Source organism: Micromonospora sp. NPDC048898 (genome assembly GCF_043198035.1).
In the GTDB taxonomy this organism is placed as follows: Bacteria; Actinomycetota; Actinomycetes; order Mycobacteriales; family Micromonosporaceae; genus Micromonospora.
Genome location: NZ_JBICUF010000011.1, coordinates 170801 through 228471 on the forward strand (window position 1 = coordinate 170801; position 57671 = coordinate 228471).

Consider the following 57671-nt stretch of genomic DNA (forward strand, 5'->3'; position numbering starts at 1 on the left):
ACACCTGCCCGGGGTCGGTCGACCGGGTCAGCGTCGCGGTGCGGATGCTGACCGACCTGAACCCCGCGTACCGGGCCATGGCCACCGGTCCCGACGGACAACGCGCGGTGTATGGGTCGGGCGATGACTCTCACGACTGGGCCCTCGTGGGCGGCGCTCCGACGCTGGCCAGCGGCACCAGCCTCGGCCGGAGCGCCGCCGTGCAGATCGCCGCCGTCGTCGGCGGGTTCCTGCTCGTCGCGATCGGTGCGTTGCTGGTGGCGCGACGGCTGCGGCGACGGGGGGTCGTGGCATGACCGCGACCACGGTGCTCTCCGCGTCGCTCTCGGATCGGTTGCAGGACCTCATCCACTCACCGGGCGTGCCGCCGCTGGCGTTCGTGCTCGCGTTCGCCGCCGGGGCGGGCCATGCCGTGGCCCCGGGGCACGGCAAGAGCTTGGCCGCCGCCTACCTCGCCGGCTCGCGGGGCCGGATCCGCGACGCCGCCTGGCTGGGCGGTTCGGTGGCCGTCATGCACACGCTCTCCGTGCTGGTGATCGGCGTGGCGTGGACGTTCCTGTCCCTGTCCGAGGTGATTCGGATGCAGGAGCTCACGAGTTGGCTGCAACTCGGCGCGGGTCTGATAGTCCTGGCCACCGGTCTGTGGATGGTGCGCCGGCATCTGCACGCCGCCGGTCACAGCCACAGCCATGAGCACGGTCATGGCCACGGGCACAGTCATGATCATGAGCACGGCAAGCGTCCCGGCCTGCTCCTGCTGGGCATTTCCGGTGGGCTGACCCCGTCCCCCGGCCGCGTTCCTCGTACTGGCGACCGGGCTCTTCCTCGGTCGCGCCGGCTTCGCCCTGCTGCTGGTGTTGACGTTCGGCCTCGGCATGGCCGTCGTGCTTTTCGGCGTCGGGGTCCTGGCGGTCGCCGGTAGCTCGCTGGTCACCCGGGGCGCGCAGTCGCGTGCCGTTCTCGGACTGGCCACCCGGGTGGCGCCGGTCCTCGCCGCTACCGGCATCACGCTCTTTGGCGCCGGACTCGTCACGGTCGCCGCGGTCCACCTCGTCACCCTCGCCTAAAGCGGCGGCGGGCGGATCAGCCGGCGGGTGGTCAGCGGCGGCAAGGCCGCTGCTGACCACCCCACAGTCAGGCGCCGTAGCGCAGGTAGATCGTGTCGCCGACGGTCACGGTCGTGCCGCGCGCCGCGGTGACCGGGGTGCCGCCGTCGCGGGCGACCTTCCAGGTCGAGGAGCCGCTGTTGGCCAGGCCGTTGATCGAGGTGACGGTGCCGGTGCCGCTGGTGGGGTTCAGTGCGGTGACGCAGCCACTCGGAACGGCCGCGCCGACGGCGGCGTCCAACACGGCGCCGAGGGTGGTGGTGGCGGCGGTCGGCGTCAGCGTCACCGCGCACGGCTTGATGCTGCCGCTGCCGTTGTCGACGATCACGGCGAGTCGGGTGGCGGCGCCCGTGGTGAATCCGCTCGCCGCGACCCAGGTGGGCGCGCCGGAGGTGACCGGGGTCGGGGGAGCGGCGGTGTAGCCGGCGCCGGCGAGCGCGCGTACCGCGTCGATGGAGGCGTACGCCGACGGGGTGGTGTTTGTGGGCAGGTACTTGAACCCGCCGCCGCTCAGCTGCTGCGCGCGCAGGAAGTCGATCGGGGTCTTGCCGGCGGTGGTGGTGAAGTCGGTGCCCTGGCTCGGGATGCCGCAGGCGTTCAGGCCGGAGACCGCCCAGGCGTTGGAGTCGGTGTTGACGCCGAACATCGAGCTGAACGCGCCGGATGCGTTGACCAGCTTGCTCTTGAGGAAGTTCTTCGCCTGAACGACGTCGGTGTCGGTGTTCGGGACCCCGGCGGCGCAGAGCGCGGCCATGGCCGCGCCGGTCATGTCGATGTCGCTGGCGGCGGCGAGTTGGGTGGGGTTGCCCTCGGCCTGGGTGAAGGTCCAGCCGCCGTCGTTGTGCTGGTTGTTGCGGATCCGGGTGATCGACAGGTTGAGCAGGGCCTGCGGTACGCGGGCGGCGCCGGACTGGGTCTTCGCACCGGCCAGGGCGAGAGTGCCAAAGACGGTGCCGTTGAAGTTGGCCGGCGGGCCGTAGTAACCGGCCGAGCCGGTCTGCCAGTAGGCGATGGTGTCGGCGATCAGGTTACGGGTGGAGGAGACCCGGGCGGGGTCGATGCCGGCGGCGTAGGCGTTCAGCACCCCACGCTCGTAGTCGGTGACCACCGGCGTGCTGCTCGGCCAGGACGCGGCCGAGAGCTGGTCGCGGTAGACGACGCGGGCGTTCTTGGTCGTGTCGCCAGAGGGGTAGACGTCCACCGCCGCGACGCCGGCGGGTGCGAACGCGCTGAACGCCCACTCGTTCGACAGCCCGCCGCTGGCGTAGCTGCCGTCGGCGGCCTGCAGTGTGCGCAGGTAGGCGACACCGTTGGTCTTGGCGGTGGCGATCTGCGCCGCGGTCGAGGTCGCGGCGGCGGGCGCTGCACCGGTCGCGACAGCGACGACGGTGGCGATCAGCGCGGCGGCGGGAGCTATCGCGATTCGTCTCCGGCGACTGCCGGAGGAGAGGCGTGAGGACATCGGGTCTCCTTGGGGGTACGGGGCACGACTGCCTCGACCCGGAGCCCGGGAGGGGCCGGCGGGAACGGGGCGGGCCGGCCGCAGGACGCGTGGGACGGATACCGCAGGTGCTGCGTCACCACGTGGGTAGTCGGGCTCGGGACGGCAGACCGTCCTCACCGTTGCGCGTCAGCCCCGGATTCCCACCGGGTTCCCCCACGCGATGACGCGGTCACCGTATGGGAGGAAGCCCCTACCGCGCGCTGTTAGGTACATGACACGGTCTTGCGTTGACGAGGTGGTCGCGGTTGTGGTCCGATGGCCGCGATCCAGCAGTCAGGGGAAGCCGGTCAAAGTCCGGCGCTGGCCCGCAGCCGTAGGTCCCATTCTCGGGACGAGTCGGATTACCTGGCTGGATAGAGCACCGCAGCGCCGTCGAGGTACACGGCGCGGAGCCAGATTTCCGGGACTTGTCCTCGGGGTCCGCGCCCGCGCCTGCGCCGCTAGCCCCCGAGAGAGTCGCCATGTCCCCACTGGTCAGTCAAACGTCGCGCGTTCCTGCGGCATGGTTGGCGGCCGTCGCCGCAGCGGTGCTCGGCGCGGTGGCGCTGGTGGTGCCGACCCGCGCCGCGCTCGCCGATCCGCTGGAGTCCTGCACCCCGACCCAGGGCGCGATCGTCGCCGTCGACTTCGCCGCCTGGGGCGGACCGGTGTTGCGTGGCTGCGACGCCACCCCGACCACCGGCCTGGACCTGCTGCACGAGGCGGGCTTCACCACCACCGGCACCGCCCACGACGGCCCCGGGTTCATCTGCCGGATCGGATCACCCGCCTTCGCGTCCGGTGCCGAACACCCGACGCCGGCCGACGAGGCGTGCCAGTTGACGCCACCGGCGTCGGCCTACTGGTCCTACTGGATCGCCCCGGCCGGGCAGGACCACTGGACCTACAGTCCACTCGGCGCGATGTCGCAGCGGCCGGGCCCGGGTGAGGTCGAGGCGTGGGTCTTCGGCGGCACCGACATCGGCGGCACCACCGGGGCACCGAGCTTCACCCCCGAGTCAGTGCGCGCGAGCGGCCCGACTCCGACCGCCACCCCGACTCCGACGGCGACCCCGACCCCGACCTCGACGCCCGTGCCGGCGCGACCGACGGAAGCGCAGGTCAAGGCGGTGGCGAGTTACCTGGTGGGGCAGCTCACCGACGGCGACCACGTCGACAACGGTTTCGTCGACTACTACCGGACCATCGCCGTCGCCACCGCCCTGGCCGGCACCGGTGGGCAGGACCAGACGCTCACCAAGATCGTCGACTATCTGCGGGCGCACGTCGATGCCGTGATCTTCCCGAACGGTGGCACCGCCCCACCCCGCATCGCCAACGTCGCCAGCCTCGCGCTCCTGCTGACCAGCACCAGCGGCGATCCGCGCGCGTTCGGCGACCGGGACCTGATCGCCACGCTCACCGACCGGGTCTGCACCGCGACCGACGCCGACGCCGGCTGCGCCGCCGCCGGTGACTTCGCCGGATCGAGCGATCCGCTGACCCACGCGACGGCCCTGCTCGCGCTCAAGCGCGCCGGCGTCACCCCGCCGGCCTCCACCGTCACCCGCCTGACCGAGCAGCAGTGCACGATCGGAGCCTTCGCCGGTGTCTGGCGCAGCCCCACCGAAGCCTGCGACCCCGACCTCGCAGCCACCACCCTCGCCGTCCTGGCGCTGCACACGCTCGGCGCGCACGACGCGGCGCTCAGTTCGGCCAAGGCGTTCCTGGCCACGGCGCAGGAGCCCGACGGCGGTTACCAGCCGTACACCGGGGCGGGGCTGACCGACACCTACTCGACCGGGCACGCCGCGCAGGCCCTCGCCGTGCTGGGCGACGCCGACCGGGCGGCGGCAGCCACCGGCCTGCTGGTCAGCCGGATCGTCGCCGATGGTGGGCTCAGCCCCGACCCGAGCAACCCGGACGCGGACCTGGCCGCCACCGCCGCCGCGGCGCTCGCGCTGGCCGGCAAGAACCTCGCCACCCTCGGCAACAACCCGCCGCCGACCGGGCCGCGACCCGATCTGGTCAAGGGAGTGTCCTACCTCGTCTCGCCGACCAATCTGATCGACGGCAGGTACTACGAGTCGTTCCCCGGCTTCCCCGACTTCGGGCTGAGCATCGACGGCGCCTACGCCCTGGCCGCCACCGGCGGCAACGACGCCAAGCTGCGGGCGATCGTGGAGTTCCTGCGCGGCGGCGGCGCGGTCGGCGACAACGGCTTCACCGTCGACATGTGGCTGGGTGTCGGCACCGACTACGCCGTCGGCGGCGCGATCGGCAAGATGGCCCTACTGGCCCAGGTCACCGGCTATGACCCCCGCTCCTTCGGTGGACACGATCTGATCGCCGCCCTGAGCGACGTGACCTGCACCAAGACCGACGCGCTCACCGGCTGCGCCGGGGCCGGCAACTACCGGTACGCCACCTCGGTGTTCGGGCAGTCGCTCGGCATCATCGCGCAGCACCGCGCCGGCCAGGGCGAGGCCGCCACCAAGCCGGTCGAGTTCCTCAAGGGACTGCAACGCGCCGACGGGTCGTTCCCCAGCCTCATCCCGGCGGCGGATGCCGACAGGGACGTCGACAGCACGGCGATGGCCGCGATGACCCTCGCCCTGGTGACCGACGACCCGTCGGCGGCCGGCGCGGTCGACAAGGCGCTGGCCTGGATCGCCTCGACCCAGAAGGGGCACGGCGGGTTCCCGGGCGCGGCCGGTGACTCCACCAACTCCACAGCGCTCGCGATCCAGGGCCTCACCCTGCGCGGCACCACCTACGCGGGTCAGATCAACAAGGCCCTGGCCTTCCTCGCCAGTCAGCAGAACGACGACGGCGGTTTCAGCGTCGCCGCCGACGGGCAGGCCGGCTCCGACGTGCGCGCCTCCACCCAGGTCGTGGGCGGTGCCACCGGCATCTCGTTCGCCACGCTGACCCGCGACGTGCACGGGCTGCCGGGCACGGATCCGACCCCGACCCAGACCCCCGCCCCGTCCGCGACGCCGTCCTCGTCAGCGAGCCCGTCGGCGTCCCCGTCGACCAGCCTGGTCCCGTCGTCGCCGGCCGCCGGAGGACAGCCGTCGGGCCACCTGCCCCGCACCGGCGCGTCCATCCTGACCATCGCCCTCCTGGCGCTCGTGCTCGTCGTCGCCGGCATCCTGCTGCGGATCTCCGCACGACGGCGCACGGTGACCGGCGACGGCGGTGTCTCGTGAGGGCCCGCAGGTGGCTGCGGTCGGCCGCGGCCCTGTCGATCGTCGCCATGGTGGCGGGGACACCCGCGACCGCGGTGGCCGCGCCGCTGCCGATCGGGCAGTGCACCACGTCGACCGGGGTGATCCTCGCCGTCGACTTCAGCAAGTGGGGCGGGCCGCTCCTGCGCTCCTGCGGCACCACCCCGACCACCGGTTACCAACTGCTCAACCAGGGTGGTTGGCGCACCACCGGAACACAGCACGACGGGCCCGCGTTCATCTGCCGGATCGGCTACGCCGGCCACCAGGGCGGCACCCAATATCCCACCCCCGCCGACGAGAGGTGCGCTCTCACCCCACCAGCCAGCGCGTACTGGTCGTACTGGCACGCCGACCCGGGGCAGAACACCTGGGTCTACAGCCAACTCGGCGCGATGAGCTACAAACCCAAGCCCGGCAGCGTCGACCTGTGGATCTTCGGAGCGACCGACATCGGCGGCACCCAGGGCCGGCCCACCTTCAGCCCGGACAGCGTCCGAGCCCGCAACAACACGCCGATCGGCGCCCCCACCACCACGCCACCCCCGGCCGCGCCACCCACGGCCCCACCCGGTGGCGGCAACCCGCCCGGCGCCGGCAACCCGCCGGCACCGGGTGCCCCCGGAGCCGGCAATTCCCCACCCGGCCTCCCCGCGACGGGAGCGCCGACGTCGTTCCCGGTGGGCGGTACGCCGACGCCGCTGGCCAGCCCGACGCCTTCAGCAGTGGGAGTGCCGTCCGGGCCGTCGAGCGCGACCCCCGACGGACCCCGGATCCTGGACGCGGCGCCCACCGCGACGGCTGCCCGTCAGGACACCGGCTCGGCGTTGCCGGCGCTGATCACCGTCGGCCTGCTCGCCGTCCTCGCCCTGGTCGGCGGTGTCGTCGGCTGGCGGCGACGCCGCACCTGACCCGATGCCCCCGATCCGCACCGGCTTCCCGCACCGCCTCGCGGTCGCCCGGCTGCCTCGCCCCCTGCACCCGGTGGCCTGGTGGCTGTGGGCGCTCGCCCTCGCGACCGCCGCGAGCCGCACCAGCAACCCATTGCTGCTGCTGCTCATCTTCGCGGTGCTCGGCTTCGTCGTCACCGTCCGCCGCACCGACGCACCCTGGGCGCGGGCGTTCCGCTACTACCTCTACCTGGCCCTGATCATCATCGCGATCCGGGTGGTGTTCCGGACGGTCTTCGCCTCCGGAATGACCCCCGAGGACCACATCCTGTTCCGGCTCCCGCACCTGCCCACCCCCGACTGGTACGCGGGAATCCAGATCGGCGGCCCGGTCTCCCTGGAGGCGACCCTGTCCGCGGCTGTCGATGGGCTCCGCTTGGCCTGTCTGCTGTGCTGCATCGGCGCCGCCAACAGTTTGGCCAACCCCAAACGCGCGCTGCGGGTCCTTCCCGGTGCGCTCTACGAGTTGGGTGTCGCCGTCACCGTCTCGCTGAGCGTCGCACCGCAACTGGTGGAGAGCGTGCAACGCGTCGCCCGAGCCCGCCGTCTCCGCGCCGGACGGACCAAGGGTTTCGGCGCGCTGCGGGCCATCATGATGCCGGTCCTGCACGACGCCCTGGACCGGTCGCTGCGGCTGGCAGCCGCCATGGACGCGCGCGGCTACGGCCGCGTCGGCACCGCCACACCCGCCTCGCGACGGCTCACCGGAGTCCTCATGCTCACCGGCATGGCGGGCCTGTGCGTCGGCGCGTACGGACTGCTCGACCCAGGGGTTCCCCGCCCAGTCGGGCTCGGCGGTCTCGGCGGCGGCGTGCTGCTCTGCGTGGCCGGGCTCGCCCTTGGCGGGCGTCGCGTCTCCCGCAGCCAGTACCGGCCCGACCCGTGGCAGTGGCCGGAGTGGACGGTCGCTGGCTGCGGCGTCGTCACTGCTGTCGTGCTCAGTGCCGGCACCGGCTACGACCCCGCCGCGGTCAACCCGAGCCTCTATCCGCTGCACTGGCCCAGCCTGCCCGCCCTACCGGCCGCCGCGATCCTCGTCGCCGCCCTCGCCGCGATCGCCGCACCGACACCCCCGCGCCCCCACCGCCCGGAGCCCGAACCTGTGCGACGCCGCGCCGCCGACACCGCAGGAGCACCGTCATGATCCGCTTCGAGCGCGTCAGTATCACCTACGACGGGGCGTCCCGCCCCACACTGCGCGACGTCGACCTCGACATCGACGAGGGGGAGCTGTGCCTGGTCGTCGGGCACACCGGCGCGGGAAAGTCGACACTGCTCGGCGCGATCAACGGCCTCGTACCGCACTTCACCGGCGGCACCCTGCAGGGCAGCGTCCGCGTCGCCGGCCGGGACACCGCACATCACCCGCCGCGCGAGTTCGCCGATCTGGTCGGCGTGGTCGGGCAGGACCCGGTGGCCGGGTTCGTCACCGACACCGTCGAGGAGGAACTGGCGTACGGGATGGAGCAGCTCGCCCTCGACCCGGCCGTCATGCGGACCCGGGTGGAGGAGACCCTCGACTTGCTCGGCCTGGCCGACCTGCGCCACCGAGGCCTGCACGAACTCTCCGGCGGCCAGCAGCAACGCGTCGCGATCGGCGCGGCGCTCACCGCCCACCCACGGGTACTGATCCTCGACGAACCGACGTCCGCGCTCGACCCGACCGGCGCGGACGACGTCCTCGCCACCATCACCCGACTGGTCCACGACCTCGGCGTCACCGTCGTGCTGGCCGAGCACCGCCTGGAGCGCGTCCTGCCGTACGCCGACCGGCTCATCCACGTCACCCGCGACGGCACCGTCCGCCACGGCGACCCGGCCACCCTCATCGCCGGCACCACCGTCGCGCCACCCGTGGTCGCACTCGGACGCCTGGCCGGCTGGTCACCGCTACCCCTGTCCGTGCGCGACGCCCGCCGGCACGCGGCCGCCCTACGCGACCGGTTACCCCCGACACCGCCGCGACCACACCGACACTCCCACGCCGACGCCCGCAACGCCCTGACCGCGGCCGGCGTGATCGTCCGCCACGGACCGGTCGTCGCCGTCCGCGGCGTCGACCTGACACTGGTCCGCGGTGAGATCACCGCGCTCATGGGCCGCAACGGATCCGGCAAGTCATCGCTGCTCTGGGCCCTGCAAGGCTCGGGCCGCCGAGATGGCGGCAGCATCGCCGTCCCTGATCCGTCACACGGCACCCTCGATCCGGGACAGGTCAGTGCCAGCCAAGCCCGCCGACTCGTCGGCCTCGTCCCCCAGACCGCCACCGACCTGCTCTACCTCGACACCGTCGACGCCGAACTCGACCAGGCCGACCGCGACGGCGCCGAACCGGGCACCGCCCGGCGTCTCCTCGACGCCATCGCCGCCGGCATCGACGGCGACAATCACCCCCGGGACCTGTCCGCCGGGCAGCAACTCGCCCTGGTCCTCGCCATCCAACTCGCCGTCACCCCCGGCGTGCTACTCCTCGACGAACCCACCCGTGGCCTGGACTACCAGGCGAAAGCTGCGCTGACCCGTACCCTCGACGACCTCGCCGCACAGGGCCGCGCCGTCGTCGTGGCCACCCACGACGTCGAGTTCGCCACCACCACCGCCGACCGGGTCGTGGTCATGGCCGACGGCGAGATCATCGCCGACGGCCCCGTCCCGACCGTGCTCACCGCGTCGCCCACGTTCGCCCCGCAGGTCGCGAAGATCCTCGCGCCGCTGCCCTACCTGACGGTCGGGCAGGTCGCCGCCGCCCTCGACGATCCGGCGGTGCCCGCATGACGACACCGAACGTCGCGGTCCGCGTGCCTCTGCGCGCCGTGCTCGCGATCACCATGGCGTCGTTCCTGGGCTTCGTCGCGTTCCTCTGGCCGTTCGTCGTCGCGCCGGGCACCTTCGGCTCCACCCAGACCCCACCGCTGATGTTCGGCGTGCTGCTGCTCCTCGTCCTCGCCGTCATCTTCGCCGAGATCGCCGACGGCAGGATCGACGCCAAGGCGCTCGCCATGCTGGGCGTGCTGTCCGCGATCAACGCGGCCCTGCGGCCACTCGGCGCCGGCACGGCGGGCATCGAGACGGTCTTCTTCATCCTCGTGCTCGCCGGCCGGGTCTTCGGGCCCGGCTTCGGCTTCGCGCTCGGCTGCACCTCGCTGTTCGCCTCCGCCCTGCTCACCGGGGGAGTGGGGCCGTGGATGCCGTACCAGATGTTCGGTTGTGCCTGGGTCGGCATGTTCGCCGGCCTGCTACCCCGGGTACGGGGACGGGCCGAGATCGTCCTGCTCGCCGCCTACGCCGCCGTCAGCGGATACTTCTTCGGCTTCATGCTCAACCTGTCCTTCTGGCCGTTCTCGCTCGACCCGACCAGCTCAATCGCCTACCAGCCCGGTCTGCCCATGCTGGAACAACTCCACCGGTACCTGACCTTCTTCAGCGTCACCTCGCTGGGCTGGGACACCGGACGGGCAGTCACCACGGCCGTCCTCGTCACCCTCGCCGGACCAGCCGTGCTGGGTGCGTTTCGCCGTGCAGCCCGCCGGGCGCACTTCCAAGCGGCCCCGAAGTTCACGAGCGCCGTCACTGACGTGGACGCCAACGCAACGACGAATCGACATGCGTAAGGCAGCCAATTTCGCCCTCCAGGGGACCAGTTGAGGCTTCGGGCACCGCTCGCAATCATGGTCGCCGTGTGCTGCCCAGTCGCTCTGTGTTTGTCGTTGCCTTCCGCTATGGTCACGCGCGTTCTGACGCACCTTTGGTGGTTTAGAAATGGGACATGTGTAGCACGCGGCTGCCCCTAGAGGGTCGTGGGAGCTAGCCGTTCGATTGGAACAATGAATCATCAGGTTTTCGAAATGTCGGCTAGTCGACCCTCGGTCGCTGCAGCACGCCTTTGGTCGGCGCTTCACGGTAGAGTGCGCAGCCACTCAGGGACGAGCGTTGACTTGGAGTAGCTGTGGCAAAACAGACTGTTAGCGAGGCTCGCCTGTTCGATGACAACCCCGCCGACGAAGATCTTCTCGGTTTTGATGCCATCGCCGACGTCGTCGCGCGCATTGTGGGCTCGGGAGGTCTAGACCCGGTCACTGTCGGAATTCACAGCGCCTGGGGTGGTGGTAAGTCGACAGCGCTTAACCTCATCGCGAAGGATCTTTCTGCGCTCGGGCACGTTCTCGTGGTTCGAATCGATCCATGGGAGTTCGAGAACGCCGAGGACATGCGTGGCACTCTGATCGCCCAGGTCCTCGACACGTTGCAGAGTCAGCTGCCAGTAGAAGAGACAGCCAAGTCAAAGATTGTCCTGGAGAAGCTGAACGAGCTACGCAAGCGGATCGCGTGGGGGCGCGTGGCAAAGGTTCTGATCACCAGCGCGGTCACCATGTCGCCCGGGATTACTGACCTCGTTGATGCCTTGACGCCGGAAGCGAGGACTGGCGAAGCCGATCAGGTCCAACAGGGCATGGCGGGATTCCGGGAGCAGTTCCAAGCCCTCATGGATTCGATGGATGGTCTGGCGAGGGTCGTCGTGCTAGTGGATGACCTGGACCGCTGCCTGCCGCCGACGATCATGGCGACGCTGGAGTCGATCAAGCTCTTCCTGTCAGTCAAGAAGATGGCGTTTGTGATCGCCGCAGACCAGAACTTGATCCGGGATGCGGTCGACGTCGAGCTGAGCGGAGCCGCTCGTGGGGGCTTCGCGAAGGTCTACACGGAGAAGATCGTGCAACTCCCGGTCACGCTGCCCATGCTGTCGATCGAGCAGGCTGAAGCCTATATCGCGTTGCTGCTGTGCAACTCGGGTTCCGCGACCGGCGGCCGGTACAAAGAGATCGTCGCCCTCTCCCGCAAGCGGCGGGTGGAGGGTAAGGCACCCTATGTACTTCCAGGCCAATCGGACAGCGAACCCACCGTGGCGACGCTGACGCTTGCAGCGAGCATCGCGCGTGGCCTTGCAGCGGACATATGGCGCAGTCCTCGATCGATCAAACGGTTCCTGAACGCGCTGGCGGTGCGTGAGCACTTGGCGTCCCTCGCCGGCGCGGAACTGCCACTTGAGCTGCTGACGAAGCTGTATTTGCTGGAGCTACGCCACGATGAAGCGTTTCAGGCGCTGGCGAAGCAGACAAAAAGCGAGCGGCAGGGGTTCATCGACGCATGGGAAGACTGGGCACAAAAGATTGATGGTGCTAAGGCCCCCGAAGGCGTCAAATCCGACACGAGAGAGTGGGCCGCTCATCCTCCGTCGCTGAAAGACGACGCCGACGCCATTGACCGCTATCTGAGCGTCGCAGCGACGCTGAATAGCGACGTGCGCTTCGGCGGGGCGATCAGCGCTGAGCAGCTCGAACTGATTGAACTGCTCGCGCACCCCTCCGACGCAACCCGCAACGCTGCCGTTACGCAAGTGGTGGCACTACCCGACGACGATCAGGACATCGTGGTTCAAGGCCTTTGCGATCAACTTGCCCGCACCAACGAGCCGGAACCGCTCATCAAGGCCCTTCAGCAAATTTCCGATCAGGTACCGCGGTTGGTGGAGCCCGTGACCACCGCCCTAACCGCACCTGCTGTTCTCCATACGATGCAGGTGCACCACGTCGCGTACCTGGCTGGCCTTCCGGCTGTCATCCATGCCCTTGTCGGAATGACAGGCGGCGATGAAAATGTCGTGCGCGCCGCACTTGAAGCGTTGGAAGAAAACAGCTGACCATGGGCACGTCAGGCGCCTACGGCGGCAGCGGCTCCAACTCATGGGATGCGGTGCACGATTCCTACTCGGACATGTCCACACCATCGTCGCCACCGCCGACGTCACCACAGGTCGAAAAGTTCGTCAACTCGTTGCTCAAGGCTCTCGCTACCGGGTCGTCGCAGGGTTCGCCCGGTTCGGTTGGGTCCCTCTTACCGTCCCGGCCCAGTTCTACGGGATCTGGGTCGTCCAGCTCCAGCACCGGTGCTGGCGGCGGCGGTCGTAACCTCGGCAGGCAAGTCGGGCGCGGGGCCACGGCTATCGCCGGTGCGCAAGCCCTGCGGAGCGGTGATGCGGCGACACTTCGCGAAATCGGTCTTGATCTCAATCATCTACGCTCACTACAGGGCACCCGAGCACAGTGCGCCTACATCGCTGACACGATCCTGGGAGCCCCCAGCCATCCCGATGAAGTGGCGCTCAAGGCGGCCACCATACGGACGATGGCAGAGCTGATGAAGTCCAAGGAGGAGGTCGATCTCGATGGTCGAGTCGAGATGTTCATTGAGAATCTCGCCTACGAGCAGGTGCTGGTGGAGTTGACGTCGCAGCGGCGGGAGAACATCACCACGCCGCAACGAGCTCAGCAAATCGAAGAACGCGCCAAAAAATATTTGCATTCAGTCATATCCGCCCGCGGCATCGTGCCGAAGGCCAAGAGAACCGTCCAGAGCCTAGTCGACTTCGCCTCCGGGCTCGCCGCCAAGGCATTCCGGGTCTTGGGGATGAAGGGTGGCGCATGAGGACTATCGAGCTGATACCCGAGGGCACCAAGCCAAAGATCAATTCACCGACGGTAATTGAATGGCCGCACGTCGCTGGCACCAGTCCGACGATGGAGGCCGCCGTCGGGTGGGACTTGGCCGAACTCGGTGACACCGATGACGTTACCCGCGACCTGCTACGTGTCGTCACTGCGGCATACCTGGCAGACCGCACAACCCGCAGGTCGAACCTACTGCTACGTCGCGAACTCGCCATAGCGGTCCACGTCGAAGACCCGGACGCGTGGACGCAGCCAGCGCTGGACCTAGCGGTGGACCTACTCCACTGGCTTACCGGAGATACCTGGCACCTGCAGGTGTTGCCGGCTCAAGCACCCGCCCGTCGCCTGCCCCAGACACTCCCGCCTGCCGATATTGTCAACCTCCTGTCGGGCGGCCTGGACTCCCTTTGCGGTGCGCTGCTGCAAATCAGAGAGCCACAGACCGCGCTGTACCTCGGCCACCGCGACACCTCCAACGCCGTACGCCACGCCCAACACCGAGTTGAACAGGCACTGCACCAACGGCGTACCGGCACCGAATACCTGCGACTAGCGCTCCGGCCGACCACCGCCATCAAGGAACCCACACCTCGCACGCGCTCCCTACTCTTCATGGCACTGGGCGTCGCTGTCGCCACAGGCCGACATGCGCACCGCGTCGTCATGCCTGAAAACGGCTTTACCAGCATCAACCCCCCACTCGAACCATCGCGCGGGGGCCCGCTCACCACCCGCTCCACCCACCCGTGGACCTTCCATCAGCTCGGCAACCTGCTCACCGAACTGCGCCTCACCGACATCCAGGTGACAAATCCCTATGCGGACATAACCAAAGGGCAACTGGTCGCAACCGCGCTTCGTCCGCGCAACGACGAGGACGCCGCGCTCGCCGCTGCAACGCTGTCCTGTGCGAAGCCCAACGCCGGACGACTCAAAGGCGGAAACGCGAACCTCAACTGCGGCCTGTGCATCGCTTGCCTCGTGCGTCGTGCCGCATTCATCGGGGGCCGACGACGCGATCAGACGGTCTACCTTATGGACGTCCTACCGCCGACCTCGCGCACAAAGTTCATCCGCTACCGTCGTCACGACATCGCCGCGTGGCAGTACACAAGCGCAGCCGGCTTCGACGAATACCGCGTCCTCGCCTCCGGCATGTGGCCGCCAGGCACCAACTTCGACCTAGTCATGGACATCTGTAACCGTGGACTCAAGGAGCTTCGACGTGTCCCAAGCCCTCAACCCACCCCGGCTTGACTGTCACGCCCACATCGCTCCGGACGTCACTCACGCGCAGATCACAGCCCTCGGCGGCGCCTTCATCTTCGCCATGACCCGCAGCCCCGCCGAGGCCCGAGCCGCAGCCCGACGCGACGACGACACCATCATCTGGGGATACGGCGCCCACCCCGGCATCAAATCCTCCCTGCAAGCAATCACCGCTGAAGATATCCATGCCGCGACGGAACAACACGTACTCATCGGCGAGGTCGGACTGGACACGGCGACCGCCCTTGCGCCGCAACAGACGGCCCTCGCCAAGATCCTTGAGGGCTGCCACCAGCAGCCCGTGCTCATCTCGCTGCACAGCACTGGCCGGACCGCCGAGCTTGTCCTCGCCCTCGAACGACAGCCACATCCCGGCGCAATCCTTCACTGGTTCAACGGCACCGCCAATGAGATCAAACGAGCATCCGCGATTGGCTGCTACTTCTCCGTCAACGGCGCGATGACCGATGAACGCCTCAACCTCATACCGCCGGACCGAATCCTACCCGAAACAGACTTTCCAAGTAGCCGCAGATCCACCAAGGCGAAACTCCCAGGCGACACCGCATTCCTTGAATCGCGTCTCGCGGCACTACTTGGCACCTCTACGGCTGATATCAGTTCGCTTTGGTATCGGAACCTAGCCAAACTTGCACAACGGTCACGGACGCAGCAGCGTCTACCGCTCGCATTGCAGCAAACACTAGTAGCTACATCGTAAAGAACTGTTGCAAGAACCCTCGGTCGTCTGTTGTCGGCAACCCGCCTACATCTCTCGTGCTGGCCTGTCGAAGTCATCAGAAAGGCTGCGGGTGATTGAGCTAAACCTGCTGCTTGTACACTTACGCAAGGTTATTGCGGGCAGTCTTGAGCCAGCCCTGGCCGTACCCTAACCTATGAGCATGTGCACCCAATCTGGTGCACGTCTGCGACGAAGCGGTGTTCACGTCTCGGACACATCATTTCCCCACGAAGCGTGATTTCTCTTCGCGTTTCGAGCGATCCCCGTCCCGTTGGGCGGGGATTTTTGCTGTGCGGGTCAGGACGCTCGTCGGGGCGGTGAGCGGGAAGACCGCCGTGTCAGTTTCGATGGTCCAAGCGTCGTGGTCACACACGATGATCATGTTGTTGAGCCGCAGGTAGCCCGCGACGCTGTCTGGATCCTGGTCGCGCATCGCCGGGTGGTGCCGACGCAGGCAGCTGTCGTGTCGAATCCTGTCCAGAAGATGGTCCTCTCGGACGTAGAGGGTCTTCTGTCGTCTCGATGAGGTGGGTCGGGTGCTGGTGTTGCCGTGTCGACATCGGTAGCCGGCACGTTCGTGGACCCAGTGGGAGTCCATGATTCGGCCGCACACGCCGCAGCAAATCACTCCGGCCAACAAATAGCAGCGGGGGATGCCGTCGGCTGGGGTCGGTGCGCTGTGGATTGCCTGGACGGCGACGAAGTGTTCTTCGCTGACCAGCGGAGTATGTGCGATCTCGCGGGAGATGACCCAGTCAGTGGAGGCGCTCCACCGTTGGATCTCATGGTGTCTGGTGATGGTGCCGTCCGGTTCGATGTCGTCGTGGTCGGTGCGTTGACGGTTCCAGACCTGCCGCCCGGTGTAACGGGGGTTGGCCAGGATCGCCGCGACAGTGGTCAGCATCCACTGGCGGCCGCTGCGGTGGGGGTTACGCGCTGGGTCGGCGCCGGACGGGCAAAGGACGCCGTTGTCGTTGAGGGCGCGAGCGATGCTGGCCACGCTCCGGCCGGCAAGCCGCTGCTCGAAGATCCACCGTACGTGGGGTGCGGTGGCAGGGTCGGGCTCCAAGCGGTGCAGGCGCCGTCCCCAGGCGGCGTGGGCGCGGTTCGGATGAGGGCCGGCGTCGGCGAGCCGGTAGCCGTAGGGTGGCCGGCCGCCAAGGTGTCGGCCCTGCAACTCTGCCTGAGCGCGCATGGCCGCAGTGGTGCGATGCCGGGCCCGGGACACCTCCCGCTGGGAGTGCACACCCAGCAGGTCCAGCAACGCCAGCTGTCGGGGGTTGTCGAAGTCCACCGGCCCATAGGTTTCCGGCAGCCACAACTGCACGCCATGCCTGAGCAAGGTGGGAGTCAACTGTTCAAGCTGCTGGCCGTGGAAGGCGCGCTCGTACTCCCCGACGACGACCGCGTCGAACCCGCGTGTCGAATCAGTCATGGCGTCGAGCAGCCGTGACGCCTGCGGCCGGTCCGGCCAGGGCACGCGGCGGGAGACGCCCTCGTCGAAAAACTCCACCACGATCCGGCCATGACCCGCGACCAGGTCGCCGGCGTGGTCGCGTTGCCACCGGCACGACGAGGCCCGATCCTGGAAGTCGACGGTGGACATCCGTCCGTAGAACGCGAAGCGCAGTCCATCCGCAGCCGAGACGAACCGTTGTGGCCGTAGCTTCCGCTGCCCGGCGGCCCACGACGAAAGGGTGTCCCGTTCTGCGGCTGCCGTCACCCTCGTCGCCATAGGACCTCCACGATCGGCGTATGTACCCCCGCCATGGTTCCCACGCCCAGAGTAGGAGGTGCGGCTGATTCACGCAGCTGTGTCACCCTTTCGAGTGGTATCGACGGCAACTGGCCGGCCGGCTAATGGACAGCGACCGAGACAGAGTCTGACTGCGAGCCCGGCTGCTCATTGTTTGCGTGTGTCGGAGCGGTGCCGGCGGGCTGGTCGCCACCGTCTACGACAACCATTCGTCCGGTCCTCGGGGCGGCTGGTCCTCGACGCCGCGACTGGCGACGCAGTGGTGATCGGCCTGGTAGACTTGGGAGATCGTTTCCGTTTCGTGGCTAACGCCATCGAGGTGATCCCACCGGACGAGCCCTTGCGTAGCCGGTAGCCCGGGCGGTTTGGCGTCCCCACCCGTCGCTGGGTTATCGGCAGAGTACTAGCTGACCACACCACGCGGGCTTACCCGGCAGTAGGGCGGGGGCGCTTGTCGATCATCGCGCTGGCCCCGGTCGGCCTCGTCCTCGCGGATCCAGTTCCGCAACGCCTCATGATGCACCCCCAAGCTGGCCAGCTGACGGCTCACCGGCTTCGGATCCGACTTCCGATACAGACGCACCGCACGTTCACGCAGCTCATCGAATACTTCTTCGGTGCTGCCACGGATGACTCCCTTCAGCCGCACCAGAGCATGATCGAAAGCCTCCGAACTGCCGGGGGAACCTCACACCCGTTTGAGTAGTTGTGCGTACGGCTGTGGTGAGGTAGTCGGTGCGGCGAGCCGTACATGCTGTGGCTGGCCGCGTTCTAGGTTGTCTGCGGCTGGTTCGGGCTCGTCCATCCGTCTCTGGCCTGGCACAGAGTCGGATGGCGAACGACAGCCTCTCCGGGCGGATTCGCTCGGGCCGTGATGTCGAACGCTATTAATCCCTTCTCAACGATCGTCGGGCGGGAAATGCTGGGGTACGTTCGCGCGTGCGGAGCGGCTATGGTGTAGGCCGTTCACTACGCGAGGTGTTCAATGAGTTACACATGGCCGTATCGATGAGCCGGACCGCGGACAGACCTCCGTCTCTGCCGCCATCGCCGTCACGAATCGTCGCCATCGTGATCGTCGGCTTGCATGCGTGATCACTACAAGCCGCTGCTGGGTGAGGTCTCGGGCCGGACGCCGATCTCCTTGGCCGGCGTACCTTCGGGCTTGGAAGCGGTGACGGTTCCCGTGCGTCGCGACGGCGAGTACCGGGTGCCGAAGGACCGGCGGGGCCGCACGAAGGTGTCCAGGGTGGATCTTGTCGCCGCCGATCGAGTTGCTCTGTTCGAGCCGCCGGCAGGTCTGTCGCAGGCGGATCTGGTCTGGACGCTCTCCGCGGGCCGGCGCATGTGGTCGTCGGTGTCCAACCGCTTCGGTGCCAGGGCGCTCGAGGTCGCTGTCGAGCTCGTCAGAGCAGGCGGCGTGGTGCTGCGTTGCGATGTAGACCGTAACCGTCTGGCTCTGGGTTCTCCGCAGAGTTGGTCGCTGTCGGGTGCGTGGGCGCAGCAGGCAGCTGACGAGCTAGCCGAGCTTCGGCCGCGGCGCGACCCAGATGAGGTGCGCCGAGAGTTGCTTGAGCTTCTCGACGGCCTGACGTCGCCGGTGCCGCTGGCCGTGGAACGAGAGCTTCTGGCGGGTGTGGCGCCGGGATCTGCGCTGGCCGTGCCTGCGGCAACCGGGACGACGGCACGGAGCTGGGCCACATACGAGGCAGCGCTGCGAGCCGCCGGTAAGTGGGCGCGCATGGATCGGATCCCGGGCGCCGCCGAGCTCGCCGGCTTGGCATGGGGCGATACCCACATCGCGTGGTCCGCCGCCCGGTCCATCGTGTTCAGTCAGCTTGTCGGACAGGAGTTCTCGCTGGCGGTCAAGAAGTCCGACATCACCATCCGAGTGCGAGGCCCGCTGATGTGGCATCAGGGCACTGCGATCGCAGACGCCGGCCGGAGCCGGCCGTGGGTGGGGCTGCCGTCGGAAGGTGTGCGGCTGGTTGGGGAGATTGATTTCCGGGCGTCCGGGATCCTGCTGATCGAGAATGCTGAGACCTTTCAAGAGGTTTGTGAGAACGAGGAGATTACAGCGTCCTGGTTATGCGTGTGGGGTCAGGGCAAGGCCGTGGTCAACACCGTCAGTCTGATCGCGGCTCTTCCGCCGGTGCGGGTGGCCGCGTGGATGGACCTGGACGCGGCAGGACTGGAGATCTTCCTGATGCTCGGTGACCGCCTCAGCAGGACAGTCACGCCGATCGGCATGGATCTGGACCTACTGCGGTCGGGCCCTGCGCGTAAGAGACCGACGGTCGAGGAGACTCGAAAGGCTGAAGAGGAGGACCGGAGCCTGGCGGCCCGTTTGAAAGATCGTCTTCCTGCTCCGCTACGCGACGTGGCGGCGTACATCGAGGCGACCGGGAAATCAGTCGAGCAGCAAACTCTGCACGATCGCGTTCTTCCGTCACTCGCCGGCCGGCTGGCAGCGGTGCGGTAGCGGACGTGGACGAATCCGCAGAGCCCGCGCTCTTTTCGATGGCCCAGCCAGGCGTGATGTCCGATCGCAGGCAGGTCAGCGACGCCAAGCTGCTGGCTAACATCCGTTCCTTCATCGCGCCGATCGCCCGTGACGTGTCCGCAGTCACCGACGACCCGCGGGTAGTGCAGATCGCTCGCGACCTGTCGGAGGTCTTCGCCGACCACGCCGGACTGACGGGTATGACCAAGGCAGAGGTCGAGGCGGTGATGGTCCGTCGCGGACACATCGACCGCGCATTGTTCGATTCCCGTTTCGACCTTTTCGTCCGAATGGGTCTGATAAGGCCGTATCTGGAGAAGAAGAATCAGTCGCGATACGTGCTGGATCCCTCAGGCCTGGCCGGGCTGCTCGTTTTTGAACGCCTTGGCACGCGCGGCGGCATCGAGGAAATGCTGTTGCTGCTCGACCGCACACGGTGGCTGATCGAAACCGGCGAAGCTAATCGAGCCACAATTATCAGGCACCTGCGGCGATGCCGGCAACTGTTGAACGTCTATGCCGCGAACCTGTCAAGGCTCGTCGAGACGGCGTCCATCGGCGAGCTGATCGACGAGCACGCCAACCATGATCCAAGCCGCGTCGAACGCGACGTCCACGTCCTGAACAACCTAGTGACCCAACGGTTCAGCGGCGATTTCGAACTCGGCGAACTAGCATTCCAGCTGGTGAAAGCCGAACTCGGCTACCGCCAGCAGGTACTTGGCGCGGTCGACCGCGTCCTCGAGCAGGGCGGCGCGTCGCTGGACTTTAGCGTTCTCACACCGGAGCAATATCTCTCTGCGGCCATCAACGCCTCCAGCGAAGAGCTCGCGGCGGTCGCGGCGCACGTGGTGGTCGATCCGCCGACCGTGTGGCTGGATCCTGGCAGCATTGTCGATGCGCTCGACGAATTGCGACCCGGCAGGCAGGCACCGGCCCGGCCACCAGGACCGAGCTCGAGCGGCGACACCGACCCGATCGCAACGCTGCTGGAGCAGCACGAACGCGCTGCCCGCCATCGCCGGCTCGTCCTCGAATCCCATCTTGATGGCGGCGATTCGGTGGATATGACCGCATTGTTGCGGGAGCTGGGATGGCCCGCCGCCGCTGTGGAGCTGATGGAGTTGCTGACAGCCTCCGTTGACCCGGCGCAACCGTTCGCGTTGACGCTAGGACGCGAGGTTCTCGTGGACCCGGACGCGCCGGTGACCTACCTGCATCCCGTGATCCTGTCCCGATCTCCCGCCGGTCAGGACGGCCGACCGTGAGCGGGACGATCGAGGACCCCGCAGTGCTGCTTGCCGCGGTCCGCGCGACCGGTGGCCTCGCTTCGCAGCGAGCGGATCCGCGGACCGTCGACGCGGCCCGACGAGCCGCTGATGAAGCCGGACGCGCCCTGCTGACCTACCGGGCCGATGACACCGGTGGGCGCGGGCTGGTTTTGGGCTGGCTCTCGCAGTACACGCCGGCACCGGAAGACAGCCTGGCCTACCCGGTCCGACGCCTTTCACCGGTGGCTGTCCTGACCTGGGCGAGCTGCCTGGGCCTGGCATGGCCCGACCGGGCGGCGCCGCCCTATCCCGGCGAGCCTTTTACCAGGTCGAGCCTGCTCGAGGTCACCGGAGATCTGGGCCTGTCGACGATGTGGGTCAAGAGCGCCTTGTATCGTGTGCTGATCCCGGCCCGGCTGGTCGAGGGCCGCCCCACGGTGCTTCATCTGGGGCCGGCGACCGCGGCCTTGCCGGAGCCATTCGTCGAGGCGATGCGACGTTTCCACGACCGGCTGCCCCGCCTGGACCCGCGCCGAATCTCCGATCCCGACCTCGACATCGACGAGGCGGACCTGGACGGGCTCGGCAACGACGACGGCGGTGACGACGTCAGCGACCTCGACGACCAGACATTCGACGACGACACCTTCCCGCCGCTGCCGGGCGACGATGTGGCGGATGACCTATGACATCGCCGGGTCTGTCCAGCACCGATCAGATCGCCGTCCGTGAGGCGATCGGCGCACTGGAGATCGTCGACGGAGCCATCGGCCCGGGAGTCTTCTCCGCACTAGATGACCCCGCGCTCCGCAAATCGGTCAGCACCGTCTTGCGGCAATCCGGACGAACGCTGATCAAGGCCGGTGACGGCTGGACGACCGGATACTGCGACGACATCGCCGACACACTCGCCGAACAGGAAATCGGCGTGCTCGCATCTGCGGACCGGGCCGTTCTCGTGCTTGTCCTGCTGCGTTCGGTGGCGATCCCCCGTGCTCGCGGCAAGACGGCCGGCACGACATGGGACAACAGCGACGGCGTTCGCGGGACCTCGATCGACGAATTGAAGCAGAACCGGGACATCTCCCGGGCTCAGATCGAGGAATCCATACGCCGGCTGCACGCCGCCGGCCTGATCGGCCGGCGCCGCGGGCTGCTCTACCCCGGCCCCGCGCTGCTGCGCCTCACCCCGCAGCGCGCCGCCCAGCTGTGGCAAAACCTGCTGCTCGTGGCAGCGCCCGACAGTATCTATGCGCGGGCACTGCGTGCCCGCAGGGCCGCGCCGCCCACGCCGGGCAACCTGGAGGAGACCGCGTGACGACACTGTTCGATCAGCCTCACACCGATGAGACGCTCGGAGTCATCGGTGAACGGCAGCTCGTCGTCGTGCAGACCTTCTATATCGCCCGCCTCACCAGCCACCCCGTTGCCATCACCCCGTCATCGTTCGTCGCCGTCACCGGCCGCGGGCCCCGCGACTCCAACGAATCCGGCAAAACCAGTTTCAACGCCGCCGTGTCGCTACTGCTCGGGGACCCCGAATGGCGCGTATCCGGAGGCGGTGTCTCCTCCGTGGCCCAATTGCTGTTCGAGCCCGACACCGCCGGCGTCGCCGCCCACCGCTACCCGGCAGCCGACACCGGATTCATCATCGGTGTCTTCGCCGACCCCGACGACCCGGCCTCCAGCGCCCACACCGTCTGGATGAAACTGTCGTCGACACCGAAATACGTGCAGGTCCGCCATAGCGCCGGCGTGCACCTCGTGGATGCCGGCACCGACGTCGAAAGACACCGCATCGCCCCGGCGGTCTGGAAATCTATACCCGCAGCCGATCTGGGTGCCCAAACATATGTCAGCACCCTCTACGGCCACAGCCCTCGATGCCTTGCCTACGTCGCGTCCCGCGGAAAACAACGCAGCGGGCCGTCTTTGCTGAAAATGGACACCGGCGCGTTCAGCCCCGAAGAGATCGGCGCCGCACTGGTGCGGCTCACCGGTCGCGGCGAGGCTCTCGAATTCGAGCAGGACCAGCGACGCAAGCTGGCGAAGCAGATCGAAGACTTTCAGCAGACCGTAGCCGAGCACGAACAAAAATGGGCCGCCGAAGAGAGAACCGCCGACGGGGTCCGCATCCGGCGCAGCATCCGCACCAAACTCGACGACGGCGAAAGACTGTGGCGTCAGCACCTGGCACGCGGACTATTCGACGCCCTCGGCCGGCGTCAAGTACTACAGGAACAAGCCCGGCACAACACAGCCGAAATCAAGCGTCACGCAAAGGCACTGCGTGAGCGGCAAGCAGAGGAGAAGGCGCTCGCCGACGACACGTCGATGCACACCAAGGCGCGAGACGCCCAGGCGGCATTCAAGACGGCCGACAGCGCTCTGACCGAGGCGAACCGCGCGGAAACCACCATCCTCAACACCATCAACACACTGCGCGAACAGATGGCGGCACTCGAACGAGACGGAGCCCGAACCTCACGCCTGGACGTCGACACCGCACAGCGCCGGCTGGGCGAGCGCACACGAGAACGCATCGCGCGTGCAGTGGATCTCGAGACTAAGACGCAGCTCGTCGACGCCCTCAAACTCGAGATCGAGCAGGCAGAACTTGGCCGCAGCGGCGACGCTGGCCGCAGCATCGCCATCCTCGCCGAACTCGACCCACCCATCCAGGCCGTCGGACTGCTAGACACGACCGAGATCTCTGAAGGCTACCGCGACGTCTGGGAAGCCCGCCTGCACCCGTGGCGGGCCGCCGTCTGCGTCGACCAGCCCTACCGAGACGGCGCACTCGCCGCCTTGTCTGGGCACGCAGGTGCCATACTCGTCTGCGGCACGCCTATCTGCGAGCTTCCTGACGGCATCGTCTCAGCGCCACCCAGCGCCCACCGTTTCATGGTAGAGCTGGCCGCACACCTGCATCCGGTCCCAACCGATGACGTCCGCGCGGTCGAGGACGTCGTTTCCGGGGCGACCGTGGTCGGCGGGTTCGACGACCCGATCGCCGGCCGAATCCAGCTGATCACCGCGCTACAGGCCCGGCTCGCGCGCACCGAGCACGCACGCGCTGACGCCGAGACCGCCGACGGCCTGGCAGAAAAGATGCAAACCCAGGCGGCCGAGGATCTCACTGCCGCACAGGCCGCAATCAAATACCAGCAATGTGTAGAGAAGATCGGCACCTACGAAACCCAGGAACTACCGCAAGCCCGCGAGCTAATAGACCGACTCACCGAGACACGCGGCGAGGCCTTCGAGGAACTCGCTCAAGCCAAAGCCGAAGTGCAGGGAATCGAAGCCGCCCGCTCCGAAGCCCGCACCAAGCGCCAACAAGCCGAAAAGGAACTGATCGCCGCGAAAAAGGACGACACGGCAACCCGTCAGGCCCTCGATGCCACCGACGTCGGCTACTGGCTGTCCGCGATTCCCGGAGGTCAAGCCGACGCCCGCCTCATCCTCAACTGGGCCGATCAGCCGATCGACCACGACATCGCTCGCGGCGTCACCCGGCCCGCTGACCCTCGCGATTCCACCCAGCCTGTCGTCACGCGGCCCAGCGATAACCTGGCCGTGCGAGCCAACAATGAAATCAACAGCGTGCTCGACATGCTGGGAGTCCTACGCGACTCCGGCGAAGGAGCCCCCACCGACGGCATCGCCGAAGCCGTCCGCCATCGCGAATCGCTCGACGAAACAGGCCACCGCCCCACATCTGTCGACCAAGCCGGCTTCGTACGGCTTGCCACAGCACTCGACAACTGGCTCAATCAACACGCCGAACGTGATCAGCTCTTAGAGGACCAAATCGCCACCGCCCGACGAGAACGCGCCCAGGAAAGAGCCTACATCGAGTCGAAGCTCACCGCCTTTGAGGCAAGCGTCAGCAACGTCCAAGACAGCCTTGAACAGCGTATCGAGGAAAACGTTGTCGCCATTAGCAACGCCCTCGACCGCCTCAACCGGTCCGCCGACGGATACGGGGCCACCCTGCATTGCGAGGTCTTCCGGCCGACAGGACCCGAAGAAGTCTGGACCTGGAAGGTGACACCTGCCTGGAGGCGGTCACCAGGCGGGCGCATGCTTGCCTACGACAGCGCGACCAACACCGCCCAGGAGAAACTCTTTAGCATCCACCTCGTGCTCGCCGCGTTACTTGCCAGCCCGAACCCGAAAGGCCGGGTCCTGATCCTTGACGAACTCGGCGACTCCCTGGGCGATGAGCATCGCAGAGACGTCCTCTCTGCAGTCGCGAACGTCGCCCGTGAACACGGCATCACCGTGCTCGGCACCTGCCAAGACGCAGTCATGCCGGACGCTGCCACCTACTGCGGGGAAATCCTCTACTTCAGCTATCCATCCAAAGCCGACGCCCTTAACCTACCCACCCGCATGTTCGGCTTCGACACCAACAGCGCAAGGGTCGAGTTGTCGGCTGATCATCTCATCGCTGGCCGAACCCCGCACTGACGTCCTCGAAGTAGAGATAGTCACGTCCATGCTCCGACCCAGGTTTGATGGGATTTTATCTATTCCTTTCCGTGACTGAGAAACGGTCGCGACGACCGTCGGATGGCGAGCCATGACCTCGTCGACAAAGAACACCGACATCACCGGGAGCGTCCCCGCGAGCCGGCAGACGCTGATCCTGTCGGCTGGCCGCGATCGGCTGCGCCGCGCGCGCGATGCCCGAGAGCACCCGCCGGGCCTACAGCGGCGACCTGCGCCGCTTCCTCACCTGGTGTAGCGACCAGCAGTTGCTGGACGTGATCCCCGCTCTTGACGAGGTCGCCGCGCTCGCCGCCGCGCTGCACACCCTGCTGGCCAGCGGCCCCGACATTCATCTGGTCGTCAGCGAGTACGTCAACACCGTCGTCGACTCCGGGCCCGCTCCCGCCACCATCGAACGGGCCCTAGCCGCTATCGCCGCCGCCCGCCGCGCCGCCGGCGTCGGTGTCCTGCCCACCCACGGACCTCGCGCGGTGCTACGCGACTACGGTAGCGACCGGGCCAGCAGCGGAGCCGGGATCGGGCGCTGGCAGCGAGTGCCTGTGGTCCAATGCGATGGAGGAGGAGTAAGATCCGAGATTCAACCGGTTAATGCGTGGCATGGTGCTCGTTCGTTGTCGGTGCGAGAACGCGTCCACGGAGCCGCAGGACCGCCCCATGCTCAAGCGGGTGGCTCTGTGTTGTTCGGACGGCTTTACCGCCTTTTAGGTGGAGCGTTATCGGGGCTCTGGTATGGGCATCGCTGACGGCATCAGCACGGTCCAGTGCCCGTCGCCAAGACCTGTGTCGGTGTTCCATTCGCCGACCGTGATGATTGCCGCTCGTGTGCCATCGGCGTAGTCGACCGTGACGCGGCTGTCGTCATCCAGGTACCCGAGAAGCGATGCGGTATCCACGACCTCCTGGGTGAGGTGATGCTGCTTGCGCGTGGTGGCCTCCAGCGATGTGACCGGTTCGATGGTTAGGACCACAGTGTCGCCGTTGCGGCGCAGCCCGGTTACACGTGCAGCCCGGTAGGCCGATGTGGCGACCACCAGCAGCCGCGAGGGGTCCGTTCCTGAGAGTTTGGCGGTGATGGTGCGGGCGGCTTCGTCCTCGAGCAGGTCGGTGTAGTCGCTCGCTGGGTTGGTGCCCTTGATCCGGCGGACGTTGCCGTCAGGAACACCGAGGTTGATCAGGCGGTTCGCGATGTCGTCAGGACAGGGATTGACCACGTCGACCTGCGTGTCGGTGCCACGGAGTGTGTCGATGAACATGCCGGAGGTGACCAGGTCGGTCGGCGGCAGCGAGTAGCCGATCAGCGCGACCCGGTCGGCCGCACGCAGCGCCTCAGATGCCGAGCGCCAGAGCTCGCGGGTCACCGGGTTGTTGTAGAAGGCGGATTTCGCGGCGGCGGGCGGCACGATGAACGGACTCCGACCAGGCAGAGCTTGCCGGCGGCGGTCCTCGTCAACGCCTTGCGGATCACCCCAGCCGCCCTGCAACTCCCAGCGTTGGATCGTGGCGCCGGAACTGTCACCGGGCACCCAGAATGTATCCAGCGAGCCGTGCAGCTTCAGCAGCCTAAACGTGTCCGAGCTGCTGGCTACGATGAAGCCCGGCTGGCGGTAGAACGGCGGCACGTCGCGCACCAGCCGGAACGCGCGCGCGATATCGCCGACCGGCCACTGCCCCGGACGCAGGTACTCGATGGTGTGCTCGATTAGCATGTCGTAGTTGAACGTGATCACGTCGGAGAGACCGGTGTGCATGAGCCCGACCAGACGTTGCAGCCACCAGTCCGGTTGTCCAGCGAGCACATTGAGCTGACACTCCTGAACGATCGTGTAGATGTTGTCGGTGACGTTCAGGAACAGCCCGTGGTTGCTGTAATTCTCATGATCGAGCAGATCTGGCTGAGGTTCGGCGAGCCGAGACAACCATGCCTCGAAATAGCCGCCTTTGAAGCCGTGCGGGGACCGGGCTGCCGCCGCAGGAAGGCGGCCGCGCACAAGGTTGCCTAACGCGTCAGTCAGTGGCATTTTGTCGGAGATCGCTAGCGATAGGCCAGCACCCAACACGAAGGCGGTTCGCAACAGCACAACTCCGGTCTATCAGGAACGGAAACGGGCTTTACCATACGTGTCGAGCAAGGACAGCTGGGTCGATGGCATCCGACCCGGCCGCCAGCCGAACGGTACCCTCCCATGCAGCACTGTCATCGCTGCGGAAGACGAGGCTCAGGAGTTGGTCCCGGGGCGACCAGCCATTCGCGGGCGCTCCTGGCCGTGGCACGCAGCTGTGGATGCTCCTGCATGATCTCGCGCTGCCGCTCGGCGGGCAATCCGAGCTCGTGCAGCACGTTGAGGATCACGACTGCTGTGGTCACCTCCACAATAGCGATCAGCTCATTGGTTGAGTGCTTCGGAGTTCCGCCCTTGTGCGCCAGGTCGTTCCGAGCCCGAGTGGTCCTCTTCGCCCATTGGTCTACGTCTGGCATGAGCAGCCCGACCGCTGCAGCGTCAGGACGCGCAGCGAGTGCGTATAGCCGGTCCCGCAGGGTCGGGTCGTTGCGGATAACTCCTTTGAATCTCTCTCGGTGGTCCTCGGGCGCGTGCGTCAGCATCGCTTCGCGCATTGGCTTGAACTCATCGGCGGGCATCGGACGTTCATCGACGCCGAGACACCGATGCAGCACCTCAGCTGCGCCGACCGCTGTCAACAGATTGCTCTCTACATAGCGCGGCGGTGCGTAGCGAAGTCCCAGGATCATGTTGATCGCCAGCTGTAACCGCCCGTGTGCCTCGCACCAGCGGGGAACGACCTCCTCGAACGGGAACGATGCGCACGTAAAGAACACGAGGTGGTGGTCGACAGCCTTGGCATCGTGCTTACCAAGCACGGAGGGCGAGTAGAGCACATCAGCACTTCGGCGCAGCGACGGCCGGTCATCACGCGCTACAGAGTCCGCGTTTGCCAGCTGCAGTCGCAACCAGATCACGCCGGCGGCACGGTGTGTCGCGAGCGCGATCAGATCTTGAACCAGGCTGGCCGCGCCCAGTGCGCCGCTCAAGGAGAACGGGTCCGTAGGAACGATCCGCAAAAACGCACTGTCGCGCATGCGGCCGACGGTTCCGCCCCTCCGCTGATCGAAGAACGGCAGCGTGTGCCGGTGCGAGAGGCTGAACTCAGTTCCATCGACCGTGATCGACTGGGATTCCGGCGTCTTCACGGAGATGCTTCCGCTTCCGTCTGGAGTGCCGTCGGCAACTCCCACGAAGCCCTCGAACGCCGACGAAGCTGCCCACAGCCCGAGGTCCTCGACAGACACCTCGGCCGCGGCGAACGCTGCGTCGTCCTCCCCGCTGACGTGCGCCCCGATGAGCGCCGTCGTCACCAACACCGTCTGCTTGTCTGGGCTCCGTACTCGCGCACCGAAGGTCCGCTTGCTGCTCTTCGGGACGCAAACGAGAAGGCTTATCTCGCGCTGCTCGGCCGCACCGTGGATGACGTCCCACGTCTGGTGCCCTTCGTGAACCAGAGCGACGCCAGGAGAGGGGTTCGACACGATGCGGTCTTCGAACGCGCCGATCAACGAGAGCACTATGCCGTCCTCCGGCTCGTAACGCAGCACGCCGGGGATTCGCTCGTCGGGGTCGGCGGGGAGCCACCAGAGACCTGCCCACTCGGCGGACTCGTCGAGGTTCAGAGGATCATTGGCCATGAAGTTCGCTTTCGCTGAGTAGGACGTCGGACGTCCTGCGTCGCGGCCTGCTCGCCGGGCGGGTCGGAGTCCAGCAGGGTAACCATCTTGAACTTCTGTCCCTCGCAGCGGCGCGCAGTGGCACACCATCTTGCCGGCGGCTTAGCCAGGGTAATCGCGACGTCGGTGCGCATCGTCGCTACGCCGGCCTTACGGATCGCTGCCCGAGGGGGGGTGACGTGGTTGCCGTGCTGGTGCGTATGTAGCAGCAGGGCCGTAACCAACTCCTCAATCTTCTGTCCGGGTCACGCGCTTTCGATCCCCGGTGGCTATCGCTGGATGCCAAACACATCGTCGAATCTGCTCTACTTGCGCTGTCTTGGAATGGACCGTGACGGAGCCCCACGGTGGCAGTCCGGCAGTCTGACCTCGTTACCAGCGCCCGCATTCTTGACGGGCTTAGGGCAGCCGTTTGGTTGTCGACGACGGCAGCTGCCTGGGGTTGACTTACGGCGCCCTGTTCCGCCAACGGTGCCGACTCGCCATGCTGTGGCAGGTCGTAGGTGGCCGCAACATCGAGGCCCGACATGAGGGGCAGCTTACCCGTCGGGTCCCGGCCGGCCTGTCGCGTCAAAGTGCGGGCACAGCCGACGTCGACTTGCACCCTGTGCACTGTGTCGAGGCGCTAGATGTCTCACTTCCGGCAGATGGTTGCCTTCGGTAGTTGGCTGCGTGCATCCTGTTGGGCTGGGCGAGCCCCGAGGAGGCATAGTGCCGGACCCCGTGTCCCCAACGAGCCCTACCGTGAGACGTCTGACTCAAGGCCTCGTAGCGCACCTGCTCGCGCAGGTCAAGAGCAGCGAGCGGCCGAATCGCGACGCGATCGACGAGGCCAACACCTACTGGTTTCGTAGGCTGCCCCAAGACAACGCGCGTTCCCGCGGACCGGTCATCATGCAGGTCGCCTACCCTCCGCCACCGGAACCACCTGTACCCCCAACAGCGCTTCGTGACCTGCTGGACGGTACGGAGTACGGCAATGCCGAAGGCCCGCCACTCCAGCTCGTGACGAACGACAGTGGGCGCGCAGCGACAGGTCCGGCAATCTCCGATTCCCTTCGGCGGGAGTACGAGGACTGGCTCGCCGTGTGGACAAAGTGGGCCGAGCGGGAGCGCCGCGTGGGGGAGCAGCGCGCCACCTACACCTACCTGGAGCGACTTCAGCGCCTGGCACAGCAACGCGGCGATGCCGAGGAGCTTGTGCTCGGTGTCGGTCTCCTTACCTCCAGCGCCGCTGGCCGCTGGGCTGTTCGGCGGCACCTGCTGGTCTGGAACGCCGCCATCGTTGAGGACCCAGCGACCGACAGCCTGCAGGTCGCCTTGTCCCTCGACCAGCGGATGAAGATCGAGGACCAAGACTTTCTCACGTCTCAAGACGGATACCGCGCCAAACCCTTCGAATCTCCTTGGTTCGATACGGGAGCGCAGCTGCACCCCTTTTCGCCGGAGGTGGTGCGCCTACTGCAACTCTGGCGGCGCCGTTGCTGGGACCGTGCTCTCCACCTTGCTGACAACCGGTGGGAACCTCCGCTCCTCGACGAGGCCGACACGACACGGCTGACCCTCGCCCCAGCCCTGTTCCTCCGCCGCCGTGACCGCAAGGGACTGGAGCGGGTCTACCGCACCATCGCTGACAGCCTTGAGGACGCGGAATCTCCTACCCCCCTCGGGCTGGCGCAACTCGTGACCCCGATCGAGGCAACGGAACGCTGCAATTGGCTCAAGGGCGCGGGACGGGATCGCCCGGTCAACAGCGACGACCCGCTGTTTCCTCTCGCCAGTAACCGAGAGCAGCGCAGGGTGCTGGCCAAGCTCAGCGACGACACGACCGTCGTCGTGCAGGGCCCACCAGGCACGGGCAAGACGCACACGATCGCCAACCTCATCTGTGCGCTGCTCGCCGACGGCCAGAGGCTGCTCATCACGAGCCAGAAGGACCAAGCGCTGCGCGTGCTCCGAGAGAAGTTACCCGAGTCGGTGCGGCAACTGTGTGTACTCATGACGGGCATGCAACGGACAGGAACAGACGAACTCGACCGCAGCATCACCGCGCTGTCGGAGCTGTCCTCCACGATCACCGTCGACGAGCTACGTAGCGACATCACCCAACTTCGGCAACAGCGCGCCAGCCTGAGCGCTCAGCTCAAGCAGACGATCCGGGGTTTGGGCGTGATCCGCGAGCAGGAGTACACGATTCACCCGCCGATCGCCGCTGGCTACGGCGGCACGCTCGCGCAAATCGTCGAACAAGTCAACGCCGGCCGCGATCAGCACGGCTGGATCGAACCCCTACCTACCGGCGCCTGCGGGGATGCGCCCCTGTCGAACGACCAGGCCCAACAGTTGTGGCAGCTTCTCACCTCCGCCACACCAGAACGCGCCGCACGAGCCCAGCAGTTCATTCCCGACCCCGATCAGGTTCCACACGCCGCGGACGTCGCCGCCACGATCGCCACCATCGCTCACGCTGAGCGGATCCTCGGCGCCGACCACACCGCCACCGCCTGGTCACTCACCACCCTCGATGACGCCACCCTTGCTGAAATTCAGCGCCACGTCGCGGTTGCCACCGATGCCCTGGCATCCTGCGGCCTACCCGACGCGATCACTGACTGGGACCCCGCAGACTGGCGACGCAGAGCCGCCGAAGCGCTCCTAACCCGGCAAAGCCCGGCCTACTGGGAGGCCCTATTCGCTGAACTGCGAGAGGTGGAGCCCCACGTACGTGCCCTCACGGCGCTCAACGACTGTGACATCGACCTGGGCACCACACCCCTCACCGCAGCCCACCTCAGCCGCCTCTCGGGCCAGGCCAAGCGTCTGCGTAGGCACCTGGCCAATGGCCGACGCCTACGCCGCTACCTGCCCCCACGCGCCCAGCTCGACGCCACCGACCTGCTGCAAAGCTGCACGGTTGACGGCGCCCCGCCCGCCACCACCTCAGAACTGACCGCACTGTCCACCTTCCTTCAGGCCGAAACAGCCGTCACCACGGCTCTGGAAGCATGGGCACAGGTCGGCGTTCCGACGTTCCACGGGCCGCTACGCCGTCGAGTCGCACATCTCCACGACATCTCACACAACGCCTCGGCCTTGCGCACGCTCGCCGCAGCGCGGGACACAGTGGAGCGTCTTCTACGCAGCCACGGAATCCGCTTCGCAGTCCGCAGCCCGCAAGATTGGGACCTCCTCGTCCGCATTGGCCGCAACCGAACGACTATCACCGGGGCACGGCAGGCGTCCGAAGCCATCACTGAGCTCACCAACAGAATGCAGACATGGCGCCGGAACCCAGACGTCGCCCCCGAAGCCGCCGAGCTCAGCGTTGCTCTTGGAAGCAGCGACATCGACCGTTACGCGGCAGCCCGCCGACAGCTTGATCTGGCCAGGAGCGACAAGGACTCACAACAGGGCTGCGAACAGCTGCTCCAGAGACTCTCCGCCGCCCACCCGGCACTCGCCACCCAGATCAGCGAGAACCTCGACGATCCAACCTGGGGACACCGCCTCAACGACCTCGAAGCGTCGTGGGCCTGGAGCGCAGCAGCGGCCTACCACCAGATGATCCGGCCAACAGATACCGAGCAGATCCACGAGCAGCGCATCGGCGATGTTGAGCTAGAACTCAACCGCGTGACCGCAGAGCTAGCTGGCAAACAGGCTCTGCAACACTGCCTGGAACATCTAACGGAAGAACAGCGTCAAGCTCTCCAGTCCTACAAGACCAACATGGGCGCCTACGGCCGAGGGCAGGGCAAGAACAAGGACCGGTACCTCACCGCAGCGTTCGAGGCGATGAAGAACGCCCAGCAGGCCGTCCCCGCCTGGGTCATGCCCCTATCAGCCGTGATCGACACCATCACGCCACGACCCAACGCCTTTGACGTCGTCATCGTCGATGAAGCCAGCCAAGCCAGCGTCGACAACCTCTTCCTTCTGTGGCTGGCACCACGAGTCATCGTCGTCGGCGACGAGAAACAGTGCGCACCCGGTGCCAACTACCGAAACAACGACTCCGAGGCCGTGCAAGAGAGCCTAGACCGGCACCTAGCCGACATGGCCTTGAACCTGCGCAACGGTTTCCTCCCCACCTCGAATCTCTACGAACTCCTAGCCACCCGCTTCTCCGATGTCGTTCGACTCTCCGAACACTTCCGATGCATGCCCGAAATCATCGGATGGTCCTCTGCGCAGTTCTACGACGGCAGACTTATCCCACTCCGTCAGTTCGGGGCCGACCGCCTCGACCCCCTCAGAGTCGTGCAGGTCAACGACGCCATGGAAGAGGGACAACGGGCAACCCTGCGCAACCAGGTCGAAGCCAGCGCCATCATCGATAACGTTCAAAAGATCATCGACGACCCGATGTGCCGCAACAAGACCATCGGTATCATCGCGCTGCAGAGCGGCAAGCAGACTCAGATCCTTGAGAAGCTGCTCTACGAGCGCATCGACCCGGCCGACATACGCCACCGACGAATTCGAGTTGGCCAACCACCCGACTTCCAAGGCGACGAACGCGACATCGTCCTGCTGTCCATGGTCGTGACGAAGGCCAGAACGGCTCTCACCGGCCGCACCGAGCAGCGTCGGTACAACGTCGCCGCCAGTCGCGCCCGTGACCAACTCTGGCTGTTCACCTCGGTGCCCCCTAACAGCCTGAATCCCACCGACCTTCGCCACTCCCTGCTGACCTACATGCTCCACCCTCCGGCGACCTTCACGGTCGATCCCGAGCTCGATGACGTCACCCCCGACACCCGCACCGAACCCTTCGCCTGCCTGCTGCAGCAACGCGTCTTCCTGGAGCTGCGGCGCCGCGGCTACGCCGTAGTCCCGCACTACCCCGTCGACCACCGAGCCATCGATCTTGTCGTCGTCGGCGACAACGGCCGGCTGGCCGTCGAGTGCGACACACCGTCGCGGTACCGACAACCCGAGCAGGTCCAGCAGGAACTACACCGCGAGCGAGAACTACGCCGAGCCGGCTGGCAGTTCATTCGCATCCGAGACAGCGAATACCTGCACGACCCCGCTGCCGCCCTCGAACCACTCTGGCAGCAACTACAGCAACGAGGCATCGAACCCCGTTCACTGCCCGCAGCACCACGCCAGCAGCCACGTTGGAGACCCACAACGCTGTCCGATGACGAAGACGACCTCTAGGAGACCCGCGTGCTTGAGAGTATCGACGACAACACCCTCGATGAGATCGCCCGAATCGCTTGTGGCGGCGACGACTACCCCGTGTATCGACGTGGGGCCGAGCTGCCCAAGCTTCTCCAACAAGCCGGCTGGGAGAACGTCGCGCCCTACAACGGCGAACAGCGCCGAAGCTGGCTCACCAACCAGCTCCGTCAACGTCGAGACACACCCGGGGCCATCGACGCGCTCGTCTGCCGCCTTGCTGACCGACGTGAGTACGTTCATCGCAACGAGCCCTTGGCCGCCGCCGAGGTCACCGAGCTACTCAACAGCATCCTCGCCATCGAAGGCTTCGAGATCGCACACAGCCAGGGGCGACCCGTCATCCGGCCCTACAAGCAGCCAGAGGACCAAGAGCAACAGTCACCAGACGTCATGCTCCACGTGGCCATGGCAGACATCGTCCGCGACGCCGACCTCGCGATCGTCCTTGAAAGTCGGCTCAACGAGGCACGTATCTGCGACCGCAACGGTGCCTACGCCAGCGCGATCATCATGCTCGGCAGCCTTCTGGAAGGCGTTCTCCTCGACGCCGTCAAGGCCCGCACGCCCAACGCACAAAAGCCTCTCGACAAGTGGACCCTGCACGAGCTGATTGAGACCGCCCACCATGAAAAGTGGATACAAGCCGACGTCCGCGGTTTCGCTGGAAAACTCCGCGAATACCGCAACCTCGTGCATCCCAACGCCCAGGTGAAGATCGGCCATGCTCCAGACCGCGATACCGTCAGTATGTGTTGGCCCGTGATCAACGCAGCCCTAAACGACTTGGCGGCCACCGCAAACTGACACCGAGGCGGAGGCTGGCCGCTCGACGTACTCGGTATGGCTAAAGCAATCGGGTCGGGGCTGCGCAGTGTGGGACGGTGACGGTGCTGCCCGCGATCGTGCCGGATGCGGTCCAGCAGGTGATCTTCCCGATGTAGAGGATTCGGTTGGGGGAGGTCCTGGTGCGGGTGCTCGTGTGTCCGTGGCGGCAGCGGTAGCCTGGTCGGCCGTGGACCCAGTGGGAGTCCAAGGAAGAAGATGTCGGGCTCCCAGCTCGTTCCGAACACGTGGTGGGCCAGCCAACCATGAACGTCGCGGTACGCCAAGTCGATGGCTCCGAGGACGTCCGATTGGGTTCCGTGTCCCAGAACAGGTAACCACGGATCTCTTGACGAGGAGCGCCTGACTGCTTCAAGGCAGCCACCCATCCAAGCAGCTCGACGCGCCGGGAACTGCTTCGACACGGCTAGCATGAGTGTCGGATTGATCGCGGTTGAGGTGAGTTGTGGGTACGGCATACGGTGCGGAAGTTGGATGAAGAAGAAGGACAAAATCGGATGCACGATGTCGGCGCTGCTCAGCGTTGGCCCTCGCGCGCAGCGGGCGACGAGGCAGCGGTCTTGTTGGTCGGCATCCGAGCCGACGCTGCGACCGACGGATGGCGACAGCGCAGCTTGGCCGCCGCGGGTTGGATCTCCGCCCGGAGCCACTGCCTACTGAGTGGGGACTGTGTCCCTCAGCGGCGCCACCGATCCCATCGTTCGCTGGGCGTTGACCAACACCGAGCCGTTCTACGAACAGGGCTGCACCAGCCGCCCGCGACGGCACTTTTCTATTAGTCCGAGAACCCAACGTGGTCTCGGTGAACGGCGGCGAGGGTGATGGCCCATCTTGAGCGTGCTCTGGCGAGCAGAGATCTTCGGTTCGCGGCGGCGCTGGCCGAAGCCAGTTCGCTCTATCACGCCGGCGAAGCGGGTTCCCTGTTCGAGGACCACGTCTTGAAAATCATTCGCGAGATGCTTCCGAGCGCGTACACCGCTCGCGGATTACTGCTGGACGGCCCTAGGGAGGTTCAGAAGCAGCTCGACATCGGAGTGTTCCCCGGCGCAGTACCGCCGCTGGTCGGCCAGCTCAATGTCGGATTGCTGACCGCGGTCGGCGAGGTCAAGACCACGCTGAGCGAGAAGGAGAGCATCAGCGAGACCGCAGGAAAGCTCGCGGAGGCCGCGCACGCACGCGGCCTCGTTCGGCCTGTGCCGTTCTTCGTGCTGGCAGGCAAGCTCACACATCGCCCGAACTGGCTGGTCGGGCTGGTGGCCTCGATGCGCAGGTCCGAGCCTGCGGCGGTGTGGCCGGCCGCGTTCAGCTTCGATCGTGACAATGCCGTCTCTGTCTTGCACAGCTCTGCCGAAGCCCCAATGCGTGCCGAAACCGGCGAGGGGGAAGTCCTCGACGGACTGGTCACCATCGATCAATCCGATTTATCTCCGTCCGCCGCGCTCTATCTCTGGCTCTGGGCGACCATCTACGCCGACGACCCCGCCCACGGTATGGACTTCCGTTACATGCGCGACGCCGTTTGGGAACTGTCCGGCCAGGGATCAGGTCTGACCGTGCGCTTTCGGCGTCAACCGGCTGATGTGGACGAATCCCTGACGGGCGTACGCCTCGTGCTGCCTGCGGATCCCCCCGGGTCTCGCGCGCTTACGACCACAAGGTTGCGGGCCGATGCTCCTGACAGTGCGATGGTCGACGACCAGCCCGTCGCGCCCGCACCCGGCGGACGACGCGTCATGCTGATCACCTTGGGCGCGTGGGTGGACGACCAAGACACTTGGGATGAGTCGGCCTGGGGTGGCGACGCACAAGCCACCCGGGCCGGGTACGGCTACCGCTCGAACATGAGCGACGCTGAACTCCTCGATGCGGCGCGGCTCTTCTGGAGGTGGAGTCCCCACTCTGGGACCTGGGACGGAATCGAATACGCCGTTGTCGCGCACCGCGGCAAGACACGAGCCGTCCTACGAATCGACCGGCCGATCGGACCTTTCTGGGGCCGGTGGGGGTTCCAGGGCCGGATCGTCAAGGACCCGACCCTGGCCGGGGAACTGGTTGCCCGCGACGTGCCAATTCGGCAAAATCCGATCACAACAATCACGCTATGACGACCAACTCGACGGAAGGGCGGCCGATGTCCGCCCACCCTTCGAGATCTCGGCCGCTTGGCTTGCCGTGGGGATGAATAGGCGAGGACGGAGTGGAAGCGCACGTGGGGTGGTCTGGGCAGCTACCGCCGGTTCGGCAACGCCTCACGACGGCCCACGGTCAGATCGTCAATTGGCAAGCGAGCTACGACCGGGACCACGATGGAAGAACTGACGGGCGCGCCTGCCACGACAAAGACGAACCGGTCGATCATGACCGCGTCGCCAACATGCCCGGCGAGGTTGACCGCGATGGGTTCAGAGGTCAAGCCGGATTCGGTGTTGATTAACGCCGTTTGGAGGTGGCGATTTGAGCCGGTTACCAGCGCCCAAGTGTCGTTTAGGCGGATGAGTCCGTGGGGTCGACCGACGGGCGTGACGAGCCGGGTGGACGCTCTAGTACGGAGGTCCACGATGCAGCTGTGGCCGTCACCGAGCACGAGGAAGGTGTGCTCGCGCATCCAGCATACGTTCGCGCAGCTTGCGGCGGGAAACTCACACGAGTATCGCTGGTCGTCGCCCAGGTGCGCGCGTGGTGCCACCAAGTGCCCGGGTTGGCTGCCGGGCCAGCCGGTGGTGCTGCGGTCCAAGAACCACGGGGCTCCGTCGATGCCGGGCACAATCATCGGCGTCCGGGTGAAGCCCCCGGCCGCTGCCTCCACCGCGTCCGGGCGATGCCGGGCGATACCGCCGCGGCGCGCCACGAGCACTGATCCGTCGTTCTCGACGAACGCGTTGCCTTCGCAGTTGGTCAATTCCAGCCGGCGCCGTGCCCGGGAACGGCGGAGGTCGAGTTCGACTACCCCGTCCTCGACGGCGATCAGTAGTCGGGCCTCGTGCGACGCTAGACCCTTGATCCCGTCGCCATACGCCAGCACATCGGCGTCCAAGGCGTTCGGTGCCGCGACCGAAGCTGGGGTGAACCCTTCCGGTACTCCGAGGGCGACGGGTGTCTCGATCGGACGCCGCGGACGTAGGAGCGCCGCCAGCGTGGCGTGTTCGTGGCCAAAGACGGAGATCGACCGGTTCGCCGCCATGATGATCTCGTGGGCGGTGGCCACGCCGGTCAGGAGCGCCTCGATGTGGGAGCGGTCGAACAGGATGATGTTCCTGACGCCGACGGCGCGGCGTAGGGCGCTGTCGTTAAACCCGGATCGGGACGCGAGGATGCCCATGCTGCCGGGGCGCCGCTCGTCGAGGACGTCGTGGAGCTTGCGGACCGGATCAGCGTTGATGGGTTCGACTTCCCACTTCACCTCCAGTAGATACCAGGTGCCGTCGTATGCAAAGGCGACATCGACTTCTCCTCGTGGGCCGCGGGCGTCGCATTCCGCGTCGATGCCGTCACGCTGTAGAGCGTCGGCGAGAAGCTGATTGAACAGCATGCCCCGCTTGGATTCCGTGATACCGCCGGCCAGCGCGCGCAGGTTAGCGTATCGATTAACCAAGTCGGGGCCGGCAGCCACGTCAGTCAACTGCGCCGACAGCTGCCTTCAGACGAACGTTCCGCCATCGAGCTGAGATGGCTGAGCTGTCCATGGGCTGCGTCGGCGCGCCGATCCGCTCGCCCAGGGTCCACACCTGCTGGAGTTGCAGTTGCATCGATACGACTCCTTGATTAACCATCATGTCACTCCGTCGGTGCTGGGAGCAACGGAGCGAGTACGTTCTCCTGCTGCCGTCTCAGGTGTTGTTGCAGCAGGTCCTGCAGCTCGATGACCCTTCGCTTCGTGAGACCCAAGCCGTCGGCCAGCATGGCTGGATCGGCAGCCGCGAACTGTTCGGGCGTAGTAAGCCCTCGACCGGCTAACGACAGATATCGGGCACGGGTCAACGAGGCGCCGAGTGCCAATCCTAGGTCGGCCAGGGATGCCGGAAGCCCCAGCTCAAGCCGGACCACCGTCCGCTCGGCGACGTCACCGACCGCGATGTCTGGATGCAGGAACGTGAAGACGCGGACGACGGCCGGTATCAAGTCGCGGGTTCGGTCGACGGTCGAGCGGACGGCTCCCGCGACACCGTCGCCGAGTTGATGCTGCGTGAGGTGCCGTTCGAGTGTCGAGAGCGGTGTGTCGCTGGCGTACAGCAGGCACGCCATCGCCCTTTTCGCACGGACAAGCCCCGTCAGGTGATCTTTTCCGCCAATGCCGATCCCGTTTTGCACGTGCGGCGCAACTTGCTGGTGCGCCAACTCCCTCGGCCATCGTTGGTGCTCGGTGTTCCGCGCCTTCTTGGCGAAGGGGATGTACACGTCGTCCAGTTCGCGCGTGACCTGGGCTGCGGCGATCCACGTGGTGGAGTTGGGTGCGGTGGCGAGCGGACGTAGTACCTCAACCAGCCGGATGATCGAGTCGACGAATACGCCGCTCTCCCCGGCGAACCGTCCGAGGTCGGTCAGGCGGTACCTGTCGCCGTCGACGATCTCGACGAGCTGGTGGCGGACCAGCTCTTGCAGCATCGCCAGGACGCTGTCATGCCCCCAGCTCCAGCTGGGATTGATCTGTCGCTGCTGGAAGGCCCCGAAGCTGCTCTCCAGGAAGGAGACCACCAGCTGCGCCTCAACGCTGCCTGCTGCGTCGGGCGTGAGCGCCGCCAACGTGCGGAGTAGCTGGCTACGCCGGTCTGTGGTCTGGCTCAGAAAGACCGACTTGACGTCCTCCGGCTTGCCGAGCACGTAGCTCGACCACACCCGGTGGTCAGCCAGCCCGCGCGAGCTGATGACGTAGGACTCGCCGCGTTCGGCGTAGCCGAGCCGGCCAGCACGTCCCACCATGTTCTTGTACTCGGCCACGGTGTACGGCGTGCTGCCGGGGTGCGTGAGCCCCACGATCACCACGGCAGACGCCGGTGTGTTCACACCCATGGCGAGCGTGGTCGTGGCGACGAGAACCCGCAGCGTGGCGTCCTTGCGCCGGAATTCCTCTTCCAGAACCTGCCGTTCCTCGCGGGTGAGGTCGGCGTTGTGGAAGCCGACACCGCCGGCGAGTGCACTGCGCAGGCGTTCCGACGACGTGGACAGGTCACCAGACGGGAGGGCCTCCAATGCGTCCCGCGCAGCGGCCAGGCCGAGGCGGGCCGCCAGATATTGGGCGCAGCCGACGGTTTCGCCTTTGGTCTCGCGGAAGACGATGACCTGTTTGTCCTCACGGGCGAGCTTGGCCACCAGGGGAATCAAAAGATCTTGGCTGCTGTTCCTGCCGCTCCACTCTGGCGTAATGATGCCCTCCGCCTTCACCGCGCCGTACTCGTCGATGAAGCGGTACTGACCGGCGGAGTTGAGTACGCCCTCGATCAGCGGCACGGGCCGGGCTTCGTGCCGTAGGTGCCGGCCGTCGAGCCAACGCTCCAGTCCGCTAGTATCGCCGATCACGGCCGAAAGGCAGATGATCTGCGGCGCGATGCCCTCGGCACGTCGGCTCTTGAGCAGGGTCAGGACGAATTCGAGGTTCGCCCCGCGGCTGGGGTCGACCATCATCTGTACCTCGTCGACGACGATGGTGCCGATCTGCCGTAGCAGGTGCGGGTTGGCGAGCACCATCGCGCCGAACTTTTCGTATGTCATCAGACAGATGTCGTAGCGACCGTTCATGAGTTCGGCATTGTCGTCACTGATCTCGCCGGTCGCGCGGATGGTCACAACGCCTAGGTCGTCGTACTTGAGCGTGAACTCGATGTACTTGTCGTTGACCAGGGCGCGCATCGGGAGCAAGAACAGTGCCCGCCGGTGGTCGCTCACCCGCTGCAGCGCGGCAAGCTCGCCGACCATGGTCTTGCCCGACGATGTCGGGGCGGTCACCAGCAGGTTCGCGCCGTCGAGCACACCGTAGTCGTTGATCGCCGCGAGTTGGAGGTCGTTCAGGCCCGGGATGGCCTGCGCCCAGGTGTCGAGCAGGACCGGTGGCAGCCCGAACGCCTCCAGGCTGTGCAGGTCGGCCATGGCCGGCTCCCGTACCCGGTCGGGGAACGCGGCGGCATACCGGGCGCCTGGGGTGAGGATCGGCCAGGACGCAATGCCATCGACACTGCCGCGAAAGGCGGGGTGCTGCTCCCTCCGCAGGGCAGCCGAGGCATCGACCACGCGGCGGGTCACGTGGTCGAGGAGTTTGAAGACATCGATCTTGCCGGCGCTGACGACCTCGGGCACGCCCTGCAGGGCGGTGAGCAGGTGATAGGTCAACAGCCCATGACGCAGCGCGGTGTCTTCGTAGGCGGGCTCGTTCGCGGCCGAAGCGGTGAGCACGATGCGGCCCATGCCGGAGATCTGCTCCAACAGGTCGACTTCGGAGCCTAGGCCACGCGCTTGCAGAGGGGAGACCAGCACCTTCGCTCCGTAACCGCCAGAGAAGCAGCAGTCAAGAATGCAGACCAGGGTCGCCGCAGGGATCTGGTTCAAGAGTTTGGCCAGTTCTTCCAGCGGCAGTCCCGTCTCCGTAAGCCGGGAGCGGTCAGCATCGTAGGGCACTAACTCGTGCGTCGAGCTGCCATGACCCGAAAAGCTGACGACGACGAGATCCTGGTCGCTGCTGACCGCCGCCAAGCGTTTCAGTTCAGCGACGACGTTGTCCCTGGTGGCCTCGGCGTCGGTCAGGAGCGCTGGCTCGCCCTCGAAACCGTCAGCGAAGAGGGCGTGCAACGCCTTAGCGTCACGGACCGCTGAAGAAAGAAACCCAATGTCGGGAGCCTTATATCTGTCAACTCCGATGAACGTGCCGTGGAACTTCATGAGTGATCTCGTTGCTCCTCATCACACCAAGCCAGCGATGCGAATACCGATTTCGCTATTCGACTGATAGGCCCGATTTGTCGCGCAATTTATCCTTAGCCTGCGCCTTTGTGGCCATCGAACAATAGCTTTTGGTAGTCACCCTGTTGGCTGAGCAGCATGTCGCTGTACTCGCCGCGTCTCGTCGGTTGCCTCGCGTAGGGGACATAGTGTCCAGTCGGCCGTGGAGTCGTGGGTGTGAGGTCGCGGATCTCGTACGTCCAGGCACCGTCGACAAGGCGCACACAGGCGATCTTGTTGATCGTCGCGTACTCCAGCGCGCCACTCTGGAACCCGCTCGCGGCGACCATGACGCCCTTGTGAGCCCCGGTTGAGCGAAGTTTGTCGTTGAGAACTTGAACGTGCTCGCGCTTGACCGGCGAAGCGTGACGCTTGCACTCGAACAGCACGACGAAGTCTGCGCCCAGGAACCGGAACCGGACGGTCACGTCAATGATGAACGTCCCGTCAACCCCCTCCACCGGGTCGAGGTGCTGAACCTGCCAGTCGGTCACCTCGTGGCCGGCCGCCTCCACTAGGTCGGCAACCGTACGCTCGAACTCGGTCGGGGTGAGCTCGAACGTCGGCCAACGGTCGATGCCGTCCTTCAGCGTCACGGGCATCCGCTCCTCATGATCGAACTGATGTGCGAGAGATCAGCATGCCGCCACCTGACCCGACAGTCACGGCAACACGCTCAGCGACGGATGCCGGAGAAGCATTTGCCTCCGTCACGTACGGCCGACTGAGGCAGTGTGCTGCTCGTCTAAGGGTCTTCCATGGTTGTCCTCGCCGGTGGACGTCAGGTGGGCGACTTGGTGGCGTAGGCGTTCGGCTTCTGCTTCGGTCGCGAGCAGACGTCTCCTAGGGCTGCGCGCGCTGCGGCTTGTGGCTGGTGGTGGTTCAGCTCCTCGCGGAAACGGAACGCTCAACACCGGCTGCTGCTGTGCGGTTAGGCTCGAGATCTTTTCTCACGAACAGAGCCCCATTGGTAGCCCCGTTACACCTGCCCCCGCGGCTCGGAGGGCACCGCTGATGCCGGGCAGGCAGACCGGCTCGCCCTCTGTGTTGTCATGCAGGACGCAGGTCCCCGCGGGCGGCACCGGTCGACTCCCGGCGTGCCAGGCACCGAAGATGTCGTGGACCTCTGACTCCGCTCGTCAACCTCAACCCGAAGATCGCGTCAAGCCGATCCCTGAGGCCCGGTGAAGTCTTAAGGTGCTGCTGCCCACAAGCATCAGAGGTCGACTGCTCTTGCGGGCATGATGCTAGTACTCCAGCCGGAGATCGTGATCACGGCTGTATGAGGCTTGGCGGGCGTAGTGGCTTCATGGCTCGGGCTTGGTGGCGGCGTCGACGGATGGACCAGAGCAGCGGGTCGGATCGGTGGCGGGCAGGTTCGATGATCAGGACGTTGAACAGGGGGCGTAGCTCGTTGACGGTCAGCGGGATCAGCTCGGCGGGGTTGTAGCGGTGGCCGTGGCCTTCGGTGGCCGCAGCCAGGAAGGCGTGGGCGAGGTTAGCGAGGGTGGTCCAGCCGTGCTAGGACGTCCAGCGGGGCGGTGCTGGTGCTGGTGCTGATCCAGGCCGAGTCCGCTCTTCTCGGTCCTGTCATCGTTCGGCGGCTGCCCTTTCTGTGGTGCGGGTATCGCAGACTGTCGTAGCCCACACCTAGGATCCGTCGCAGGACGCGCACGCGATTCGGGTCCTCGATAGTCGCTGGGTGAGCCTGAGTGGGAGCGGGATGAGTGCACAGGCCGGATCGCCGTATGCATCGGGTGGCGGCGGGACGATCTTCGAGTACGACGTCGCAGCAGTGCTGTTGGGGATGCTGCTACGAGGTGCCCATGCCCCGGGAATGCACCTGCCGATCGTGAGGGTGGCTCTTCAGCAACGTGCCACCGGGCACCCGCTGGACGACATAGTGGTTTTCGGTGGGCGGGGCCAGGACGCGCCCAGGATCGAGTTCCAGGTGAAAAGCAGAATCAATCCGGTCCCGGCGGACAAGGAATTCATCAGCTTTGTTGAAGCCGCGTTAATTTCGCTCGACGAGCAGGCGTCGGCGTTTGCCATCGGAATGATAAAAGTCGGATTGATAGCAAGACCAACGAACGCCTTAGATGAGTTGGCGAAGCTGTGCCAACTGGCGCAGGCGCACGCGGACGATCTACCGGGCATGCGGGCACTGCTTCAGAAGGGCATCGTCTCGGCGAAGCTCCGCACGCGGTGGAGTCGCATCGTAGGTGCTGTCGGCCGCGTTGCCGCGCCCAGCCTCGACGCGGAAACGGGTGCACATCGCCTTCTGGTAAACCTGTTTGTGTGGCAGGTGGACCTGGGTAGCGACGGGGCGGACACCCGCCGAACGCTGGACTTGCTCGACGAGATCAGCCGCAGTAGCGGTCAGGCCGCATCGGCTTTGCTGTCATACCTGCGGACGGCTGCCCAGGAGTGGGGACCGCGTGCTGGGTCGATCGACAGGGATATGCTCCGGCGGGAACTGCACCATCGTTATGGCGTCGTTGTGGCAGAAGCGTTGCTGTCAGAGAGCGGCGTGCTGCACGACGTGCCGGCAGTCCGGCAGCTCCCGGCGCGGCCACGTCATTTCAGTGGTCGAGCCGCCGAGTTGGTAAACCTGGAGAGTGCGGTTCCCGCCGAGAACTCATCGGTCGCCCAGGTGACGGCGATCGTGGGCAAGCCCGGCGTCGGGAAGACGGCATTGGCCGTCGAGTTCGCTCATCGCGTCGCGACGACATTGGGCCAGATCCAGCTCTACGTTGACCTGCGCGGTGTCAGCCCGACACCGGCGGATCCGGCCGAAGTCCTTCGAGGTTTTCTGCGGTCGCTCGGCGTGACCGATACGATCATCCCGGATTCCGTGGATCAGCGCGCCGCACTGTACAGGTCGATCCTTGCCCATCGCCGAAGCGTCGTAGTGCTGGACAACGCCGCAGATGCCAACCAAGTCCGTGACTTGCTTCCCGGTGGCGGGCCATCTATGACCATCGTCACCAGCCGAAGTGCCGAAGTCGCAATCACCACGTCACTGCTGGTCACGCTCGAGGTGTTGGGTCCCGACGAGTCCGTTGACCTGCTGGTTGCCCGCGCCGGACGACGAGCATCACCGGGCGAACCGGCACTACCGCGCATTGCCGCGCTGTGCGGGCATCTACCGCTTGCCCTGCACATTGCCGGCACCATGTTGGCGGGGGCTGGCAGCTGGTCGCCCACCCATCTGGAGCGGGAACTGTCCGACCGACGTGAACGCCTGGACGCACTGACCATCGGGGAGGAAGGCATCCGCGCCGCCTTTCACTTGTCCTACATGCGCCTACCCGAGGCGACCCGCCGGACCTTCCGGCGACTGTCTGTTGTGCCAGCACCGTCGTTCGAGCATGTGGCGGCAGCCGACGCGGCCGGCTGCGACGACCGAACGGCCGTACGGCACCTCAAGGAACTCGCGACGGCGAACCTTCTCGAACGCTCCGAACACGAGGGCCGCTACCGCTTCCATGACCTCATCCGGGTCTATGCTGCCGAACGATTGCTGACCGAAGAAGATGAGCATGGACGCACCGATGCCGAATGGCGGTTGATCAACAACACGATAGCTTTCGCGCGCCGTGTCGCAATGGCGTTAGACCCGGAGCAACACCACCACCTGACGACACACGAGCAGCAAGTCTTCAAAGGAACGCGGCCCATTCGGTGGCTTGACACAGAATGGAGCCTTGTCAGAGCAGTTGTCGATCTACTTGCCGAGCACCGCGCCATCCCCGATATGGTGCTTTGCCTTATGGCGTTAGAGCGATACGTGGACACACGTGACCTCTGGCGAGGATGGCTACCCATTGTGAAGAGGGCTGCTAACCTGGCGCTCGCCTTTGACAAGGAAGGCCCAGATCAGCACGACAAGACTCTGAGCATTGCAGCGTTAACGGCCCTCGTCACTGCCCAGGTGCGTCTGCATCAGCCGACCACGGCGGCGGCCACCGCCGAAAGGCTACTCGGTCTACTCAATGACACCGTTGATCAAACAATCATGGCGTCCGCATTGAACGCTTGTGGCAACGGACTGCGCGAGGCTTTCCGGTCGGACGAGGCCCTTAACTGTTATCAACGGGCGTATGACCTTTACGTTAAGACCGGCGACCAAGGCGCGCAGGCGCGGTGCGAGCACAACATGGCCTCCGTGCACCGCGACTGTGGACGGTTTGAGGTGGCCGTGGATCTGTATCGCAGGGACCTGACCTATCACGAGCGAGTCGGCGATCGTTGGCAGCAGGCATGGACCCTGAACAGTCTTGGAGGAGCATTGGAGCGCCTAGAGCGCTTCGACGAGGCTGTTGAGGCCCACACTGCTGCATTCGACATCGCTTATGAGCTCGGTGACCCGGTACGACAGAGTAGTTCGCTACACGACCTCGGACTCTCGTACGCTCGCAGCGGCCAGATCGCGCGGGCGGTCCGATGTCACTTGGCCGATCTGGAAGGCTGTGCTCGGCGCGGTGATCTGCGCGGCATGTCAATGGCTCTTGTCGGTGCCGCCATCGTTGGTCGGGTCGGAGCGCATCAGCAGGCGAGGCTATATGCCACACAAGCCCTTGCGATCGCGCGATTAATCGGTGATCACGCTGAGGAGGCCGGCGCTCACGAGCGGCTAGGCGAACTTGCTGTCGTCCAAAATGACATAGCCTCCGCTCGCGACCATCTCAACCTAGCCATCAAAATGTTCACTGAAGCTGGAATGTACTGGCGGGCATGCACTGTAAGACTGTGGGTCGCCGGAACAACCGAGTTCACCATGACCGAACGCCGCGAACAAGCCGACTGCGCCATCACGGTGTTCAAGGACCTGGGAGCGACCTTCCACCTCGAAGAAGCAGAACAGATTCTGACCGATCTTCGCGGGGCTTAACTGCAATTCACTGTCTTGGCCTGCAGGCCGCGCCGCCGCCGCGCGTGCGGTGGTCCGGGTTGTTCACCAGCCTCCGGATGTAGGCGCGAGTATTAACGATCTGTGGGTGGGATCAAGTGTCAAAGATGTCATTGACCGATGTTGCGATCGTAGCTGTAGACGCCACTGAGCCCAGCGCTTTTGGGTTTCATCGTGGGTCTGTTTGATTGTCGCCCTCGAGGAAACCATCCAGGCACATGCCGAGCGCGCACACAGAAAATTGCTGGCTGAAGGGGTGGGTCAGAACTACAGCGTCCTCGGTGAACGGACCCCCGTGGGTGGTCGCGTTGCGCATTCGCTTGAGCCGAAGTAGCCATCCGGACCAGGAGTGCTACAGATCGCCTCGCCACTCGTCCAGTGCCTGACCATTTGCTGTCCGCTGCTTGATGTTGCGAAGCTCGCGGGCTGTTGGCAGCCTTGATGGGATGAAGCCCATGACTTCGTCGAGGTGAGGTGCAGCGGCCTGCACGTCGAAGCCCTGTTTGCCGCTCTGGTGTATCCGCCTGCAGGAACCCGTACGCGTCCTAAATGTGATTCATGCGCACGTACGGTAATGGGCGTGCGAGGTTGAGTCAAACCTGACCGTGCCGTAATCTATAAGCATGTGCACCCGTGATGGAGCACAGATGATACGTACAAGAGTTCATCCCCCCTCGGACACCAGTTTTAGTGGAGCTTCACGCATTGCGTGACCCGTCACAGTATCTCTAGACGGGTGGTCGCGCAGGTTCTTCCAGCGAAGTCAAGTTCGCTGGAGGGGTCGCCCCCGACGATTGCGGCATGAGTTCGAATCGTCTGCGGCTGGCCGATGGTGAGCAGGTCATCGGGGCCCTGGTTCCGCCCAAGATCACGCGGCCCGTCCGGGGTCCGGCGCCGTTGCCGGTGTTGCCGCGGCTGATCCTGCCAGCCGATCCCGACGTGGGTGCTCTCGTGGTGCGGATGGCCCGTCTGGATAGGTCGGGGCGGCTATCGGCCCGTGAGCTCCTCGAAGTCTTGAGTTGGCAGCCCGGTAGCAGGGTCGATATCGGCGTTGTGGCGGGAGTATTGGTGGCCGCTTCGGCGTCCACCGGTCGGCATGTCGTACGCGATCGGGGCGGGCTGTGCCTGCCGGCTGCGGTCCGGCAGATGTGTGGGTTGCTGACCGGCGTGCCGGTGTTGCTAGCTGCTTCACCGTCTCAGCAGGTCCTAGTGGTCCATCCGGTTGATACATTGGTGCGGCTGTTGACCGAGCACCATTCCCGCCTCGCAGGCGACGACCATGAGTGACGCTCGACGCATCGCGGACGCACAGAGATTGTTGGCCGAGCTTGGCGTGAGCGTTGACGATCTCCGGGACGCCCAGCGGCCACAAGTGCCGACCATCGCCGAATACCTGCCTCGCGTCGCGGCAGCGGCGGGTCCGGGTGCCAGCCGCACCTACGGCAGCTACTGGGCCCGGATCGCAGCGCAGTGGGGGGACCGTCGGCTGGACAGCATAGTTGCTACGGACGTCGAGGCGCTGCAGCGTCAGGCCGCCGCGGTTGCTTTGCCACGGCGTAACGGTCGCGGCGGCCGGCACGCCGGGGAGCACGTCATTGCCGCCGTCCGGGCCATCTACAACCGGGCAGTCGCCGATGGTTTGATGGATGCGTCCGACAGTCCGGCCCACCGGGTGAGCAAACCGCGTCGGCTGCCCAGTACCCGACGCGCATTGACCCCAGAGGAGCTGGAAGAGATCAATCAGGTAGCTCGTAGCACTGGTAACGACGTTGCCCTGGACGCCATCCTGCTCCGACTGCACACGGAAACTGCCTGCCGGCGTGGAGGTGCGCTCGCTCTGCGCCTCATGGATCTCGACCGAGATCATGGACTTGTCCGGCTCACCGAGAAAGGCGGAACCCTGCGGTGGCAGCCCATTACGCTGGATTTGGCAGCGAGCCTCTACGATCACGCGCGACACCGCGGCGCAGTCCTACCCACTGACGCCCTGCTGCGTTTCCGCCACGGTGGTGCAATCACCAGCCGTCGCTATGATCACCTATGGAAGCGCATTGGAGAACGGCTGCCCTGGGTCGCCGCCCAGGGCATCTCGACCCACTGGCTACGCCACACGACCCTCACCTGGGTGGAACGCCATTTCGGCTACGGGGTGGCTCGCGCGTATGCCGGACATACCGACAGCACCGGTGCGGCCACCACTACCTACATCAAGGCCGACCTGAACGCCGTCGCCACTGCGCTTTCCGCCATGACCGGGCAACCACATCCGCTCGCTCGCCCTAACGACGCCTCCGCGTAGGACGCAGCTGTCCTTCCCATGACCGTCGATACAGATCGTTGCGAGCAAACGACTCGTTGAGTTGCATCCCTTCAACGTCTCGATCCAACTAATCGAGGGGCGGAGGGGTCTCCACCGACCTTCCTCTCTCAAGACGCGCGTCACCGGCAGGGCTGGACGTGGGCGAACTACCGGCCGTCATGTCCAGGCTTGGCGCCAAACTTGGTTGTCGAGGCACCGGTTACGGGCGCGCCGGGCGCCTACCGCGCCTGGACGCTGTTGGGCATAATGCACCCGGTGAATCCACGTCCGGCTGGCATCTACGACATCATGCGATATGCGCGAGGTGCCAGCCCGATCGAGGTCGTCCTTGATGGATATCCCAACTATCACTACCTGACGTCCCCACCTGATCGGGAAGCTCCAAGGCTGATGCTGGAGCGAGGCATCAACCCGACGGCTTCGGTCTTGGGCCCGGACGGCCCTCGCCGCCCTCTGATCGCGATCAGGTCCAGCCCGTGGAAGGCCGGACACACGTCGAATCCTTGGCACGACGAGTTCGACCTCGACCACGGGCACATCCGGTACTACGGGGATCACAAGTCCTCGACGGTCGGGTTGCCTGGTGCGACTTCGGGCAACCGCGCCCTCTTGGAGGCGTGGAGTCTGCATGCGGGGACGATTGAGCGGGAGCGAGCCCTTGCGCCTCCATTGCTGGTGTTTCGTTCGATCACGGTGAACGACGGCGGTCGTCGCATCGTGAAGGGTCACGTCGAGTTCTGCGGCGTCGCCGTCATCGAACGGCTGGAACACGTCGTGCAGCGCGATCCAACCACCGGCCGTAGCTTCCCCAACCTGGTCTTGGACCTGGCGGTATTGGACCTTGCCGTGGCTGGCGACACGCTCGACATGAGATGGATCGACGATCGACGCGATGCAGACCTGACCGTGACGCAGACAGCCCGCTACGCCCCCGAGTCATGGAAGCGCTGGGTGGCGCAGGGACGAGCCGCGATCCCGCGGGTACGCCGAAGGGTGATCTCGTCGCGCGTCAAGACGACGGAGGAGCAGCTCCCGATCGCCGGATCCGTCGAGGAGCGCCTCCTCCAACAGCTGTACCGCTTCTTCGACGCCCGCAAACATGCCTTCGAGATGCTTGCCTCTCGGATAGCAGCTCAGATCCTTGGTGGCTCGGGTGCTGTCTACCGTGATGGCTGGCTGACGCGAGCCGGAGGGGACGGCGGCGTGGACTTCGTAGGGCGGCTCGACGTCGGCTCGCCGACGAGCAACACGCCCCTGGTCGTGCTCGGCCAGGCGAAGTGCGTCGCGCCGAGGTCCTCGGTCGGCCCGGACCAGGTGGCCCGCGTGGTGGCCCGTCTCCGTCGAGGTTGGATCGGCGCCTTCGTCACGACGGGCGTCTTCTCGCGACAAGCGCAGGTCGAGATCATCGACGACCAGTATCCGCTCGTGTTGGTCAATGGCCGGGTGCTCGTGGAGCAGGTCGTCCGGATGGCTGCGGCTGACCACGGGGGAGACGTCGATGCGCTACTTCGCTCGATCGTGGGCGAGTACGAGTCGGCGGTGACCCACCGCCGACCGGAGGAGATCCTGTGCGGATGACCACGTCAATGCCATGAATGCGGAGTGGAACGCAGCTCAACGTGCCGCAGGAATGAACTTCTCCCGCCGGGTCTTCCGCACAGCGCCTCTTACTCCCTTGACGTGCTCGACGATTGCGCTTCCCACCGCCGCAGCCAGCCGAGGTGGTACCGCGTTGCCGATGAGCCGGCCAAGTGGCGCAAACTGCACCGGAGCCTCCGGCTCCACGAACTCGTAGTCCGGAGGGAAGCTCTGCAGGATCGCGGCCTCTCGAAGGCTCATGGCCCTGTCCTGCTCGGGATGCCCGAACCGGCCAGCGCCGTAGCTATAGGCCAGTGTGGTGATCGTCGGTGACGGCTCGTCCCAGGCCATACGGGCGTAGACGTTGCGGAAGGTGGTGCCGGAAGCCTTGCGGTGGCAGGGGGACCTCAGTTCCTCAGGCCAGTCCTCCCAGGTCCCGCCAGGCGTCGACTGCTTGATGCGTTCGAGGTTGATCTTGTCCAGGCTCCGACTCTTGTGGAGTCGGTCACCCGGATGGGTCTCCCCGCTGCCCACCGGGTCCAGGCCACCGATTGCCTGTCGTACCGTCGCGTAGTTGGCGGGCGAGATCGATCCCTTGGGGACGGTGATGTCACCCAGGAGTGAAGCGACGAGGACCATTCGTCGGCGGTGTTGCGGCACGTCGTACGCCGGGCAGTAGCAGGATTCGTAGTCCACCTGGTAGCCGAGCTCTCGCAGACGGGCAACGAACTTCGCGAAGATCGGGGTGCTGCCGATCCTCGGTACGTTCTCCATCGTCACGATCTCCGGCAAGGTGCCCTCGACCAGTCGGCTCACCTCGTCGAGCAGGGGCCACTGGGCCTCCCGAGAGGTGTCGACACCGCGGCGGTACGACGAGAACGGCTGGCACGGCGCGCAGCCCGCGAGGACGCGCACTGCTCCAGCTGGCCACAAACCGGCCAGCTCCTCGACACCGAGGTCGCAGACGTCGCGCTTCAGGAACGGTGCCCGGACGTTGGCGCGGTACGGGTAGTCACAACTGCGGTCGAGGTCGACGCCCGCAGCCAGGTGTATGCCTGCTTCCTGCAGCCCGTAGGACAGCCCCCCGACACCGCAGAAGAGATCCACGGCGGAGATGGTCACAGGGCGTACGGCCATGCCCGGACTCTAGTGGATCAACCGCATCGTCGGTGTCCGACGGTCGGACGACGTGGGTTCCGTCGCATCGTAGCCGAACGGGCAGATGCACTGTCTTGATGACGACATTCGCGGGGCTGCCGGCCGCACGGTACGCCTGCGATGATCCGGCAGGGTCGATCAGTTCTGCAAGAGGCGTCTTGAGCTGCAGGTCCGCGCTGTCAGTGCAGCGTGGGACGACTGAACGAGCAAGCGCCTGCCCAGTTCGAGCCGTCCGTGGATCAATAGCACATTTGTACTATTGATCCAGTTCTGTCGGACTTGGTCCCTACTATGAGCCTCCCATCAGCAAGGAGGCGGTCATGGCGACGTGGGCGCAAGCGCCGATGCAGCGCTCGGCAGGTGTTCCGACCCCCATCACCCGTGCCTTGGTAGACGAGCTGCGCACGATCCTCGACCGTCGCGGCGTGCGCCAGACCCACTCGCTGGTGGCCGACTTCGTCGCCCGGCACCGTCTGACACATCGTGATGTCGACGCACTGCTGGTTGCCCTGACCAGGGCCGGCGTCGCCGACGTTCCTGCGACCGCGACTAGCCCGATCGTCGACGGAGCCACCGCCGGTGACCTCGGAGGCCAAGACGTCCATGCCGTACCCCTGCCCCTGGCCTCGCCGGGGGTTAGCGAGCAGCCGGGGGGCGCGGCGGACGAGGCCGCGCCTGACGACGACTTCGCGTGGATGTTCGGGGAGGAGCCGGAGATTCCGGCCCGTCGGTCTGCCGACGAGGTCGTTGATGCGGGTCTCGACGACCTCTTGGGAGACTGGTCCCGCACGGGAGGTCGACTCACCCGCGCCGAAGTGGCGTTGCTGGCCACCAAGCGGAAGCTGTCCCCCACCCAGCTCGGCGAGTTGCTCGACCTGCTGGAGGAGGCGGGGGTCGAACTGCCTGAGTCCGCCGAACCACTTCCAGGGCGAGCAGCTCTCAAGGGCTACGAGTTCCACGGGGACTCGGTCGGCCAATACCTGCGCACGATCGCTCGGTATCCCTTGATCGATGGACCTCGGGAGGTCGAGCTGTGGTCGTTGATCTCGCAGGGCGTCGCGGCCCAGGAGGAGTTCGACGCTGCGGAGCAGGGCGAGCTCGCGCCGAACATCCAGCGGAGCCTGCAGGCCCGGGCCGCCGATGGGCGGCGGGCACACGCTGAGCTGGTGTGCGCAAACCTGCGGTTGGTGGTCTCGATCGCGAAGGCTCGGCACTACGAGTCCAGCGGCATCGAGTTCGCCGACCGGATCCAGGACGGCAACCTGGGACTGATGCGCGCGGCTGACAAGTTCGACGGGTCGAAGGGCTTCAAGTTCTCGACGTACGCCACCAACTGGATCAGACAGTTCATCGAGCGCGGCATCGCCGACCGGGGCAGGACGGTCCGGATCCCCGTCTATCTCCATGAGCAGGTGCAGAAGGTCAGGAGGGCGGTCTCGAAGCTCACCGCGCGGCTCGACCGGGAGCCCACCTTGGCGGAGATCACCGACCTGACGGGCATGGAGCCGGGCAGGGTCCAGGCCTCCCTGGATCTCATGCACCCGTTCCGGAGCCTCGACGCGCTCCTCGGCGACGAGGGAGATCTCCATCTGTCGGACGTCCTGGTCCGCGAGGAGGATCGCGACGGACGTACCGATCCTGCGCAGATCGTCATCCATGCGATGTTCCATATGGACACGAAGCGCATGCTCACGGCGCTCCTTCCGGAGCGGTCCGTCCGCATCCTCGAACGTCGGTTCGGCCTCGGTACGGGGGAGAAGGAGACGTTGGACGACATCGCTACCGATTACAACGTCACCCGTGAGCGGATCCGACAGATCCAGGACAAGTCGTTGGTGAAGCTCCAGGAGAGTGAGCAGGCGGCGGCACTGCGGTCGTACCTGGTCGATGATTCGAAAGCCGGCGGGTCCGGCGGTTCCGTTGGGAGGCAGGGCTCATGAGCGGGGCAGTAGGTCAGTCGGAGGAGCAGGCGTGCGAGGCGTTCGTCGCCTGGCTCGACCGTCGGGTGGTGGCGGCGGGCCGGGGTGACGGGTTGGAGCGGTTGGAGGTGTCGCCGTCGGGCACGTTCTGGCTCGGCAGGCTCGCCTGCGAGGACGAGGTACGCAAGGGTGCGGCCGATGAGCGGTCCGAGCGGTTGGACCCGTGCGCCATCGGCATCCGACTACGGCCGGCTGCGGCACCCTCGTGGTCGTTGTCGGTGAAGGTACGGGCGAGGGCATGGGTGCAGGACCCCAAGGACGGCCCGGATCCCGACCGGCGCTGGTGGCGTAGCGACCTCGTCGAGGAGGTCGTGTCGGTGCTGGTTGGCGCGGAGGGCGGATCGTTCGGCGGCAAACAGCTCGCGGACGCGTTCGCGGCGGTCGGGGCGCCGGGCCTGTCCGCCGAGGTGCGGATCGACGTCGAGGACTGGCACAGGGAGACGGAGCTGGTCGTTCAGCTGGTCAACACCAGTCCGGAGAAACCGCCAGGGCTGAAGGACTCGCACCTGTACGAGACGCAGATCGAGGTCTCTGGTCTGGCGACCGCACCGTTCCAGTTGGAGGCGCTGCCCGACAGCTTCCGCTACGACCGTGCCGTGCCCGCGTACGGGGTGAACGTCGGCGTCGAGATCCTGGCTTCGGGTGCCTTCTGCACGTCGGACACAGTGGCGGTACAGACCTCTCGACCGCAGTACTGGAACGGCGTCTACGAGCAGCCGGACCTGTCGTTCGAGACCCTGGCGAGCGACCCGCTGCCCGAGCTCGCCAAGCTGGTGGACGCGTTGGCCGCGTACGACGACGCGCAGTGGTCGCCTACGGCGTTGGATACGCGGCAGGCCGCGCAAGCGTGGACGACTGCAATGCGCGCCGAGGCGGACCGATCGGCAGTCGAGGTGTTCGCGGAACTCGGTCGGCTGCGTGCTGGCCTGGAGTTACTGCGGACCCGACCGGAGATCCTGCGTGCGTTCCAGCTGATGAACATGGCGATCGCCCGCAGCGCCCGAGGGCGTGGGTATAGCGCGTGGCGATCGTTCCAGGTCGGCTTCCTGCTGTCTGCCATCAGGTTCCTGGCCGAGCCGGACGACGAGGCGCGGTACGTCGACACGGTGTGGTTCGCCACCGGCGGCGGCAAGACGGAGACCTACCTCGGGCTGTTGCTGACCGCGGCGTTCTTCGACCGCCTCACCGGCAAGGCCATGGGGGTCACGGCGTGGTCCCGGTTCCCGCTACGGCTTCTGAGCCTGCAGCAGACCCAGCGGTTCGCCGACGCACTCGCCGGCGCCGAGATGGTGCGCAAGGAGGAAGGCGTCGGTGGCACGCAGTTCAGCCTCGGCTTCCTGGTAGGCCGAGCCGGGACGCCCAACAAGGTGGTGCCCAAGCCGGAGGGTGACGAGGTCACCCCGGACAGCCCTGGAATGCCGGACCGGTACCAGGTGTTGCTGTACTGCCCGTTCTGCCGCGACGAGAACCTGAAGATGCGGTTCGATCGCGAACGGTGGAAGCTCGAGCACCGCTGTACCAGCGCGACCTGTCCCACGAGGGGGCAAGCGCTGCCGATGTACGTCGTCGACCAGGAGGTGTTCCGCTTCCTGCCGACGGTGGTGGTCGGCACGTTGGACAAGGCGGCGTCGATCGGCCTCCAACAGGCGATGCGTGGCCTCATCGGTCCACCTCAGAAAGTGTGCCCTGTGAAGTGGCACGGATTCACCTACGCCGAGCGGTCGAAGTCGCCGAACGGCTGCCTGGTGCCGGACTGCCAGGGCGGAAAGGTCCTCAAGCCTCTGCCGATGGACGCGAAGCGGTTCGGGCCGTCGCTGCGACTGCAGGACGAGCTGCATCTGCTTCGGGACAGCCTCGGTGCAGTCGACTCCCACTACGAGAGCCTGCTCGACCATCTGCAATGGGAGCTGTGTGGAACGCGGGCGAAGATCGTGGCGAGCAGTGCGACGCTGACCGGGTACGACCGGCAGATCGACGTGCTCTACCAGCGGCAGGGACGGGTGTTTCCGCAGCCGGGTCCGCGAGCGGGCGAGTCCTTCTGGACCACACCGACGACCCAGCCGCTGAGGCGGTTCGTCGCCGTCGCGCCACGCGGCGTGACGTTGGAGCACGTGAGCGACCGGACCCTCGACGCGTTGCAGCGGTGCGTACGGGAGCTGGTCGACGACCCTGCGGCGGTGTGCGCGGAGGCCGGGGTCGAACCCCGGCACGCAGCCATGTTGATCAGCCTCTACGGCACCGACGTCGTCTACGGGACGACACTCTACGACGTGGAAGCCGCAGGCCGGAGCCTCGGCAGCAACAACACCGTCGCGGGCATCAACGTCGAGCAGCTCACCGGTCAGACCGACTTCGACGAGGTCCGCGCGATCCTGGAGCGCCTGGAGAATCCGGAGGACGACTTCGCCGAACGGATCCATGTCGTCGCCGCCAGCTCGATGCTCTCCCACGGAGTCGACGTCAACCGACTCAACACGATGGTGATGCTGGGCCTGCCGTTGACGACCGCGGAGTTCATCCAGACCACGGCCCGGGTGGGGCGCAAATTCCCCGGTTTGGTGTACGTGCTGCACAAAATCGGCAGGGAACGGGACGCGCAGACGTTCCGGCACTTCGAGCAGTACGTGCGCCAGGGCGACCGGTTCGTCGATGCCATCCCGATCACCCGCCGCAGCCGCCGTGTTCTGGACCTCACGATCGCCGGCGTCGTCGGGGCCCGGACGCTGATGATCCGTGAACCGGCGAGCCGACAGCGGCTGAGTACGCCGGCGAAGCTGCGGGACTACGCCCGCAACTCCGGCATGACTCCGGCGGCGGAGGCCGCTGAGGTAGCCAGGGTGCTCGGCCTCGACGGGGCCGAGGACTCGGTGCACCGCGAGCAGATAGCCGAGTGGTTGCAGGCGTGGTTCGTCGACCTCGAGGATCCCGCCAACAAGGCCACGTTCGTCAGCGAGCTTGGCCCCCGTTCCCCGATGATGAGCCTCCGCGATGTCGAGGCCAGCGCTCCCATCCACGATTGACAGGCGGACGGCATGACGATTCTCGGATCCCGTAGCGGCAGCCAGATCCTGCGTACGTTCCTGCCCGACCAGACGGTCGACCTGCGGGGCGAGATCTATCGCGTCGTCGAGTGGTCGGCACCGAGCGCGATCCAGGTCGACACCGATCTCGTGCGCAGGCACCTGCTGCGCGAGGTGGGAGCGTGGATTGCGCACGACACCGACGGGGGCATGGGCGACGACCTGCTGCGCAACGCTGCCGTCGAGGTCGTCGAACTCGAAGAAGCCCGCGGCGTCACGGTCGAGCGGTATCCGCAGGTGTGGCTCTGTCGAGTCTGCAAGCGCATCGGCAAGTCCCTCGATCGGGCGTGTAGGTGTGGGCAGCGCAAGTGGGGCCAGCTGCACTTCGTCGGCATCCACGACTGCGGCGCGATCACCGAGCCTTGGATCAAGCGGTGTGAAGTGCACGACGACGTGGAGGTCGTCATCCCCAAGAGCGCGAAGGCAGCCGACATCACGTTCGTCTGCCCGGCCTGCGACAAGCTCACGATGCAAGGGCTCGGCTTCAACAAGCGATGCGCGTGTGGCGACGGTTCCGTGCGGTGGAACGTGCACAAGGCCCGGGCCGTGTACACACCACGGGGCATGGTGCTCATCAATCCACCGCGGCCGGAGCATCGGGAAGGTCTGAA

38 protein-coding genes and 2 riboswitches (2 of these 40 running past the window's edge) are annotated in these 57671 nt (G+C 66.1%); of the genes, 29 read left to right on the forward strand and 9 right to left on the reverse strand.

Annotated features, from left to right (window positions below):
* The 3 genes in view from ACGFIQ_RS25655 to ACGFIQ_RS25665 are tightly spaced (each overlapping or abutting the next) and all read left to right on the forward strand, a layout consistent with a single transcriptional unit that may run on beyond the window.
* Positions 1-296, forward strand: partial view of a hypothetical protein gene (locus ACGFIQ_RS25655; protein ID WP_393247695.1) — the 3' portion only. The gene continues 376 nt to the left of window position 1, outside the view; only the last 296 of its 672 coding nucleotides appear in the window; the start codon falls outside the window, past its left edge; it ends in the stop codon at positions 294-296.
* The gene (locus tag ACGFIQ_RS25660) at positions 293-922 is read left to right on the forward strand and encodes a hypothetical protein (protein ID WP_393247697.1); all 630 of its coding nucleotides are present in this window, start codon (positions 293-295) and stop codon (positions 920-922) included. Before ACGFIQ_RS25655 ends, ACGFIQ_RS25660 begins: the two co-directional genes overlap by 4 nt.
* On the forward strand, positions 876-1067 hold the full coding sequence (locus ACGFIQ_RS25665; protein WP_393247699.1) for a hypothetical protein: 192 nt from the start codon (positions 876-878) through the stop codon (positions 1065-1067). Before ACGFIQ_RS25660 ends, ACGFIQ_RS25665 begins: the two co-directional genes overlap by 47 nt.
* A 67-nt stretch (positions 1068-1134) precedes the next feature.
* Here ACGFIQ_RS25665 and ACGFIQ_RS25670 read toward each other — a convergent pair whose 3' ends face one another.
* Positions 1135-2568 (reverse strand): hypothetical protein, encoded by a 1434-nt coding sequence (locus ACGFIQ_RS25670; protein WP_393247701.1) that lies wholly within the window; start codon positions 2566-2568, stop codon positions 1135-1137.
* Between the two features lie 103 nt (positions 2569-2671).
* A riboswitch (cobalamin riboswitch) is annotated at positions 2672-2794 on the reverse strand.
* A 52-nt stretch (positions 2795-2846) separates the two neighbouring features.
* Positions 2847-2978: riboswitch (cobalamin riboswitch) on the forward strand.
* A 93-nt stretch (positions 2979-3071) separates the two neighbouring features.
* Here ACGFIQ_RS25670 and ACGFIQ_RS25675 point away from each other — a divergent pair.
* The 9 genes from ACGFIQ_RS25675 to ACGFIQ_RS25715 all read left to right on the forward strand — a co-directional run bounded on the left by ACGFIQ_RS25675 (position 3072) and on the right by ACGFIQ_RS25715 (position 15265).
* Complete coding sequence (locus tag ACGFIQ_RS25675) at positions 3072-5801, forward strand: prenyltransferase/squalene oxidase repeat-containing protein (protein WP_393247703.1); 2730 nt, start codon at positions 3072-3074, stop codon at positions 5799-5801.
* Positions 5798-6730 carry an LPXTG cell wall anchor domain-containing protein gene (locus ACGFIQ_RS25680; protein ID WP_393247705.1) on the forward strand — a complete coding sequence of 311 codons (933 nt, stop codon included), beginning with the start codon at positions 5798-5800 and terminating at the stop codon, positions 6728-6730. The genes ACGFIQ_RS25675 and ACGFIQ_RS25680 overlap by 4 nt, the downstream gene beginning before the upstream one ends.
* 4 nt (positions 6731-6734) lie before the next feature.
* A complete protein-coding gene (locus ACGFIQ_RS25685; protein WP_393247707.1) occupies positions 6735-7913 on the forward strand; it encodes a CbiQ family ECF transporter T component in 1179 nt (392 codons plus the stop codon).
* Positions 7910-9544, forward strand: coding sequence for an ABC transporter ATP-binding protein (locus ACGFIQ_RS25690; protein WP_393247709.1), 1635 nt, complete (start codon positions 7910-7912; stop codon positions 9542-9544). The genes ACGFIQ_RS25685 and ACGFIQ_RS25690 overlap by 4 nt, the downstream gene beginning before the upstream one ends.
* Positions 9541-10380: an ECF transporter S component gene (locus ACGFIQ_RS25695; protein WP_363686359.1), complete on the forward strand. Its 840-nt coding sequence runs from the start codon at positions 9541-9543 to the stop codon at positions 10378-10380. Before ACGFIQ_RS25690 ends, ACGFIQ_RS25695 begins: the two co-directional genes overlap by 4 nt.
* A gap of 335 nt (positions 10381-10715) precedes the next feature.
* Positions 10716-12467: a P-loop NTPase fold protein gene (locus ACGFIQ_RS25700; protein WP_393247711.1), complete on the forward strand. Its 1752-nt coding sequence runs from the start codon at positions 10716-10718 to the stop codon at positions 12465-12467.
* A gap of 485 nt (positions 12468-12952) precedes the next feature.
* The gene (locus tag ACGFIQ_RS25705; protein WP_363686363.1) at positions 12953-13252 is read left to right on the forward strand and encodes a hypothetical protein; all 300 of its coding nucleotides are present in this window, start codon (positions 12953-12955) and stop codon (positions 13250-13252) included.
* Positions 13249-14532 carry a hypothetical protein gene (locus ACGFIQ_RS25710; RefSeq protein WP_363686365.1) on the forward strand — a complete coding sequence of 428 codons (1284 nt, stop codon included), beginning with the start codon at positions 13249-13251 and terminating at the stop codon, positions 14530-14532. The genes ACGFIQ_RS25705 and ACGFIQ_RS25710 overlap by 4 nt, the downstream gene beginning before the upstream one ends.
* Positions 14501-15265 (forward strand): TatD family hydrolase, encoded by a 765-nt coding sequence (locus ACGFIQ_RS25715; RefSeq protein ID WP_363686367.1) that lies wholly within the window; start codon positions 14501-14503, stop codon positions 15263-15265. Before ACGFIQ_RS25710 ends, ACGFIQ_RS25715 begins: the two co-directional genes overlap by 32 nt.
* A 238-nt stretch (positions 15266-15503) precedes the next feature.
* Here ACGFIQ_RS25715 and ACGFIQ_RS25720 read toward each other — a convergent pair whose 3' ends face one another.
* Positions 15504-17021 (reverse strand): recombinase family protein, encoded by a 1518-nt coding sequence (locus tag ACGFIQ_RS25720; RefSeq protein ID WP_393247714.1) that lies wholly within the window; start codon positions 17019-17021, stop codon positions 15504-15506.
* 283 nt (positions 17022-17304) lie between these two features.
* Here ACGFIQ_RS25720 and ACGFIQ_RS25725 point away from each other — a divergent pair, with 283 nt between their 5' ends.
* Positions 17305-17397, forward strand: a complete 93-nt coding sequence (locus tag ACGFIQ_RS25725; protein WP_393247716.1) for a hypothetical protein — start codon at positions 17305-17307, stop codon at positions 17395-17397.
* A gap of 48 nt (positions 17398-17445) precedes the next feature.
* Here the strand turns inward: ACGFIQ_RS25725 and ACGFIQ_RS25730 are convergent, their stop codons facing one another.
* Positions 17446-17691 (reverse strand): transposase, encoded by a 246-nt coding sequence (locus ACGFIQ_RS25730; protein ID WP_393247718.1) that lies wholly within the window; start codon positions 17689-17691, stop codon positions 17446-17448.
* Positions 17692-18129: 438 nt separating this feature from the next.
* Between ACGFIQ_RS25730 and ACGFIQ_RS25735 the strand changes: the two genes are divergently transcribed.
* From ACGFIQ_RS25735 to ACGFIQ_RS25760, 6 genes are all read left to right on the forward strand, one after another.
* Positions 18130-19524 carry a Wadjet anti-phage system protein JetD domain-containing protein gene (locus ACGFIQ_RS25735; RefSeq protein WP_393247721.1) on the forward strand — a complete coding sequence of 465 codons (1395 nt, stop codon included), beginning with the start codon at positions 18130-18132 and terminating at the stop codon, positions 19522-19524.
* 5 nt (positions 19525-19529) lie between these two features.
* The gene (locus tag ACGFIQ_RS25740; RefSeq protein WP_393247723.1) at positions 19530-20813 is read left to right on the forward strand and encodes a hypothetical protein; all 1284 of its coding nucleotides are present in this window, start codon (positions 19530-19532) and stop codon (positions 20811-20813) included.
* Complete coding sequence (locus tag ACGFIQ_RS25745) at positions 20810-21505, forward strand: hypothetical protein (protein WP_393247725.1); 696 nt, start codon at positions 20810-20812, stop codon at positions 21503-21505. Before ACGFIQ_RS25740 ends, ACGFIQ_RS25745 begins: the two co-directional genes overlap by 4 nt.
* Positions 21502-22134, forward strand: coding sequence for a hypothetical protein (locus tag ACGFIQ_RS25750; RefSeq protein WP_393247727.1), 633 nt, complete (start codon positions 21502-21504; stop codon positions 22132-22134). Before ACGFIQ_RS25745 ends, ACGFIQ_RS25750 begins: the two co-directional genes overlap by 4 nt.
* Positions 22131-25292: a hypothetical protein gene (locus ACGFIQ_RS25755; protein ID WP_393247729.1), complete on the forward strand. Its 3162-nt coding sequence runs from the start codon at positions 22131-22133 to the stop codon at positions 25290-25292. Before ACGFIQ_RS25750 ends, ACGFIQ_RS25755 begins: the two co-directional genes overlap by 4 nt.
* A 215-nt stretch (positions 25293-25507) precedes the next feature.
* Entirely contained in the window at positions 25508-26077 is a 570-nt protein-coding gene (locus tag ACGFIQ_RS25760) for a hypothetical protein (protein ID WP_393247731.1), read from the forward strand.
* Here ACGFIQ_RS25760 and ACGFIQ_RS25765 read toward each other — a convergent pair.
* Both ACGFIQ_RS25765 and ACGFIQ_RS25770 read right to left on the reverse strand, forming a co-directional pair.
* Complete coding sequence (locus ACGFIQ_RS25765; protein ID WP_393247733.1) at positions 26048-27412, reverse strand: hypothetical protein; 1365 nt, start codon at positions 27410-27412, stop codon at positions 26048-26050. The genes ACGFIQ_RS25760 and ACGFIQ_RS25765 overlap by 30 nt on opposite strands.
* A 116-nt stretch (positions 27413-27528) precedes the next feature.
* The gene (locus tag ACGFIQ_RS25770; protein WP_393247735.1) at positions 27529-29034 is read right to left on the reverse strand and encodes a HEPN domain-containing protein; all 1506 of its coding nucleotides are present in this window, start codon (positions 29032-29034) and stop codon (positions 27529-27531) included.
* Between the two features lie 783 nt (positions 29035-29817).
* Here ACGFIQ_RS25770 and ACGFIQ_RS25775 point away from each other — a divergent pair.
* From ACGFIQ_RS25775 to ACGFIQ_RS25785, 3 genes are all read left to right on the forward strand, one after another.
* Positions 29818-34239 carry an AAA domain-containing protein gene (locus ACGFIQ_RS25775; protein ID WP_393247737.1) on the forward strand — a complete coding sequence of 1474 codons (4422 nt, stop codon included), beginning with the start codon at positions 29818-29820 and terminating at the stop codon, positions 34237-34239.
* A 9-nt stretch (positions 34240-34248) separates the two neighbouring features.
* Positions 34249-35067 carry a hypothetical protein gene (locus tag ACGFIQ_RS25780; RefSeq protein ID WP_393247739.1) on the forward strand — a complete coding sequence of 273 codons (819 nt, stop codon included), beginning with the start codon at positions 34249-34251 and terminating at the stop codon, positions 35065-35067.
* Positions 35068-35927: 860 nt separating this feature from the next.
* Positions 35928-37211, forward strand: coding sequence for a DUF6602 domain-containing protein (locus tag ACGFIQ_RS25785; protein ID WP_393247741.1), 1284 nt, complete (start codon positions 35928-35930; stop codon positions 37209-37211).
* Positions 37212-37333: 122 nt separating this feature from the next.
* Here ACGFIQ_RS25785 and ACGFIQ_RS25790 read toward each other — a convergent pair whose 3' ends face one another.
* From ACGFIQ_RS25790 to ACGFIQ_RS25800, 3 genes are all read right to left on the reverse strand, one after another.
* Positions 37334-38716, reverse strand: coding sequence for a restriction endonuclease (locus tag ACGFIQ_RS25790; protein ID WP_393247803.1), 1383 nt, complete (start codon positions 38714-38716; stop codon positions 37334-37336).
* A gap of 164 nt (positions 38717-38880) precedes the next feature.
* Entirely contained in the window at positions 38881-41973 is a 3093-nt protein-coding gene (locus ACGFIQ_RS25795) for a DEAD/DEAH box helicase (RefSeq protein WP_393247743.1), read from the reverse strand.
* Positions 41974-42068: 95 nt separating this feature from the next.
* A complete protein-coding gene (locus ACGFIQ_RS25800) occupies positions 42069-42629 on the reverse strand; it encodes a restriction endonuclease (protein ID WP_393247745.1) in 561 nt (186 codons plus the stop codon).
* Between the two features lie 1127 nt (positions 42630-43756).
* Between ACGFIQ_RS25800 and ACGFIQ_RS25805 the strand changes: the two genes are divergently transcribed.
* From ACGFIQ_RS25805 to ACGFIQ_RS25820, 4 genes are all read left to right on the forward strand, one after another.
* Positions 43757-46927: an ATP-binding protein gene (locus ACGFIQ_RS25805; RefSeq protein ID WP_393247747.1), complete on the forward strand. Its 3171-nt coding sequence runs from the start codon at positions 43757-43759 to the stop codon at positions 46925-46927.
* An 819-nt stretch (positions 46928-47746) separates the two neighbouring features.
* Positions 47747-48232 carry a hypothetical protein gene (locus ACGFIQ_RS25810; protein WP_393247749.1) on the forward strand — a complete coding sequence of 162 codons (486 nt, stop codon included), beginning with the start codon at positions 47747-47749 and terminating at the stop codon, positions 48230-48232.
* On the forward strand, positions 48225-49244 hold the full coding sequence (locus ACGFIQ_RS25815; RefSeq protein ID WP_393247751.1) for a tyrosine-type recombinase/integrase: 1020 nt from the start codon (positions 48225-48227) through the stop codon (positions 49242-49244). Before ACGFIQ_RS25810 ends, ACGFIQ_RS25815 begins: the two co-directional genes overlap by 8 nt.
* Positions 49245-49520: 276 nt before the next feature.
* Positions 49521-50843 (forward strand): restriction endonuclease, encoded by a 1323-nt coding sequence (locus tag ACGFIQ_RS25820; RefSeq protein WP_393247753.1) that lies wholly within the window; start codon positions 49521-49523, stop codon positions 50841-50843.
* Positions 50844-50879: 36 nt separating this feature from the next.
* On the opposite strand, the gene ACGFIQ_RS25825 is transcribed toward ACGFIQ_RS25820, so the two are convergent.
* Positions 50880-51980 (reverse strand): DNA cytosine methyltransferase, encoded by a 1101-nt coding sequence (locus tag ACGFIQ_RS25825; RefSeq protein WP_393247754.1) that lies wholly within the window; start codon positions 51978-51980, stop codon positions 50880-50882.
* A gap of 341 nt (positions 51981-52321) precedes the next feature.
* Here ACGFIQ_RS25825 and ACGFIQ_RS25830 point away from each other — a divergent pair, with 341 nt between their 5' ends.
* The 3 genes in view from ACGFIQ_RS25830 to ACGFIQ_RS25840 are tightly spaced (at most 12 nt apart) and all read left to right on the forward strand, a layout consistent with a single transcriptional unit that may run on beyond the window.
* Positions 52322-53941, forward strand: a complete 1620-nt coding sequence (locus tag ACGFIQ_RS25830) for an RNA polymerase sigma factor RpoD/SigA (RefSeq protein WP_393247756.1) — start codon at positions 52322-52324, stop codon at positions 53939-53941.
* Entirely contained in the window at positions 53938-57000 is a 3063-nt protein-coding gene (locus tag ACGFIQ_RS25835; protein ID WP_393247758.1) for a helicase-related protein, read from the forward strand. Before ACGFIQ_RS25830 ends, ACGFIQ_RS25835 begins: the two co-directional genes overlap by 4 nt.
* Before the next feature lie 12 nt (positions 57001-57012).
* Positions 57013-57671: the start of a hypothetical protein gene (locus tag ACGFIQ_RS25840; RefSeq protein WP_393247760.1), read on the forward strand. 1084 nt of this gene lie beyond the right edge of the window; the window shows 659 of its 1743 coding nt (coding positions 1-659); the start codon lies at positions 57013-57015; its stop codon lies off the right edge, out of view.

What these genes read in the sequence shown, in the direction of transcription:
- ACGFIQ_RS25770 (WP_393247735.1), bottom strand. Translation starts at nt 29,034, where the DNA reads ATGGCCAATGATCCTCTGAACCTCGACGAGTCCGCCGAGTGGGCAGGT.
- ACGFIQ_RS25825 (WP_393247754.1), bottom strand. Translation starts at nt 51,980, where the DNA reads ATGGCCGTACGCCCTGTGACCATCTCCGCCGTGGATCTCTTCTGCGGT.
- ACGFIQ_RS25710 (WP_363686365.1), top strand. Translation starts at nt 13,249, where the DNA reads ATGAGGACTATCGAGCTGATACCCGAGGGCACCAAGCCAAAGATCAAT.
- ACGFIQ_RS25660 (WP_393247697.1), top strand. Translation starts at nt 293, where the DNA reads ATGACCGCGACCACGGTGCTCTCCGCGTCGCTCTCGGATCGGTTGCAG.
- ACGFIQ_RS25720 (WP_393247714.1), bottom strand. Translation starts at nt 17,021, where the DNA reads ATGGCGACGAGGGTGACGGCAGCCGCAGAACGGGACACCCTTTCGTCG.
- ACGFIQ_RS25750 (WP_393247727.1), top strand. Translation starts at nt 21,502, where the DNA reads ATGACATCGCCGGGTCTGTCCAGCACCGATCAGATCGCCGTCCGTGAG.
- ACGFIQ_RS25835 (WP_393247758.1), top strand. Translation starts at nt 53,938, where the DNA reads ATGAGCGGGGCAGTAGGTCAGTCGGAGGAGCAGGCGTGCGAGGCGTTC.
- ACGFIQ_RS25675 (WP_393247703.1), top strand. Translation starts at nt 3,072, where the DNA reads ATGTCCCCACTGGTCAGTCAAACGTCGCGCGTTCCTGCGGCATGGTTG.
- ACGFIQ_RS25665 (WP_393247699.1), top strand. Translation starts at nt 876, where the DNA reads ATGGCCGTCGTGCTTTTCGGCGTCGGGGTCCTGGCGGTCGCCGGTAGC.
- ACGFIQ_RS25815 (WP_393247751.1), top strand. Translation starts at nt 48,225, where the DNA reads ATGAGTGACGCTCGACGCATCGCGGACGCACAGAGATTGTTGGCCGAG.
- ACGFIQ_RS25810 (WP_393247749.1), top strand. Translation starts at nt 47,747, where the DNA reads ATGAGTTCGAATCGTCTGCGGCTGGCCGATGGTGAGCAGGTCATCGGG.
- ACGFIQ_RS25695 (WP_363686359.1), top strand. Translation starts at nt 9,541, where the DNA reads ATGACGACACCGAACGTCGCGGTCCGCGTGCCTCTGCGCGCCGTGCTC.
- ACGFIQ_RS25685 (WP_393247707.1), top strand. Translation starts at nt 6,735, where the DNA reads ATGCCCCCGATCCGCACCGGCTTCCCGCACCGCCTCGCGGTCGCCCGG.
- ACGFIQ_RS25670 (WP_393247701.1), bottom strand. Translation starts at nt 2,568, where the DNA reads ATGTCCTCACGCCTCTCCTCCGGCAGTCGCCGGAGACGAATCGCGATA.
- ACGFIQ_RS25805 (WP_393247747.1), top strand. Translation starts at nt 43,757, where the DNA reads ATGAGTGCACAGGCCGGATCGCCGTATGCATCGGGTGGCGGCGGGACG.
- ACGFIQ_RS25785 (WP_393247741.1), top strand. Translation starts at nt 35,928, where the DNA reads ATGGCCCATCTTGAGCGTGCTCTGGCGAGCAGAGATCTTCGGTTCGCG.
- ACGFIQ_RS25705 (WP_363686363.1), top strand. Translation starts at nt 12,953, where the DNA reads ATGGCAGAGCTGATGAAGTCCAAGGAGGAGGTCGATCTCGATGGTCGA.
- ACGFIQ_RS25690 (WP_393247709.1), top strand. Translation starts at nt 7,910, where the DNA reads ATGATCCGCTTCGAGCGCGTCAGTATCACCTACGACGGGGCGTCCCGC.
- ACGFIQ_RS25795 (WP_393247743.1), bottom strand. Translation starts at nt 41,973, where the DNA reads ATGAAGTTCCACGGCACGTTCATCGGAGTTGACAGATATAAGGCTCCC.
- ACGFIQ_RS25760 (WP_393247731.1), top strand. Translation starts at nt 25,508, where the DNA reads ATGCCCGAGAGCACCCGCCGGGCCTACAGCGGCGACCTGCGCCGCTTC.
- ACGFIQ_RS25735 (WP_393247721.1), top strand. Translation starts at nt 18,130, where the DNA reads ATGCGTGATCACTACAAGCCGCTGCTGGGTGAGGTCTCGGGCCGGACG.
- ACGFIQ_RS25830 (WP_393247756.1), top strand. Translation starts at nt 52,322, where the DNA reads ATGGCGACGTGGGCGCAAGCGCCGATGCAGCGCTCGGCAGGTGTTCCG.